The following is a 56382-nucleotide window of genomic DNA, read 5'->3' on the forward strand; positions in this document are numbered from 1 at the left end:
CGACAGCCCCGAATGGAAGACGACGCTCACCACCTATCTCGACCTGATGAAGAATTACGGCCCGCCCGGTGCCTCGTCCAACGGCTTCAACGAGAACCTCGCTTTGTTCCAGAGCGGCAAATGCGGGATGTGGATCGACGCAACCGTCGCCTCTTCCTTCATCTCCAACCCCAAGGACTCGCAGGTGGCCGACAAGGTCGGCTTCGCTCCCTCGCCAACGCGGCAGGGCGGCTCGAACCATGGCAACTGGCTGTGGTCATGGAACCTCGCCATCCCCGCCTCGACCTCCAAGGCGGAGGCGGCGAAGACCTTCGTCGCCTGGGCAACCTCGCAGGACTACACCAAGCTCGTCGCCCAGCATGACGGCATCGCCAACGTGCCCCCGGGGACGCGGACCTCGCTCTACCAGAACTCGGAATACCTCAAGGCCGCGCCCTTCGCCGCCATGACGCTGAAGGCGATCGACGCCGCCAACACCACCCATCCTTCCGACAAGGAGGTGCCCTATACGGGTGGGCAGTTCGTGGCGATCCCCGAGTTCCAGGCGATCGGTACGGCGGTGGGCCAGCAGTTCTCCGCGGCACTCGCCGGGCAGTCCAAGCCCGAGCAGGCGCTGGCGGCGGCGCAGGCCCTGACGCAGCGCGAGATGACGCGGGCCGGCTATCCGAAATAGCTCCGTCCAGGCAAGCACGCCAACCCTCGGAGTTTCCAGGGGTGGCGTGCTTGCAGACGCCTCCCGCGCAGCAGGCGTGCGCCCTGCTCTCCCGTTCCGTTTTACCTAGCCGCGGTCCTCGCCCGCGGTCTGCCCGGCAAAGGATTCGTCGATGGCGACGCAAGCCTCCCGTATTGCAGGCCGGTTGATGCTCTCGCCAGCAGTCGTCCTGCTCTTCCTGTGGATGATAGTCCCGCTGGCCATGACCCTCTATTTCTCGCTCCTGCGCTTCAACCTGTTGATGCCAGGAACGGAGAGCTTCGCTGGTTTGGAGAACTACACCTACTTCTTTACCGATCCGTCCTTCTGGCCGGCCCTGGCCAACACGCTGGCTTTGGTCCTCGGCGTGCTTCTGATTACCGTTCTGGGCGGGATAGGGCTGGCCTTGCTGCTTGATCAGCCGATGTGGGGCCAGGGGATCGTCCGCATTCTCGTCATCGCACCGTTCTTCGTCATGCCCACCGTTTCGGCGCTGGTCTGGAAGAACATGATGATGAACCCGGTGAACGGGCTTTTTGCTGCGGCCGCACGCGGGCTCGGCCTTCAGCCCTTCGACTTCTTCGCGCAGGCACCTCTGCCGTCCATCATCGTCATCGTTGCCTGGCAATGGCTGCCGTTCGCGACGCTGATCCTTCTCACCGCGCTCCAGAGCCTCGACAGCGAGCAGATGGAAGCGGCGGAGATGGATGGCGCGGGACCGCTCTGGCGCTTCGTCTACCTGACGGTGCCGCATCTGACGCGGGCCATCACCGTGGTGATCCTGATCCAGACCATCTTCCTGCTCTCCGTGTTCGCCGAAATCCTGGTGACCACGAATGGAGGCCCAGGCACCGCCTCCACCACGCTCACCTTCCTCGTCTACATGCAGTCGATGCTCCAGTTCGACGTCGGCCTCGGCTCCGCTGGCGGCATCGTTGCCGTCATCCTCGCCAACATCGTTGCGATCTTCCTGATGCGGATGATCGGCAAGAACCTGGAGAGTTGAGATGGCGCGCAAAGCAACGACAGGCCGCAAGGCGGTCGTCACGGCGATCGCATGGGGGATCGGGCTTCTCATCTTCTTCCCGATCCTCTGGACGGTGCTCACCTCCTTCAAGTCGGAAGGAGAGGCGATCGCCGCCCCGCCCTCTTTCGTCATGTTCGATTGGACGCTGGAGAATTACCGGACCGTGAATGCGCGTTCCGACTATCTCGCGCATTTCTGGAACTCCGTGGTGATCGCGCTCGGCTCGACGCTGGTCGGGCTCGCCATCGCGGTTCCCGCCGCCTGGTCGATGGCCTTCGTGCCCGGCAAGCGGACCAAGGACCTGCTGATGTGGATGCTCTCCACCAAGATGATGCCGGCGGTCGGCGTCCTGGTGCCGATCTATCTGATCTTCCGTGACACCGGGCTTCTCGACAGCCGGCTCGGCCTCGTCGCGGTGCTGACGCTGATCAACCTGCCGATCATCGTCTGGATGCTCTACACCTACTTCAAGGAAATACCCGTTGAGATCCTCGAGGCCGCACGCATGGACGGCGCGACGCTCGCGTCCGAGATCATCCATGTACTGACGCCCATGGCGGTGCCCGGGATCGCCTCCACCCTCCTGCTCAACGTCATCCTGGCTTGGAACGAGAGCTTCTGGACGCTGAACCTCAGCGCCTCGCAGGCGGCGCCGCTCACCGCCTTCATCGCCAGCTATTCGAGCCCCGAAGGACTGTTCTACGCCAAGCTTTCGGCGGCCAGCACGATGGCCATCGCGCCGATCCTGATCCTTGGCTGGTTCAGCCAGAAGCAACTTGTCCGCGGCCTGACGTTCGGCGCTGTGAAGTAGGAGAGACCCATGGGCGAGATCATCCTATCTCAGGTGACGAAATCCTTCGGGAGTGCCTCGATCATCCGGGGCATCGACCTTCGGGTCGAGAACGGCGAGTTTGTCGTCTTTGTCGGTCCTTCCGGCTGTGGAAAGTCGACTCTGCTGCGCCTGATCGCCGGCTTGGAAGATACGACCTCCGGCACCATCGCCATTGACGGGCGCGAAGCCACCCACCTGGCTCCCGCGCAGCGCGGCCTTGCCATGGTGTTCCAGAGCTACGCGCTCTACCCGCATATGTCGGTGCGCAAGAACATCGCCTTTCCGCTGCGGATGGCCGGCATGCCGGCGGCCGAGCGCGAGCGCAAGGTCGAGGCGGCGGCGCAGGTGCTTAATCTTTCTTCGTATCTCGACCGCCGTCCGGGCCAATTGTCGGGCGGGCAACGCCAGCGTGTGGCCATCGGCCGGGCCATCGTGCGTGAGCCATCGGCCTTCCTGTTCGACGAGCCGCTGTCCAATCTCGATGCCGCGTTGCGCGTCTCCATGCGGCAGGAGATCTCGGAACTGCATCAGACGCTGAAGACCACGATGATCTACGTGACCCACGATCAGGTGGAAGCCATGACCATGGCCGACAAGATCGTGGTGCTGAATGCCGGGCGCATCGAGCAGGTCGGCAGTCCGATCGAGCTCTATCGCAGCCCGGCGAATCTCTTCGTCGCCGGTTTCATCGGCAGCCCGAAGATGAACTTCATTACCGGTGCTGAAGCGGCCCGCCACGGTGCGCATACGATCGGGGTACGGCCCGAACATCTCGTCATCGCCGATGACGGCCCTTGGCGGGGAATCGTCGGGCTGTCCGAGCATCTTGGGTCGGACACCTTCCTGCGGGTCGACGCGGAAGGTATCGGCCCGCTCAACGTTCGCGTCGGCGGCGAGGTCGAACTGCATTACCGCGACCAAGTCAGGCTCGCGCCCCGGCCGGACAGAATTTATCGCTTCGACGAAGCTGGAAGGGCCCTGGCATGAGACTGAGTGGAAAATGCGCTTTTATCACCGGCGCCGCGCGAGGCATCGGGTTTGAGTTCGCGCGCGCTTATCTTGCCGAGGGGGCCCAGGTCGCGCTTGCCGATGTCAACGCCGCCGCGCTGGAACGCGCCGTGGCCGAGCTCGGTGCGGGTGCCCATGCCGTGCAGATGGACGTGACGCTGCAGGACAGCATCGAGGCCGGCATCGCCACCGCCGTCGCCGCCATGGGTCGGATCGACATCCTCGTCAACAACGCCGCGCTGTTCGATGCCGCTCCGATCGTCGAGATCACGCGCGAAAGCTTCGACCGGCTGTTCGCGGTGAACGTGGCGGGCGTGCTGTTCACCATGCAGGCGGTCGCGCGCCACATGATCGACCGCGGCGCGGGCGGCAAGATCATCAATATCGCGAGCCAGGCCGGACGGCGCGGCGAAAGCCTGGTGGCGGTCTATTGCGCGAGCAAGGCTGCGGTCATCTCGCTGACCCAGTCGGCGGGGCTGAATCTCATCGCGCATGGGATCAACGTGAACGCCATAGCTCCCGGCGTCGTCGATGGCGAGCACTGGGACGGGGTGGATGCACTGTTCGCCAAGTATGAGAACCGCCAGAAGGGTGAGAAGAAGCGCCTTGTCGGCGAGGCCGTACCCTTCGGTCGCATGGGCACCGCGCAGGACCTGATAGGCATGGCGGTTTTCCTCGCCACGCCGGAAGCCGATTACATCGTCGCCCAATGCTTCGGCGTGGACGGCGGCAACTGGATGGCTTGAGATGACTTTGCCTGCCGTATCCCTTCCCGCCTATGACCGCTCCCGTCTCACCCCGGGCATCGTCCATATCGGCCTCGGCAACTTCCACCGCGCGCATCAGGCGGTCTATCTCGACGACCTCTTCGCGCTCGGCGAAGGGCACGACTGGGCTATTGTCGGCGCGGGTGTGCGGCCACACGATGCCGTGATGCGCGAAGCGCTGCTGGCGCAGGACTGCCTGTCTACGGTCATCGAGCTCGATCCTGCGGGTCGGCGTGCGCGCCGCGTCGGTGCCATGGTGGATTTCCTGCCGGTGGAGCCCGGCAATGCCGCGCTGATCGCCACCATGTCCGCGCCGGCCATCCGCATCGTCAGCCTGACGGTTACCGAAGGCGGCTACTTCATGGATTCCAAGGGTCGGCTGGACACCGCCGCGCCGGAGATCGTCGCCGACGCCGCCCGGCCGCAGGCGCCTTCCACCGCCTTCGGTGCCATCCTCGCCGCGCTGAAGGCCCGCCGCGCAGCCGGCGTGCCGCCCTTTACCGTGATGTCCTGCGACAACCTTCCGGGCAACGGCCAGGTCACCCGTGACGTGGTTGTTGGCCTTGCTCGGCTGTTCGACGTGGAATTCGCCGACTGGGTAAACGCGCATGTGTTTTTCCCGAATGGCATGGTGGACCGCATCACGCCGGCCACTGGCGAGCGCGAACGCGCTATGGCGGCGGCCTTCGGGCTCGACGATCCCGTACCCGTCACGTGCGAGCCGTTCCGGCAGTGGGTTCTGGAGGACGATTTTTCAGCCGGCCGGCCGGCGTTGGAGAAGGTGGGCGTGACCTTCACGCGCCACGTCCACGCCTATGAGACGATGAAAATCCGCATCCTGAACGGTGGCCATGCCATCATCGCCTATCCCGCCGGGTTGATGGATATCGAGTTCGCGCACGAGGCCATGGCCGAGCCGCTCGTCGTCGGGTTCCTCGACCGGCTGGAGGCGGAAGAGATCCTGCCGATCGTGCCACCGGTGCCAGATACCGACCTCGGTGCCTATTACCGAGTCATTCGAGAGCGGTTCGCGAACCCGGAGGTGGCGGATACGATCCGTCGGCTCTGTCTTGACGGCTCCAATCGGCAGCCGAAGTTCATCGTGCCCTCCATCCGAGACAACCGCATGGCGGGGCGGCTGCCGAAAGGCTTGATCCTCGCCTCGGCGCTCTGGTGCCGCTATTGCGCGGGAGTGACGGATTCCGGTGCGGTGATCGCACCCAATGATCCGAACTGGGACATGCTGACGGCGAGAGCGCGCGCAGCAAGGGCCAACCCGGCCGCATGGCTCGGCATGACCGAGGTCTATGGCGATCTCGGGCAGGACGCCGAGGTGGCGTCCGCCTTTGCCGCAGCGCTCGGAGCCCTCTGGGACAACGGCGCCCGTGCCGTGCTTGCCGATTATCTGGTGGGCTGATGTCCGGCGCCGGACAGGGTGCCGCTTACAGGGACGACGACATATGCCTGCTCGCATTCCAGCTTCCACACCCGCCATTCTCTGCGCCGGCGAGGCACTCATCGACATGGTGCCGCGCGACACGCCGGAAGGTCTGGCCTTTCTGCCGTTGCCGGGCGGCTCTGTATTCAACACCGCCATCGCCGCCGCACGGCTGGGAGCGCGGACGCTGTTCTGGTACGGGCTGTCCACCGATCTCTTCGGCGATCAGCTTCGCGCGGCGCTGGTGTCGGCGGGTGTGGATGGGCGGCTCTGCCGTCCGGCGGACCGGCCGACAACGCTCGCCTTCGTGACGCTGCTCGAGGGGCAGGCGCGCTATTTGTTCCTCGACGAGAACACTGCCGGCCGGATGCTAACGGCGGACGATCTGCCGGAGGTGCCGGCGGAGGTCGGCGCGTTGTTCATCGGCGGCATAAGCCTTGTTGGAGAGCCGGTCGGTTCGGCTATGGAGGCTTTGGCCCTTCACGTGGCGGGAGATGGACGCGGGCGGTTGATCATGCTCGATCCGAATGTCCGGCCTGGATTCATTCGCGATGAGGCGGCGTATCGCGCCCGGATCGGACGGCTCCTCGCGCTCAGCCACGTGGTGAAGCTGTCGGACGAGGATCTGTTCTGGCTGACCGGCCCTGGAGACCTGGAGGACCAGGCGCGCAAGGTGCAAGCGCTGGGGCCGCATCTGGTGCTGGTTACGCAAGGCGCGAACGGCGTGCATGCCTTCGCGCGAGACTGGGACGTACACGCCGCCGCCGCGGTGGTCTCCGTTGTAGATACGGTGGGCGCAGGTGACACATTCAATGCAGGCTTCCTCACCGCGCTCGCCGAGGGAGGAACGCTAAGCCGCGACAGCTTGGCGAGGATTGCCCGCGAGGACGTCTCCGCAGCCTTGGCCTTCGCGACGCGCGCGGCGGGCATCTCCGTGACCCGCGCCGGTGCGAACCCGCCCTGGCGCCATGAGATGGAGTTCCAGGGCACGCCCGCCTGATCGCTTGGCGCCCGCGATCTCTATGGTCCTTCAGCTGTCTGAGGTCCGGCCCACTGAGTAGGTAACGCTCCGGCTGCACTGGACGGCCGTCCATGCGTTTCGCCCCCGCCGGCGGAGGATGGCCTGCAGGCAGCATCGAACGCAAAGGTCCGCCAGATCCATTCTCGAGCGCAATTGGTGCATGGGTCTTTGCGCTCCCTCATGGATTTGGGCTATGCGCTGCCTGCAGCGGTGCCATCAATCGACTGTCGGCTCCGTCGCTGGCGCTTCCGTGTTAGCGTTCCTGAGGCGAGGCGCAACACGGTCAGCAGGTCTTCGGCTTGCACATCGACCCGATTCCGCCGGCCGCAGTGAGGAGCCGATGACGACATCCGCCACCCCTTTGAATGAACGTCATCATGTCGTCGTTGTCGGCGCGGGCTTCGGCGGCCTCGAAACGGTTCATCGCCTTGCCGGCGCACCCGTGCGCATTACCGTCGTCGACCGTCGCAATCATCACCTCTTCCAGCCCTTGCTTTACCAGGTCGCGACAGCCTCGCTGGCGACATCGGAGATCGCCTGGCCCATCCGCCAGCTGCTGCGCAACCAGCCCGAGACCACGACCTTGCTGGCCGCGGTGACCGGCATCGACAAGGAGATGAGGCGGATCCGGCTGGATAACGGCACGACGCTCGCCTACGACACGCTGGTGATCGCCTCAGGCGCGCGCCATGCCTATTTCGGGCATGACGATTGGGAGCCCTACGCACCGGGTCTGAAGACGCTGGAAGATGCGACCACGATCCGTCGGCGCATTCTCATGGCCTTCGAGCGTGCCGAGCTGGAGGAAGACGAAGAACGGCGCGCGGGGCTGCTCACATTCGTCATCATCGGCGCCGGGCCGACCGGTGTGGAACTCGCCGGCACGATTGCCGAACTTGCACGGGTCACTCTTCCGAAGGACTTCCGTAACATCGACACGAGGAAAACCCGTGTTGTTCTGGTCGAGGGCGGTCCCCGCGTGCTGCCCAGCTTCAAAGTCGACCTGTCCGATTACGCCAAAGCGTCGCTGGAAAAGCTCGGCGTCGAGGTCGAACTTGGGCATCCCGTATCCGAGTGCTCAGCGGAGGGGGTGGTGTTCGGCGACAAGCGTCTTGCCGCCTCGACCATCATCTGGGCCGCCGGGGTGCAAGCCTCGCCGGCTGCCGTCTGGCTGGATGCGCCGGCCGATCGCGCCGGCCGGGTCAAGGTGGAGCCCGACCTGACCGTTCCCGGCCAAAGCGAGATATTCGTGATCGGCGACACCGCCGCCGTCTCCGATACCGAGGGAAATCCGGTGCCCGGCATCGCCCCGGCCGCGAAGCAGCAGGGCAAGTACGTCGCCTCCGTCATCCGCGCCCGCCTGAACGGCGACCTGTCGTCTCCGCCGTTCCGCTACAAGCATGATGGAAGCCTCGCCACGATCGGCAAACGGCTGGCAGTTGTCGATTTTGGCTGGATCAAACTGCGCGGCGCGCTCGCCTGGTGGATCTGGGGACTTGCTCACATCTACTTCCTGATCGGCCTTCGCAATCGCCTGAGCGTCGCCATAACCTGGCTCTGGATCCACACAAGGGATCAACGCGGCTCCCGCCTGATCACACAGGGCACCGCAAGGTCCAAGGACGAGTAAGGAGCCGATGGCGTCACGCATCACGCCGCGGAGGCAGGTAAGCCGTCACACGCGCCCTTTTCGCGGAGACGGCGGGCTTGCTTATGACACCGCCTCCTGCGCCATGAAGCGCGCTGCGGTGAGCACGATGGTGTGGATATCGGACAGGTCCGTCGAGAAACCCAGCCGTTCATAGGCCAAGGTCGGATCGGCATAGAGGATGGGCGGGTCGCCGGGCCGCCGCCGGCACACGCGGAACGGCACCGATCGCCCGGTGACGCGCCGGATCGCGGTCAGCACCTCGCTGACCGAGCGTCCTTCGCCGGTCCCGAGATTGATCGCGAGGTTCTCCCCGCCGTCGAGCAGGTGGCGCAGCGCGTAGACATGCGCGCGCGCCAGGTCGCTCACATGGATGAAATCGCGCAGGCAGGTGCCATCCGGGGTCGAGTAGTCGTCGCCGTAAATGTCGAACGGGGCGCCTCTTCCAGTCGCGGCGGCGAGCGCCAGCGGGATAAGGCGGGTCTGCGGACAATGCCGCTCGCCGATCTCGCCGGCCGGGTCGGCACCAGCCGCATTGAAATAGCGCAGCGCCACATAGTGCAGGCCATAGGCGGCCGCCTCGTCCGCCAGCATCTGTTCGGCGAAGAGCTTGGAACGGCCGTAAGGACTGATCGGCCGTTGCGGCGCGCTTTCGCGGATCGGCAACCGGTCGGGCAAGCCGTAGGTGGCGCAGGAGCTCGAGAACACCATCCGGTCGACCCCGGCCTCGCGACAGGCATCGAGCAGCGCCAGCGTGCCGGCGAGGTTGTTTCGGTAGTATTTCGCCGGATCCGCCATCGACTCGCCGACATAGGCGAAGCCGGCAAGATGCAGCACCGCGACAATGTTGTGGAATCGCAGGGTCTCGGCGATGGCGCCGGCATCACGGATGTCGCCGAGGACGAACGGCCCCCAACGCACCGCGTCGCGATAGCCGCCGACGAGGCTGTCGAACGTCACCGGCTCGAAGCCGTTGGCCTTGAGCGCCTTGCAGGTGTGGCTGCCGATATAGCCGGCCCCACCCGTCACCAAAACGTGGGGGACCGTCATGCTGGCAACTCCGCAACCGCGACCGAACCGGCAGCTGGTTCGCCGGCCAGTTCCTGCCGGAAATAGTCGATGGTCCGCACGAGCCCCTCGACCAGCGACACGGTCGGCGCCCAGCCCAGCAGCCGCAGTGTCTCGTCGATGGACCGACAGCGACGGCGCGGATCGTCCGGCGGCAGGGCGAGAGGTGCGATCTTCGAATCCGGGCGGGCAAGCTCGAGCAGCAGATCGGCATAGACACCAATGCCGCGCTCATCCGGATTGCCGATATTGACCGGCCCCAACACGTCGTCGGGCGTCGCCATCAGCTGAATGAGGCCATCGACGGTATCGTCGACATAGCAGAACGACCGGGTCTCGGTGCCGTCGCCATCGACGGCAACATCGCGCCCCTGCAGGGCCGCAACGATGAGAGCCGACACCACTCGCCCATCGTCGGGACGCATGCGCGGCCCATAGGTGTCGAAGATGTGGGCGACCTTGATCCGGGTACCAAAGCACCGGGCATAGTCGAAGAACAGGCTCTCGGCACAGCGCTTGCTCTCGTCATAGCAGGCGCCCGGACCGACCGGATCGACATTGCCCCCGCTGGTGTCGAGCTGCGGGCTAACCGGCGGATCGCCATGGACCTCCGATGTCGAGGCCTGGAGGATCTTGATCCGTCTCTCCGTCGCCAGTTGCAGCAGGTTCAGCGCCCCGAACACGCTGGTCTTCGTCGCCTGGACCGGATCGATCGCATAGATCGTCGGCGAGGCGGGACAGGCGAGGTTGTATATTTCATCGACTGCGCAATCGATGTGATCGACGACGTCGCCGTTCACGAATGTGAAGTTCAGCCGATAAAAAAGACTCTGAATATTCCTGAGGCGGCCGGTCGAAAGATTGTCCAGGCATATGACCGCATGTCCCTCCGAGACGAGCCGTTCGCACAGATGCGAGCCCAGGAATCCCGCTCCTCCCGTGACGAGGATGCGTCGTGGATGAAACGATCTGGCGTCCGCGAAACGTGCAAAATGGTGCCTCGATGCCCATTGCATGATGCAAACCCTTCTGACTAAAGGTTTTCGGGTAGGATGCGCTTCGGTGCGAGGGGATAGCGCGCAGCGAGGGACTGCGACGTCGACCGACTCGAAAGGGCCTGGAAGCATCCGACCCCGGCTACATATGGGCGCCCGTTGATGCTTCGCCTGACGAGCGAGCTGTACCCCTCAGCCGAGGAGACGCTTACAGATCAACCACGATAAGACACTCCGATTCAGCCCCCCAAGGCCACCGGACTGGCGTCAATATAATTTGAATTTCGATGCTATTCAACGATATATTTGCCAAAATCAGTAAGTAAACAATATTTACTTATTTCAAGGTAAGAACATATGTATTTATGGAAAATTATATCTCAGTATTTCATGCAATTAAATTTATAATACATAATTTCAACAAGTGTATGATCCTGAAAAAATCGCATATATCAATAATTTTCCTATTACACATCAATATATGCAGATGCTACATCGCATTCATTGCAGAAATCGGCCGCGCGGCACTGCATAAGACGTGCACGCCGGCATGGAATCGACGACAAAATAGAAAAGCGGGAGCGGGAGAGATGCGCGCCGGCACTCGCCATACGGCATCGCCAGCCAAACCGCACGGCAGGTTTCCATTCTGCCGTGCGGATGACCGTAGGCGTCAGATATCGACCTTGGTCTGGTCGACGACCGTGGCGCCCGGCGCGTTCTTGCGGATCGATTCGATGGCGCTCAGCGCTGATGCCTTGGCCTTATAACCCTCCGACGAAAACATGCTCTCGCCGTTGGAAGCCTTGAATCGGAAGCGAAACTCGCCGGACTTATCCTTGTAGACCTCGAACTTGTACATTTCCCCGCCTCGTCTTTTTTGACGTTAGACGGTCATGTCAGCACGAATTGCCGCCTTTTGGTAGTCGGGGCGTTCAGTCATCCACCTTGAGCGCGGCGATGAAGGCTTCCTGCGGAATTTCGACACGCCCAAACTGGCGCATCTTCTTTTTGCCTTCCTTCTGCTTCTCCAGAAGTTTGCGCTTGCGGGTGATGTCGCCGCCGTAGCATTTGGCGGTAACATCCTTGCGCAAGGCACGAATGGTCTCGCGTGCGATGATCTTGGCGCCGATCGCCGCCTGGATCGGAATCTGGAACAGATGCTGCGGGATCAGGTCCTTCAGCTTCTCGCACATGGCGCGGCCGCGATATTCGGCGCGCGAACGATGTACCAGCATGGACAGCGCATCGACCGGCTCGGCATTCACCAGGATCGACATCTTCACCAGATCGCCCGGCCGATATTCGGTAATCTGGTAGTCGAACGAGGCATAGCCCTTGGAGATCGACTTCAGCCGGTCATAAAAATCGAACACCACCTCGTTGAGCGGCAGGTCATAGGTGACCATGGCGCGCGAGCCGACATAGGTGAGCTCGATCTGGTTGCCGCGCCGATCCTGGCAAAGCTTGAGCACGGCGCCGAGATAGTCGTCCGGCGTGAGAATCGTCGCGCGGATCCACGGCTCGCGGATTTCCTTGATCTTCACCACGTCCGGCATGTCGGCCGGGTTGTGCATGTCGATCATGGTGCCGTCATTCATCTCGATCTCGTAGATGACCGACGGAGCCGTGGCGATGAGGTCGAGATTGAACTCCCGCTCCAGCCGCTCCTGGATGATCTCAAGGTGCAGCAGTCCGAGGAAGCCGCAGCGGAAGCCAAAGCCGAGCGCAGCGGAGGTCTCCATCTCGAAGGAGAAGCTGGCATCGTTGAGGCGCAGCTTGCCCATCGCGGCGCGCAGGTCCTCGAAATCGGCGGCGTCCACCGGAAACAGGCCGCAGAACACCACCGGCTGTGCCGGCTTGAAGCCCGGCAGCGCCTCGGCGGTCGGGCGCTTCTCGTCGGTGATGGTGTCGCCGACGCGGGTATCGGCGACTTCCTTGATCGAGCCGGTGAGAAAGCCGATTTCGCCCGGCCCGAGTTCGTTCAGCACCGTCAGCTTGGGCGTGAAAACACCGACGCGATCGACCTCATAGGCCGCATCGGTCCGCATCATCTTGATGCGCATGCCCTTCTTCATCACGCCGTCGACGATGCGCACCAGCACCACGACGCCGAGATAGACATCGTACCAGCTGTCGACCAGCAGCGCCTTGAGCGGAGCCTCGCGGTCGCCGCTCGGCGGCGGCAGCCGGGTGACGATGGCTTCCAGGACATCCTCGATGCCGAGCCCGGTCTTGGCGGAGATAAGCACCGCGTTGGAGGCGTCGAGCCCGATCACGTCCTCGATCTGCGCCTTCACCTTGTCCGGCTCGGCGGCCGGCAGGTCGACCTTGTTGAGGACCGGCACGATCTCGTGATTATTGTCGATGGCCTGGTAGACATTGGCCAGCGTCTGCGCCTCGACGCCCTGCGAGGCGTCGACCACCAGCAGCGAGCCCTCGACCGCGGCGAGCGAGCGGTTCACCTCATAGGCGAAATCGACATGGCCGGGCGTGTCGATGAGGTTCAGCACATAGGTCTTGCCGTCATGCGCCTTGTAGGCGAGGCGAACGGTCTGCGCCTTGATGGTGATGCCGCGCTCGCGCTCGATATCCATGCTGTCGAGCACCTGCTCCGACATCTCGCGCGCAGACAGCCCTCCCGTGATCTGGATGAGGCGGTCGGCGAGCGTCGACTTCCCGTGGTCGATATGGGCGACGATGGAGAAGTTGCGGATATTGTCGATGGGCTTGGTGCTCATGCCGCGCGGGATAGCACTGGCGCGAAGCGCTCACAAGCGCGGCAACGCCTTGCGGCCTGGCATATGATCCACCAAATTCGCCGCACCCACGCCAAGGAGCGGATATGCCCGAGCTTAAAATCGCGATCGTCCCCGTCACGCCCTTCCAGCAGAACTGCTCCATCGTCTGGGACGAGAAGACCAAGCGCGGCGCCGTGGTCGATCCGGGCGGCGACCTGCCGCGCATCCTGGCCGCTCTCGAAGAGCTTGAGGTGACGCCCGAGAAGATCGTGCTCACCCACGGCCATGTCGATCACGCCGCTGGCGCCGCCGATCTCGCGGCCGAGCTCAAGATCCCGGTCGAGGGGCCGCATATCGCCGACAAGTTCCTGCTCGATGACCTACCGGCCGCCGGTTTGCGCACCGGCATCCCCGGCAAGCCGGTGACGCCAGACCGCTGGCTGAGCGAGGGCGACAGCGTCGATATCGGCGGCATTGCCTTCGAGGTGTTGCATGTGCCGGGCCATACGCCCGGCCATGTCGTGCTGGTCAGCCGGGACAATGCCTTTGCGCTGGTCGGCGACACGCTGTTCCAGCGCTCGGTCGGGCGGACCGACTTTCCCTATGGCAGCCACGACCAACTCATCGAAGGCATCAGGACCAAGCTGCTGCCGCTTGGCGATGCCGTCACCATCCTGCCCGGCCACGGCAGCGCATCGACCATCGGCACCGAAAAGCGCACCAACCCATATATCCGCTGAGGTCGGACGCAGCGTTAACCCGAACGTTACTCGCGCCGGAGCGCGGTGCCGCCGATCATGCTCCCGAGCCTCATGCCCGGGAGCCTTGCCGATGCCGCCTCAGCCACGCCTGCGCCTTGCATGGTCCGTCCTCCTCGCGCTGGCATCGACGCCTGCGCTGGCGCAGGCCGAGCGGTGTCCGAAACTGGTCGCCGAGGCGCCGGCACGCATCATCCCGGCGGCGTTCCGGCTGGCCGCGGTGCAGCAGCGCGAGGTCGCGCTGCACTATATCGGCCATTCGACCTTTCTCATCGAGACCGCCGGCGGCGTCACCGTGGCGACCGACTACAATGACTATGTCCGGGCGGACGTCGTCCCGCGCGTCGCCACGATGAACCGGGCGCACAGCACCCATTATTCGCTCAACCCCGATCCCGGCATCGAATATGTGCTGAAGGGATGGAGCGAGGTGCCGGGGCAACCGGCCCGCTACAATCTCGATGTCGACGACCTGTGGGTCGGCAACCTGCCGACCAACACCCGCGACTGGGAGGGCGGCACGACGCGCAACGGCAATTCCATTTTCGTCTTTCGCACCGCCGATTTGTGCATCGCCCATCTCGGACACCTGCATCACACGCTCACCGATGACGACATTGCCGCACTCGGCCGCATCGATATCGTGCTCGCCCCGGTCGACGGCAGCTATACGCTGGATGTCGACGGCATGGTCGAGGTGCTGAAGGCGCTGGAATCGCCGCTGATCATCCCGATGCACTATTTCAACGAATCGACGCTGAACAACTTCCTCAGCCGCCTCGGCGAGAAACAGTTCGTCGTCGAACGGAATGTCGGCTCGACCCTGGTGGTCTCGCGCGAGAGCCTGCCCAGGAAACCGACGGTCATCGTCTTGCCGGGGCGCTGACGGCCATGTGCCTGTCCGGTTCGCGCCGCAGCAGCCAGGCCGTGGCCTCCGCCGCCGGCATGGGATACCCGAAGAGATAGCCCTGCCCGCATTCGCAGCCGAGTTCCCGCACGGCCGACGCCTGCTCGTCGGTCTCGATCCCCTCGGCGAGAACCCGCATGCACAAGTCGCGCCCCAGCAGGGCGATGGCTCGCACCAGCGCGCGGTCGGCCACCGAGTTCACCATCTCGGCGATGAAGCTGCGGTCGAGCTTGATCGTGTCAACCGGCAGCCGACGCAGGTGCATGAGCGAAGCGTGGCCGGTGCCGAAATCGTCGAGGGCGATGGAGAAGCCCTGGCGACGAAGCTGCATCAGCGCATCGACCGCCACCTCGCCGCGCGCGCCGAAGGTGACGGTTTCCGACACCTCGAATTCAATCTGCTCGGGATCGATGCCCTCGGCAAGGATAATGTCGGTCAGTTCGGCGACACTGCCCTCGACCCGGAAATTATTGCGCGAGAGATTGACGGCGACCCGTCCGGGATCGATGCCGGCGTCCAGCCAGGACCGGATCTGCCGGCAGACCTGCCGAACCACGAACGCGCCGATCGGCACCATGAGACCCATGCTCTCGGCCTCATGGAGGAAATCGCCCGGCATGAGCAGCCCGCGCCTGGGATGATGCCAGCGCAGCAGAGCTTCGAAGCCGAAGGGCCGCCGATCCGCCATGAACACCAATGGCTGGTAGAAAACCTCGAACTCGCCGGCCACCAGCGCGGCCTTCAGGTCCTCGATGCATTTGTAGCGCTCGTCGGCCGCATGGCGCATGGCGAGGTCGAAATGCTGGATATGCCGCTCGCCCTCCGTCTTGGCGGCGTAGAGGGCCAGGTCGGCATTGCGCTGCAGGACGTCCGGGCTGGCGCCGTCCTGCGGCCAGAGCGCGGCACCGAAACTCGCGCTCACGGCCAGCCGGCTCGAGGTGAAGCGCTCCTCGATGGTTGCGGAAATCCGCCGGCTGATCTCGTCGGCCCTCGCAGCCAGCAGGTCCGGATGCGAAACGCCCGGCAGGATCACGGCGAACTCGTCGCCGCCCAGTCGTGCGCAGATGTCCTGGGCCTCGGTGCAATCGCGCAGTCGCTCGCCGATCTCCTGCAGCACGGCATCGCCGACGGCATGGCCATAGCTGTCATTGATGTCCTTGAAGCCGTTCAGGTCGATCGTCAGAAGTCCGCCCACCGAGTCCGGGACCGCCATCGCCCGATCGAGCTGATCGGCGAAGCGGCGCCGGTTGGCGAGATTGGTGACGACGTCATAGCCGGCATAGAACTCGGCACGGCTCGTCGCCTCTACCCGGTCGGTGACGTCGCGCTGATTGACCAGCACGGATAGGCGGCCGGTCACCGGATCGGTGGTGGTTCGCGCATCGATGCTGTACCAGCGCTCGCCCTCCGCAGTCTCGACGAGAAAATCGCCCGAAACCGTGCGGCCCATGAAGGCATCCGGCCGAGCAGCATCTTCGTCAACGACGGCGCGCCACATTCGCTCGCCTTCGAGTCCGTTGACGAACATCGAGGTGAAACGGCGCCGCGCGCCGGGAAAGCTGAGCTCCGCGGACGGATTGCGATAGGTGACCCAGCCTTCCTCGTCGAACAGCAGGACGTTCACCAGCGTATGGCGCAGCGCCTCCCCTGCCCGCAATTCGTCGGTCGAACGCTCGAAATGCTCGACCTCCATCAACAGGCCGACATTGCCGTTTTCCAGCCTTACGCCGCTCATCAAGGCGTCGACGGTGAAGGGCTTGTGCCTGGGATAGAAGGTCCAGCGCTCCGCCAGGATCTCGCCGGTGGAGATTCGCTCGATCACCCGGCCGAGCCGCTGGCGAATCGCATCCGAATGCGGCGTGAAATCACGCGCAAAGAACTCGTCTTCGTCTCCCGGCGCGACGCCCCACAACCACAGCGCCGCCTCGTTGGCAAAATGTTTGCGCATGCGGCCGGTGTCGAGAATCCACACGGGCCGCCTGAGCATCGCGAGCCCTTCCGTCCGGCAAGTCGGCAGGGGCCGAAAAAACTGATTGTCGTTACTCGTCATCCACGCCGCCGCCGATAAGCCGCGTGCCCCGCGCATCCAGCCTGCGAAAGGTAAGGGGAAATGCTTACCGCAGCAATGACCCCACGCGGAGCGGCCGCATTCAGGCCGGCGCGTAGGCGGCGGGATCGAGCACGCTCGGCCTGCCGGGAAGGTCCAGTACGCTGGCGCGCGGCGCGCCCTCGGCGATCACCCGCCCACGCCGCACCACGAACAGCCGCGCCGCCTTGAGGCGGATGGCCTCGATCGGATCGGCCGCCTGCAGCACCACGAAATCGGCATTGCAGCCGGGAGCAACCCCGTAGCCCTCCAATCCCATGATCCGGGCGGGATTGGTGGTCACTGCCTCGAAGCACCACGCGATGGCCTCGCGCGAAGTCATCTGCCCGACATGCAGCGCCATATGCGCGACGTCCAGCATGTCGCCCGAGCCCAGCGAGTACCAGGGGTCCATCACGCAATCATGGCCGAAGGCGACGTTGATGCCGGCCGCCCGCAATTCGGGCACCCGCGTCATGCCGCGGCGCTTGGGATACGTGTCGTGCCGGCCCTGCAGCGTGATGTTGATCAGCGGGTTGGCGATAACATGCACCCCCGCCTCGGCTATCAGGGGGATGAGCTTCGAGACGTAGTAATTGTCCATCGAATGCATCGAGGTGAGGTGCGAGCCGGCGACCCGCCCGTGCAGGCCGAGGCGCTGCGTCTCGTAGCTCAGAGCCTCGATATGGCGTGACATCGGGTCGTCGGTCTCGTCGCAATGGATATCGACCCGCAGCCCGCGCTCGGCGGCCATCTCGCACAGCGCCTTCAGCGAGGCGGCCCCATCCGCCATGGTGCGTTCGAAATGCGGGATGCCGCCGACCACGTCGACCCCCATGTCGAGCGCCCGGACGAGATTTCCCGTCGCGTTGGGCGAGCGGTAATAGCCGTCCTGCGGGAAGGCGACGAGTTGAAGGTCGATATAGTCCTTCACCCGCTCGCGCACGTCGAGCAGCGCTTCGACCACCAGCAGGCGGTCGTCGCAGATATCGACATGCGAGCGAATGGCGAGCAGCCCCTGGCTGACCGCGAGGTCGCAATAGCGCAGCGCGCGCTCGACGACCGCCTCATGGGTCAGGAGCGGCTTCAGTTCGCCCCACAGCGCGATGCCTTCCAGGAGCGTGCCGGACTGGTTCATCCGCGGCAGGCCGAGCGAGAGGGTGGCATCCATATGGAAATGCACGTCGATGAAAGGCGGGCTCACCAGCCGCCCGCCGGCGTCGATCATCCGTCCCGCCTCGGCCTCGATCCCCGGCTCGACGGCAACGATCCGGCCACCCTCGCAGGCGATGTCGAGGCCGGCACGCCCGTCCGGCAGTCGGGCATTTCGAACGAGAAGGTCGAGGCTCATCGCTGTCCCTTGAAATACGGCTTCATCAAAGCGCGCGGATAGTCGGCGCGGCGGGCGACCAACACAAGCGCGGCAATCGAGAAAAGGTAAGGCAGCATCAGGAAGATCTGGCTCGGCACCACGCCGCCGGCAATGGTCTGGATACGCAGCTGGTAGGCGTCGAGCGCGCCGAACAGAAGCGCGCCGAGCAGCGCCTTGCCCGGCCGCCAGGAGGCGAACACGGTGAGCGCGATGCACACCCAGCCGCGCCCGTTGATCATGCCGAAATAGAAGGCGTTGAAGGCCGAAAGGGTGAGGAACGCTCCGCCCAGCGCCATCAGCGCCGAGCCGACCATCACCGCGCCGAGGCGCAGCCCGACCACCGACAGGCCCTGCGCTTCCACCGCCTCGGGATTGTCGCCCACCGCGCGGATGGCGAGGCCGAGCGGCGTCCGGGCGAGGACGAGCGCCATCGCCCCCACGCAGCCGAAGGCCAGCACGGTGAAGGCGGTCTGCTGGGCGAGGATCGGGCCGATGAACGGCAGGTCTCCCAGCACCGGCACGTCGAGCGGCGTGAAGGCCTCGATGCGCGGCGGCGTGGCGACATTGGGAAATGCCACCCGATAGCCGAAATAGGCGACCGAGGTGGCGAGCAGCGTCACCCCGATGCCGGTGACGTGCTGGGACAGGCCCAGCGGCACGGCGAGCACGCCGAGCAGCAGCCCGAAGCCTGCCCCGACCAGCGCCGCCACCAGCACCCCGCCCCAGAGCGGCAGGCCGAGATAGACCGCCAGCCAGCCGGACATGGCGCCGGCGACGAAAATGCCCTCGATGCCGAGATTGAGCACGCCGGCGCGCTCGCACAGCAGCGCACCCAGCACGCCGAAGATCAGCGGCGTGGCGATGCGGATGGTCGCGGCCCAGAAATTGGCCTGGGTCAGGATCTCCAGCGCGGCCCACATCAGGCGGTCTCCCGGCGCACGAGGACGATGCGGAAGCGAGTGAGCAGCCCGCCGACCAGCACGCTCAGCAGCGACAGCGCGACGACGAGATCGGCGAGATAGTTCGATACGCCGATCGCCCGGCTCATGCTGTCGGCACCGACGAAGACGCCGGCGATGAAGATCGCCGCCGGAACGACCCCCAATGGGGAGAGGTTGGCCAATGTCGCCACCACGATGCCGGCATAGCCGAAGCCGGGCGACAGGTCGGCCGTCAGATAGCCCTTGAGCCCCATGACCTCGCTGCCGCCGGCAAGGCCGGCGAGGCCGCCGGACAGCAAGGCGACCAGCGCCATCGCCTTGCCCACCGGCAGGCCGGCATAGCGCACCGCGCGAATATTCTCGCCCACGGCGCGGATGCGGAAGCCCCAGACGGTACGGGTGATCAGCACGTGCAGGCCGACGGCGCAGAGGATCGCCAGCACCAGCCCCCAATGGAGGCGCAGGCCGGCGACCAGCTTGGGCAGCGTCGCCTCGTCCAGCATCGGTGCCGATTGCGGCCAGCCGAGCGCCATCTCGTCCTTCATCGGCCCTTCCAGCATCAACTGCACGAAGAGCAGCACGACGAAGTTCAAGAGCAGGGTGACGACCACCTCGTCAGCGCCGAAACGCATCTTGAAGAATACCGGCACCAGCAGCAACGCCGCGCCGGCGAGCGCCGCACCGACCAGCACGATCGGCACCAGCAGCATTGGCGGCGCCTGGACCAGACCGGCGCCGAGGGCGACGCTCGCCAGCGCCCCGGCATAGAGCTGGCCCTCGGCGCCGATGTTCCACAGCCTGGCCCGGAAGGCGGCGGCGGCGGCGAGGCCGGTGAAGATCAGCGGCGTCGCCCGCGTCAGCGTCTCGGCGAAGGCGAAGCCGTCACCCGCCGCTCCCTGCAGCATCAGCACGAAGGCGGACAGCACCGGCGCGCCGGAAAGCGCCAGCGGAATGGCGGTCAGCAGCAGCGCGGCGATGCCCGCGCCGACCGAGACCGCCAGGGTCAGCCAGACCGGCGTACGCTCGCGGGGGACGAAGCGGATCATGCGGCCTCCTCCGCCGAATGGCCGGCCATCATCAGGCCGACGGTGCGCACATCGAGACCTTCGGCCTCCATCGCCGGCGACAGGCGGCCGGCATGGATCACCGCGATGCGGTCGGACAAGGCGAAGAGCTCGTCGAGGTCCTCGGAGATCAGCAGCACCCCCGCCCCGCGCCCGCGGGCGGCCAGCAGCCGGCGGTGCACGTCGGTGGTGGCGCCGATATCGAGGCCGCGCGTCGGCTGATGGGCGAGGATGAGGCGCGGCGCGCGCTCCAGCACGCGGGCCAGCACCACCTTCTGCATGTTGCCGCCGGAGAGCGCACGGATCGGGGCGTCCGGGCCGGGACAGCGAATGTCGTAGTCGCGGATCGCCTGCGCCGCGCGGGCACGGATGGCCCCCCGGCGCAGCAGGCCGCCGCGCTGGTTCTCCGGCGCGCCGATCGTCTCCAGCACGTAGTTCTCGGCGACGCTGAGCGCGCCGACGCTGCCGTCGCGGTGCCGGTCCTCCGGGATACGGCCGACGCCGGCTTTGAGCCGTGCCATCGGATCGGCGCGCGTGGCATGCTGCCCGGCGATCTCGCAGGTGCCGGCGCGCGGCGCCTTCAGCCCGGCCACCAGCGCCGCCAGCGCACCCTGACCGTTGCCGGAAACGCCTGCAATTCCAAGTATTTCCCCGCCGCGCAATTCAAGAGCGGCGCCCTCCAGCCGGTCGCGCTCGCCCGGCGCGCCGACATCGACGTCGGCGAGCCGCAGCACCGGCGCACCCGGCGTCGACAGCGTGCGCTCGCGCGGCGGAATTTCGCGCCCGACCATCAGCTCGGCGAGGACGGCGCGACTGGCGCCTTCGGTCGGCCGGTCGGCGACCTTGGCGCCGCCGCGCAGCACCACCACCCGCTCGCACAGTGCCAGCACCTCATGCAGCTTGTGGCTGATGAAGATGACCGCAAGCCCTTTCGCGGCAAGGGTTTTCACCGTTGCGAACAGGCTGTCCGCCTCCTGCGGGGTGAGCACCGCCGTGGGCTCGTCGAGGATGAGCACCCGCACGTCGCGATAGAGCGCCTTGAGGATTTCGATGCGCTGCTGCTCGCCGACCGAGAGCCGCCCGACCGGCACGTCGAGATCGGCATTGAGGCCGGATTCGCGCATCAGCCCGTCAATGGCGGCCCGCACCCGCGCCTTGCCGAAACCCAGGCGCCACAACGGGATGGTTCCCAGCACGATGTTCTCGAAGCCGGTGAGGTTCTCGGCCAGCGCGAAATGCTGGTGCACCATGCCGATGCCGGCCTGCAGCGCCGCCTCGGCCGAGCCGCCGGGCAGCGGCGCCAGCCGCCCGTCCGCTCCGGCGATATGCACGGTGCCTTCGTCGGCCACGTAATGGCCGAACAGGATGCTCATCAGCGTGGTCTTGCCGGCGCCGTTCTCGCCCAGCAGCGCGACGATCTCGCCGGCCCGCACGTCGAGGTCGATGGCGTCGTTCGCTACCAGAGTACCGAAGCGCTTGGTGATGCCCGACAGCGACAGCACCAGCGGCCGAGTATGGTGAGGTGTACGATCAGACCGATCGGGTGCAGTCGGTGCGATCATGGAGACCCTTTCTCTACCTTCTCCGTCCGCGAAACGGATCGGCGAGGGGAAGCCTCGTTCGATATCGCAAAGCCCCCTCACCCCACCCCTCTCCCCCACGGGGAGAGGGAGCAGGGAGGCGCTTCCCCCGGAGCCGCCGGCACGAGGCCGCCGCCCCCGAGGTCCCCGCCCCTGAGATCCCCGCCCCCCGAGGTTCCCGTCGCCAGCCTCACATGGTCGACTTCGGCTCGGCGTCGTTGACGTTGACCCGGAACATGCCGTCGCGGATTTCCTTCTCGCGCATCAGCACCATCTCGATCACCTCCGGCGGCACCAGCTTGGGATCGAGCGGCGCGATGCTCGCCCCGCCATGCGCCATATAGCTGAACGGGCCGTAATCCTCGGCGGTGAAGGTGCCGTCCACCACCGCCTTGATGGCGCGGTCGATGGTCGGCTCCATGTGCCACAGCGCCGAGGCGATCACCGTGCCGGGATATTGGGCGGAGGTGTCGATGACGTTGCCGATCGCCTTGACGCCGCGCTCCTTGGCGGCATCGGCGACGCCGAAACGCTCGGCGTAGAGAATGTCGGCGCCCTTGTCGATCTGGGCGAACGCCGCCTCCTTGGCCTTGGGCGGGTCGTACCAGGAGTTGATGAAGGTCACGAGGAACTTCACGTTCGGGTTCACGGAGAGAGCGCCCTCCATGAAGGCCTGCATCAGCCGGTTGACCTCGGGGATGGCGTAGCCGCCGACGAGGCCGACGATGTTCGACTTCGTCGCCTTGCCGGCGACCATGCCGGTCAGGAAGGACGGCTCGTGGATGAAGTTGTCGAACACCGAGAGGTTCGGCTTGGTCGGGCCGAAGGAGGAGCCCATGAGATAGGCGGTGCCGGGATAGTCGGCCGCCACCTTGCGGGCCGGGCGCTCCACCGCGAAGATCTCGCCCACCACGAGGTCGGCGCCTTCCTGCGAATATTGGCGCATTACGCGCTCATAATCGGTGTTGGCGACGTTCTCGGAGAATTTGTAGGTGATGTCGCCGCGCGCCTCGGCCGCCTTCAGCGCCTTGTGGATGCGCGACACCCATTGCTGCTCGACCGGCACGGTATAGATCGCCGCCACCTTGATCGGCTTCGCCTTGGCCGCAAAAGCCGCGCCGCCGAAGCCGGTGAGTGCCAGCGCGCCGGCGCCGAGCGCCAGCAGCTGCCGCCGATCGACGATGCCTGACGAAAAAAGCGGCACGGTTTCCGATGATTTACGCACCATGATGACCTCTCCCGAGCACGGGGCCACCACGCCCCATCAAGCCGACAGCTTATGCGAGCGGCGTGCCAAATTCGAACTGTTTGGTCCGAAATTTACGACGTCCGACGCTCCGCCTCCCAACTGGCCAGAAGATAGGCACGAATGAAAGGCGGCATGGAATCGGAAATATCGCCGGGACCCCGCACGACCACCACATCGTCGAGCTCGGATCGCTCCTCGGCGGCGATGAAGGCACGGATGCGGGCGACGAGTTCGTCGGAACCGAGCGGGCTGGTCAGTTTCCGCATCAAGGCGATGCGCGGGCCGGCGAACACGCCGGTCCAGCCGGGGGCGACGGCGACCTCGTGGGACGACACGCCGGCCTCCTCGCCGAGTTCGCGCATCGCGCTTCCCGCGAGATCGACCGCTCCGTCGGGATTGAGGTCGCTCAGATCGGGGGTGCCGGCGGCGAAATAGATGCGCCCGGCATTGGCGGTCCACGGCGCCATGCGGCCGAGCACGAAGGCACCGTCCGCCGCCCGCAGCGCCGCCATGGAGAAGGCGTTGCAGACGGTGTTGCCGGGGCAGTCATGCTTCAGCCACCAGAACAGCGAGGCGAAATCGGTCTCGCGATAGCGGCCGGTCAGGACGCCGTCCACCAGCCGATGCGCCGCCAGCACCAGCACGCGGCCGTTCCACAGCGCCGGATTGAGCTGGCGCTGCGCGGCGAAGAAGGCGTCGACCTCCGCCCGCCGGCTCTCCGCATAGTCCCACGCGCCGGGCTCCAGCCGCATCTCGATCCGGTCGATCGGAACGACGAGCGGCGTCTCGTTGTCGCCGATCACCGCGCGGCGCTCGCCACGGCGTCACACATGCAGCACGCCCTCCGCCACCACCACGGCGCCACCGCCGATGGTGACGCGGGCGAGCGCCCCGCCCGCCACATCGAGCCCCAACCGCACCACGCTCGGCCGACCCATCTCCACGCCCTGAAGAATATCGTAGGCATTGAAGCCCTCGACCGGGCGCTCGCCCTGCATCAGCACCGCGGCGAGCGAGGCCGCGGCGGAGCCGGTGGCCGGATCCTCGTCTATGCCCATATTGGCGCCGAACATGCGGGCGCGGAAATCGCCCTCGCCCTCGTCGTCGCGGCAGAACACATAGACGGAATCGGCCGTGCCGCCGAAGGCGCTGATCAGCCGCGCCGCGCTGGGGCTGATGCGGGCAAGCGCCGAGCGCGAGGCCAGCGGCACGCACACGAAGGGCACGCCGGCGGACGCCACCACCGGACGATACTCGTCGAAGCCGATGTCCCATTTGTCGAGGCCCAGTGCCTGCGCACAGGTCTCGACGCTGGGCGCCTCGTCCTCGAGTATTTCGGGGAGGCGCGGAACGGTGAAGGTGGCGTTGCCGGAACGGGCATTGCGCAGGCTCACATGGCACGCCACCGGCCCGACATTCTCCTCCAGCACGAAATCGGCCGTCAGTTCCACCTCGTCGCGCAGGGCGAGCAGCACCGCGGTGCCGACGGTCGGATGACCGGCGAAGGGCAATTCGTGGTTGATGGTGAAGATGCGCAGCCGCGCGCGGTTGGCCTCCTCCACCGGCGGCAGCACGAACACCGTCTCGGAGAGATTGAACTCGCGGGCGATCGCCTGCATCTGGTTGCCGTCGAGCCCTTCGGCGTCGAGGACGACGGCGAGCGGATTGCCCGCGAGGGCGCGGTCGGTGAAGACATCGAGCACGACGTAGCGGCGGGCCATGGCGTTTACAGCTTCTCCGGTGTGAAAACGCGCGAAGGGGTGACGAACTCGTCCTGGGCGGCGACGGTCAGGATCTCCCGCGCGCCGGCCGCCGCGGTACGGGCAAGCAAGCCATAGGCCGAAGACGCCGCCTTGCTCAGCGCCTCGGCGGTGCTGTGGCTGCTTTTCCAGTGCACGAAGAACAGCGCGGCAATGGCGTCGCCGGCGCCGTTGACGGAAATGCCGAGCTTGGGCGTCCGCACCCGGTAGCGCCCGTCCGGCCCCGAGGCGAGCAGGTCGATGGAATCGGCCGGCGTGTCTTCCGTGTGCAGGCTGGTCACCAGAATGACCCGCGGGCCGGCGGCATGGACGGCCTCGCAGGCGAGCCTCGTGTCTTCCAGCGTCGCGGTGGTGCGCCCGGACAGATAGTCGAGCTCGAACTGGTTCGGGGTGATGATGTCCGCGACCGGCACCGCGCGGTCGCGGATGAATTCCGGAATGCCGGGCCGCACATACATGCCCGTCCCGACATCGCCCATGACCGGATCGCAGCAATAATGCGCGGCGCTGTTGGCGGCCTTCACCCGCCCGACGGCGTCGAGGACGGCATCGCCGATCTCGGCCGCCCCCATATAGCCGGAGAGCACGCCATCGCAGCGCGGCAGCGCGCCGAGTTCGTCGATGCCGCAGACCAGGTCGCGGATGAGATCGGCGCCGAAGACCTCGCCGCGCCAGGCGCCATAGCCGGTGTGGTTGGAAAATTGCACGGTGTGCAGTCCCCACACCTCGTGCCCGAGGCGCTGCATGGGGAACATCGCGGAAGCGTTGCCCACGTGCCCGTAGGCAACCCACGACTGAATCGAGAGGATATTCATCTGCACGTGCCCCGGCCCTTGGAAGAAACGATCCGCGCTTACCGCCAGCGATGCAAGGGCTCAAACGAAATTAGGTGTGCCGATCCATAATGTTGGCGTGAAGCGTGTCGCATGCGATACGCAAGTTGCCAGCGGCACCCTCCGCTTCGCCCGATGACAGCGGCCCGATTCCTCCCCGGCACGACACCATGACCGACATGCTTTCCGCCAGTGCCCTCGCCGCCGCCATCCGTGCCGGACATATCTCGCCTGCCGATGTCGTGGAGCGCTGCGCCGAGGCGATCGCCGCGCGGGAGGACGAGATACGCGCCTTCGCCGCGCTGGACCTCGACGCCATGCGGGCGCGGGCGCAGGAGCCCGGCCTGCCGTCGCGGCCGCTCGCCGGGCTTCCCGTCGGCGTGAAGGACGTGCTCGACACCGTCGACTTTCCGACCGCGCTCGGCTCGGCGATCTACGAGGGCCACCATCCCGCCACCGACGCGACCGTGGTGCGAATGATCCTGCGCGCGGGGGGTCTCGTCGCCGGCAAGACGGCGACCACCGAACTGGCCTTCACCGAGCCGGCGGCGACACGCAACCCGCTCCGCCCCTCGCATACGCCGGGGGGATCGTCCTCCGGCTCGGCGGCGGCGGTGGCGGCGGGCATGCTGCCGCTGGCGCTCGGCTCGCAGACCGCCGGCTCGATCGTCCGCCCGGCCTCCTTCTGCGGCGTCACCGGCTTCAAGCCGTCCTTCAAGCTGATCCCCGCGCTGGGCAACAAGACCTTCGCCTGGTCGCTGGATACGATCGGCCTGTTCACCGCCGGGGTCGCGGACGCCGCCTTCGCCGCCGGCGCCATCACCGGCCGGAATCTGGCGATCGATCCGGCCGCGCGCCCTCCGCGCTTCGCCCTCGTGCGCACGGCGCGTGCCGGCGCGGCCGGCGCCGATGCCCATGCCGCGCTCGACGCCGCCCGCCGCGCCGCCGAACGCGCCAAAGCGACGGTGCGCGACGTCGTGCTGCCGCCCGAAGTGGAATCGGCCGACGACGCCCATGCCATCGTGCAGGCCTATGAAGCGGCACTGGCGCTCGCCGACGAGTGGGACCGGCATCGCGACCGCCTCTCGACCAGGCTGTCCACCTATCTCGCGCAGGCGATGAGGGTGACGCCCGAGACCTATGACGCCGCGCGGCGCACCACCCGCGGCGCCCGCCATGCCTTCACCGAGCTGATGGACAATTTCGACGCCGTGCTCACCTTCGCCGCGCCGGGCGAGGCGCCGGCCGGGCTGTGCTCGACCGGATCCTCGATCTTCAACCGGCTGTGGACGCTGCTCGGCGTGCCCTGCGTCAACGTCGCCGGCCTCACCGGGTCGACCGGCCTTCCCATCGGCATCCAGGTCGTCGGCCGCTTCTCGCGCGACCGCACCACCCTCACCGCCGCCGCCTTCCTCGAAAAGGCGATCCGCGCGGGGTAGGCGCGCTCATTCGTTGCCGGCGAGGCCGGCGAAGCTGCGCCACAGCTGGTCCTTGAGACCAACGAACGGCGGCGGGGCGATCACGATCGCCGGTCTGTCGGCCGGCTTGCCGCCCGCCACCAGCCGGCCGAACCGGATCTCGCCATCGGTGTAATAGGGATCGCCGCCGCCATTGCGGCCGAACAGCACCGGGCCGAGGCCGGTGACCTGATAGGTCGCCGTCAGCATGCGCGCCTTGTCGAGATCGTCGATCAGCAGGTCGCGCACCGCGTCGACGTCCGGGCCGATATGATGGGTGACGGCGCCGGTATAGTGGCTGAGGCCGACGCCGCGGTCATAGGTGGCCGAGCCGAGCCAGACCGGCCTGCCCTCGGCGCCGACGTCCAGCACCTTCCAGAAGCGCACATGGTCGCGGCGATCGGCGCTGCGGCCGATCTCCTTCTCGAAGGCGAGATCCTCCGGCCGGCCGTCATAATAGAGCGGGCTCACCGGGGCATCCGGGTCCGGGCGGCCGAGCAGCACCGAGCCGATGATGTCGATGCTGGATTTCAGCGTCACCGGGTCGGCGGCCTTCCAGCCGGCGGCATACAGGGCGCGCACGACATCCTCGCGGGTGCCGACGAGCCCGACATCGATCGGGTCGCCGGGAATGCCCTGCCGGGTCTGCGTCACCATCGGCAAGTGCCGGATGCCGGGCTGTTCCTCGTGATGCGTCCACAGGCGCGGCAGCATCACATAGGCCAGCGCCACCCAGACCAGCACGGCGAGCAGCACCCAGTGCCAGACGACCCGGGCATCGCGCTTTACGTTCGGTTGCATGATCTCCCCTGAATCCGAGGTGAGGACTGGCCGAGGCGCAAAGCCTCCCTCTCCCCGACGGGGAGAGGGATGGGGTGAGGGGTCTTCCTGGCTTCCCAGCCGCGTCTCCCCCTCACCGACCCGCGGAGCCTGTCCTCGGGCTCGCCATAGGCGAGACCCGTGGGCGGGCCACCTCTCCGTCGAAGCCGGATATTTCCGGCTTCGACCTTGCCGGAACCGAACTCGGCAACAGCCAAGTTCGGGCGGGGAGAGGAAAGAACTGCGGACGCGCCCTACTCGGCCGCGACGGACTTGTAGCTCATCGGGTCGTAATTCAGCACCGGCGCCAGCCACCGCTCGGTGTCCTCGACGCTCATGGCCTTGCGCGCCGCATAGTCCTCGACCTGATCGCGCTCGATCCGCCCGACGCCGAAATAGGCGGCGTCGGGATGGGCGAAATACAGGCCGGAGACGGCGGCGCCCGGCCACATGGCGAAGCTCTCGGTCAGTTCGACGCCGATGCGCGCCGTGGCGTCGAGCAGGGAGAACAGCGTCGCCTTCTCGGTATGGTCCGGCTGGGCGGGATAGCCCGGCGCCGGGCGGATGCCGCGATAGGCCTCCTTGATCAGCGCCGCGTTGTCGAGCGCCTCGTCCGGGGCGTAGCCCCAGAACTCGCGCCGCACCCGCTCATGCATCCGCTCGGCGAAGGCCTCGGCAAGGCGATCGGCCAGCGATTTCAGCAGGATGGACGAATAATCGTCATTGGCCTTCTTGAACGCCTCGGAGCGGTCATGCTCGCCGAAGCCGGTGCAGACGCAGAAGCCGCCGACATAGTCGGTCAGCCCAGTCTCGCGCGGCGCGACGAAATCGGCCAGCGCGACATTGTGGCGGCCCTCGCGCTTGCCCATCTGCTGGCGCAGGGTGTGCAGCGTGGCGAGCGGCGCGGCGCCGTCGCCCTGCAGCTCGATGTCGTCGCCGACGGCATTGGCCGGCCAGAAACCGACCACCGCCCGCGCGGTGAGCCATTTCTCGGCGACGATGCGGTCGAGCATACGCCGGGCATCCTCGTAAAGCGCCCGCGCCGCCACGCCGACCTTCTCGTCCTGGAGAATGGCCGGGTAATGCCCCGCGAGCTCCCAGGACTGGAAGAACGGCGTCCAGTCGATATAGGGCACCAGCTCGGCGAGGTCGTAGTCCTCAAATACCCTGGTGCCGAGGAAGGCCGGCACCGGCGGCGCATAGGCCGAGAAGTCCAGCGCCAGCCGGTTCGCCCGCGCTTCCTCCAGCTTCACCCGCACCTTGTTGCGGTCGCTTTTGGCATGCGCGTCGGCGAGCCTGGCGTATTCGGCGCGGATATTGGCGACGTAATCCGGCCTGGCATTGTCGTTGAGCAGGCTGGAGACCACGCCCACCGCGCGGCTGGCGTCGGTGACGTAGACCGCCTGCCCGCGCACATATTGCGGGGCGATCTTCACCGCGGTGTGGACGCGGGACGTCGTCGCCCCGCCGATCAGCAGCGGCAGGTCGAAGCCTTCGCGCTCCATCTCCGAGGCGACATGCACCATCTCGTCCAGCGACGGCGTGATGAGGCCGGACAGGCCGATGACGTCGACCTTCTCCCTGCGCGCCACTTCGAGGATCTTCGCCGTCGGCACCATGACGCCGAGGTCGATCACCTCGTAATTGTTGCACTGGAGCACGACGCCGACGATGTTCTTGCCGATGTCGTGCACGTCGCCCTTCACCGTCGCCATCAGGATCTTGCCGGCGGCCGGGGCGTCGACGAGGCCCTGCTCCAACTTTTCCTGCTCCATGAAGGGCATGAGATAGGCGACCGCCTGCTTCATCACGCGGGCGGACTTCACCACCTGCGGCAGGAACATCTTGCCGGCGCCGAACAGGTCGCCCACCACGTTCATGCCGGCCATGAGCGGCCCCTCGATGACATGCAGCGGCCGGGCGACGCCCTGGCGCGCCTCCTCGGTGTCCACCTCGACGAAATCGGTGAGGCCATTGACCAGCGCATGCGCCAGCCGCTTCTCCACCGGCCAGGTGCGCCAGGTGAGATCGGCCTCCTTCTTCTCGCGACCGCCGCCGCGAAAGCGCTCGGCCAGCGCCAGCAGGCGCTCGGTGGCGTCCTCACGGCGGTTCAGCACCACGTCCTCGCAGGCCTCGCGCAGCTCCGGCTCGATCTCGCTATAGGGCGCGAGCTGGCCGGCATTGACGATGCCCATGTCCATGCCGGCGGCAACGGCGTGATAGAGGAACACCGCGTGCATCGCCTCGCGCACCATCTCGTTGCCGCGGAACGAGAAGCTGAGGTTGGAGACGCCGCCGGAAATATGGGCGTAGGGCAGAAGCTGGCGGATGGCGCGGGTCGCCTCGATGAAGGCGACGCCGTAGCCGGCATGCTCCTCGATACCGGTCGCCACCGCGAAGATGTTGGGATCGAAGATGATGTCCTCGGGCGGGAAGCCGACCTCGTCGACGAGGATGCGGTAGGCGCGGGCGCAGATCTCCACCTTGCGCTCATAGGTGTCGGCCTGGCCCTTCTCGTCGAAGGCCATGACCACGACGGCGGCGCCATAGGCACGCACCAGGCGGGCATGGTGGCGGAAGGCGTCCTCGCCTTCCTTCATCGAGATCGAATTGACGATGCCCTTGCCCTGGATGCATTTCAGCCCGGCCTCGATCACGCTCCACTTGGAACTGTCGACCATGATCGGCACGCGGGCGATATCCGGCTCGGCGGCGAGCAGGTTGAGGAAGGTCACCATCGCCTTCTGCGAATCGAGCAGGCCCTCGTCCATGTTGATGTCGATGACCTGGGCGCCGTTCTCCACCTGGTCGCGGGCGACCGCCAGCGCGGCGGCATAATCGCCATTGGTGATCAGCTTGCGGAACCGGGCGGAACCGGTGACGTTGGTGCGCTCGCCAATATTCACGAACGGAATTTGCGGCGTCAGCTCAAAGGGTTCGAGGCCGGACAGCCGCAGGCGCGGCTCGATCTCGGCCACCGCGCGCGGCTTGTGCGGCGCCACCGCCTTTGCCAGCGCGGCGATATGATCCGGCGTGGTGCCGCAGCAGCCGCCGACGATGTTGACGAGGCCCGACGCGGCGAATTCGCCGACCAGCCTGGCCATCGCCTCCGGGCTCTCGTCATAGAGGCCGAATTCGTTGGGCAAGCCGGCATTGGGATAGGCGCAGACGAGCGTGTCGGCGATGCGCGACAGCTCGTCGATATGGGCGCGCATCTCCTTGGCGCCTAGCGCGCAGTTGAGGCCGATGGAGAAGGGCTGGGCGTGGCGCAGCGAGTTCCAGAACGCTTCCGGCGTCTGGCCGGAGAGCGTGCGGCCGGACAGGTCGGTGATGGTGCCGGAGATCATCACCGGCACCCGGATGCCGCGGGCCTCGAACAGCCGCTCGATGGCGAACACGGCCGCCTTGGCGTTCAGCGTGTCGAAGATGGTCTCGATGAGCAGGAGGTCGGCGCCGCCGTCGATCAGCGCGCCGGCCTGCTCGCCGTAAGCCGTTGCCAGTTCGTCGAAGCTCGTGGCGCGGAATCCGGGATCGTTGACATCCGGCGAGATCGAGGCGGTGCGGTTGGTCGGGCCGATGGCGCCGGCGACGAAGCGCGGCCGGCCGTCCTTTGCTTGTGCGAGCTTCGCCGCTTCCTTGGCGAGCCGGGCGCCCTCGAAATTCAGTTCGTAGACCAGGCCCTCCATGCCGTAATCGGCCATGGCGATGGTGGTGCCGGAGAAGGTGTTGGTCTCGACGATATCCGCCCCCGCCAGGAAATAGGCGAGATGGATGTCGCGCACCGCCTCCGGCCGCGTCAGGTTGAGCAGGTCGTTATTGCCCTTGAGGTCGCGGTTCCAGCCGCTGAAGCGCTCGCCGCGATAGCCGGCCTCGTCCAGCTTCAATTGCTGGATCATCGTGCCCATGGCGCCGTCGAGCACGAGGATGCGCTTCGAGGCGGCATCCTTCAGGGCGGCGAGGGTATCGGTAGCGGGCGCTTGGGACATGATCGGGCTTCCTACTCCCTCTCCCCGTCGGGGAGAGGGTGGGGGTGAGGGGAGCTCGCGCGCAACGCTTCCAACGTGCGCAGCAGAACGCCATCCAGAGTCGTCAGTACTTCGTTATTCCAGAACCGGATGACGAAATAGCCACCGGCTTCGATCATCCGGGTCCGTTCGGCATCCGCTTCGACGGAATGCTGGCCACCGTCGAGTTCGATGACCAATTTTGCGTCCGGGCAGAGAAAACGCGGAGAGGTTAAGGCGTCGCTCTCTTCACGCCGCCGCCTGCCCGTCGATTCCGGCCTGATGGGGGCGAATGCCGAGCAGGTGGCAGATGGCGTAGACGAGGTCGGCGCGGTTGAGCGTGTAGAAATGGAACTCGGTCACGCCGCGGTCGAGGAGGTCGAACACCTGCTCGGCCGCCACCGCCGCGGCGATGAGCTTGCGGGTCTCGGCGTCGTCGTCCAGCCCCTCGAAGCGCCCGGCGAGCCAGGACGGCATGTAGGTGCCGGTCTTCTCGGCAAAATTCTTCGCCTGCTTGTAGTTGCTGACCGGCAGGATGCCCGGCACGACCGGCACCTCGATGCCGCGCGCCCGCACCTTGTCGAGATAGCGAAAATATAGGTCGTTGTCGAAGAAGCACTGGGTGATCGCCCTCGTGGCGCCGGCATCGACCTTGGCTTCCAATATGTCGAGGTCGACGTCGAAGGACGGGCTCTCCGGGTGCTTTTCCGGGTAAGCCGATACGGACACTTCGAAATCCCCGATGCGGCGCACGCCGGCCACCAGCTCCGCCGAGGTCTTGTAGCCCTCCGGGTGCGGCTCGTAGGCCAGGCCGACGCCGCCCGGCGGATCGCCGCGCAGCGCCACCACATGGCGCACGCCGGCATCCCAATAGCCGCGCACCACCTCGTCGACCTCCGGCCGGGCGGCGGCGACGCAGGTGAGGTGCGCCGCCGGGGCGAGCCGGGTGTCCCTGACGATGCGCTCCACGGTGGCATGGGTGCGCTCGCGGGTGGAGCCGCCGGCGCCATAGGTCACCGAGACGAATTTCGGCGCCAGCGGCGCCAGACGGGTGATGGAGTTCCACAGCGTGGCCTCCATTTCCGGCGACTTGGGCGGGAAGAATTCAAACGAGACCGAAATCGGCCGCCCGCCGGGCCGGCGGCTGCGGCGCTCGACATCCCCAGACATCAGGCGACCTCCTTGTGATTTTGGGCCGGTGCCGCGGGGCGTGGATCGCGGGCAAGCCAGAGAGAAACCGTAAGCTTTCCATCGGCTTGCGGGGCAAGCGGGCGATGGGATTGCGGCACGAGGCCGGCCTGGACCAGCCAGTGCTCGACCACTTCCGGCGCGAAGCCGAGCCGGCGATGGGCGTGCTCCTCGCGCAGGAATTCGAGATCGTGCGGGGCGAAGTCGACCACCAGGAGACGCCCGCCCGGCCGCAGCACGCGGGCCGCCTCCTTGAGGGCGCGGGGGGCATCCTCGAGGAAATGCAGCACCTGGTGCACCACTACCACGTCGAAGGAATCGCGCGGCAGGGCGAGGCTGTAGATATCCCCCTGCCGCACCGTGCAATTCCGGGCGCCGGCGCGCTCCAGATTGGCGCGGGCGACGCTGAGCATGTCGGCGGACAGATCGATGCCGACCCCGCGATCGATGCGCGACGCGAACAGCTCCAATATGCGGCCGGTGCCGGTGCCGAGATCAAGAAGTGCCGACACCTCAATGCCTTGCAGGGATTCGATAATGGCCTGCTCGACCTGGTCGTCGGGGGCGTGCAGGCGGCGCAGCGCGTCCCATTCATGGGCATGGGCGCGGAAATAGGCCTGGGCCTGGGCGGCGCGGGCGGCGCGCACCGCCTCCAGCCGCTCATGGTCGCGCAGCAGGATGTCGTCGTCCGGCGTCATCAGCGCCAGCAGCGCATCGGTGAGCGCGGTGCAGGGCGTGTCGACGGCGCGGCGGTAGAAAACCCAGCTCGCCTCGCGGAAGCGCTCCACCAGCCCGGCTTCCGCCAACAGCTTGAGATGACGGGAGATTCGGGGCTGCGACTGGCCGAGAATCTCGGTAAGCTCCGACACGGTCAGCTCGCCCTCGCCCAGCAGCGCCAGCAGGCGCAGGCGCGTGTCCTCGCCGGCCGCCTTGAGGCCGTCGAGCAGGGACGCGAAGCTGAGCGGCAGTGCCGGCATATGATCCTCGATTAGATATAAAGATATCTTTATGTCTTATTTCGCGGTTGTGCAAGTGCCTGCGCCGCTGCCCTGCGCCGGCGTCCCCCGAGGAGTATGGCCCGCGAGGTATGGCCGGCGAGGTGTATGGTCGGTGCAGTGAGGTGTAGGATGAGCACGATTTCCGAGCGTGACGGGGCCGGTGCGGCCAATGAGCCCGAATTCGGGGTGCGGCCGGGCGAGGTGACGCATCCCCTGCCCGCCTCGCCCGACGCCGGGGTGCATTTCATCGGCCGGCTGCACACGCCGTGGACCCGCCGCGCCGAGTGCCCGAAAAACGGGCGCGAATCGGATGCGGTCTGCACCGTCGAGCTCAACCCCGCCTTCGTCCCGGCGCTCGACGCGCTGGAGGGCACCACCCATCTGTGGCTGCTGTACTGGATGGACCGGGCGCCGCGCGACCTGCTGGTCCAGGTGCCCCGCCATTATGGCCGGGGCCGCGGCACCTTCGCGCTGCGCAGCCCCGCCCGGCCGAATCCCATCGCCATGAGCGCGGTGCGGCTCCTCGGCATCGAGGGGAACCGCCTCGCCGTGGTCGGCCTCGACTGCCTCGACGGCACGCCGCTGATCGACATCAAGCCCTATTTCGCCTCCACCGACGCCATCCCGGATGCCGTCGTCGGCTGGCATCGCGAGCGTGGAACCAAGCCGGGCATGTAGGTGTTGCCGATATGCATCGCCCATGCGCTTCAAGCATAGCTAACGCGCTGGTTACCATTCGTGACGTAGTCTGGTCTTGAACCCGCCGTTTTCCTGCGTCATCTCCTCGGCGCAACGGTTACAGGCATTTACCCTAGCAGGCTTGATGATGGTCGTTCGCCTTGGTTTCGCTCCCGCGGTCGCTCTCGCCCTCCTGACATCGGTCGGTGCGGCGAGCGCGCAATATTATCCCGCCGAAACGGCTGCGCAGCCGGTCGAGCCGGCGCCGGGCACTGCCGAAGTGCCGGCGGCGATCGATCCCTACGGCACCACCACCGGCGCCCCGGTGCCGGTGCAGGGCGGCGTGGCGCCGATCATGGCCCCGGCCCCGGTATCGGGCGGCTATGCCAATGCCCCAGCCGGCTATCCGGCGCAGTCCTATCCGGCGCAGCAGCCGGGCTATTCCGCGCAGCCGGGCTATCCCGCCCAGGCCGCGGCCCCGGCCGGCTACCCGCCGGGCGCCTATTCGGGCCAGCAGCCGGCCGGCTATCCCACCGGCGCCTATTCCGGCCAGCAGCCGGCGGGCTATCCCCAGCCGCCGGTCGGCATGACCGCGCCCTATGGCGCGCCGCCGGCCCCGGTGCATTCCGCCGCCCCGGCCGCCCCCGCCTATCAGAGCCAGCAGGCGATGGGCTCCAACGGCGCCAGCGTCGCCATGCTGCCGCCCGAGGACCAGCCCGAGGAAGGCCAGCCGAAGGAACTGCCGGCCAACCTGAAGCGCCAGGTGGTCGACTACGTGACCAAGGAACCGGCCGGCACCATCATCATCGATACCCCGAACACCTATCTCTATTACGTGCTCGGCGGCGGCCGGGCCGAACGCTACGGCATCGGCGTCGGCCGCGACGGCTTCACCTGGGCGGGCACCGAGAAGATCAGCCGCAAGGCCGAATGGGCCGACTGGCGTCCGCCGGCGGAGATGATCGAGCGCCAGCCCTACCTGCCGCGCTTCATGGCCGGCGGTCCGGGCAATCCGCTCGGCGCGCGCACCATGTATCTCGGCGGCACCATCTACCGCATCCACGGCACCAACCAGCCCTCCACCATCGGCCAGTTCATGTCCTCGGGCTGCATCCGCATGCTGAACGAGGATGTCGAGAACCTCTACGACAAGGTGAAGGTCGGCACCCGGGTCGTGGTGATGCCCGGCAACCCGGCCAAGACCGCCGATGGCGGCGCCGCCATGCAGGCGATCCCGGTGAGCACCGCCCCGGTGGCGGTGCGCTGAACCCACCGGCGGCCGGCGCTCCAGCGGGCGCCGCATCGGCTGAATAATACGATCGCCCGGACGATGGCTCGTCCGGGCGATCTGCTTTTGGGGGGGTGCGGCTCGGCCCTCGTCGCCGGCAGCCGCCGCTCACATATCCCACAGCCGCTGCGCCGGCACCCGGAGCTCGAACGCGCTGCCGGCCGCCAGCTCACCCGGCCGCTCGACCCAGGCGGTAAGCCCGCGCAGGCCGTGCGCGGCCTTGACGAAGGACAGCTCCAGTCCCAGCCGGCCGGGATGATGCGCGGCCACCACCGCCCCGGCGTGACGGCACGGCGCGTTCTCGCCCTCCACCGCCAGGCAGGCGCCGCCGGGGAAATGCAGCCTCGTGCCCGGCGGCAGGCCGGTGAGGCGGGCGACGCCGCCGACCACCAGATTGGCGCCGAGCCAGCACGGCTCGATCGCCGGGATGTCCAGCCGCCGGGCGATGACGGCGAGCTCGTCGGCGGCGACCAGCGTCACCTGCCGCCCATTGCGGATCGGCGTGCCGCGCGGATACCACGGCACCCGCGAATCGGCCTTGCGGGTGAGGCCGCGGTGGCGGTCGCCGACCAGTCCCTCGAAATCGAGGGCGGCCCGCTCGACCGCGCGGGTGACGAAATCCGGCCCGTCGCCGACCAGCAGCGCATCGAGCCGGGCGCGCAGCCGGCGGGCCGGCACCGTGCCGTCGTCGAACAGGGACAGGGTTTCCGGCATGCACGCGGCCCTCGCATGGTGGCGCCCCGGTTCATCCCCCGGACACGGCAACGGGAAAATGCGGACTGTGGCGACTCGGCCACCCGGTCTAAGATACCGCCGTTTTCCCTGCCACGGACCGGAACCTCGTAGGGGGCCGGAGCGTTTGTGATCCGCCGGCGTGGCGCCAGTCAGATCGAGGTCGACGCAGATGTCCACTCCCACCGGTTCCTTTCCCGCCGCGCCCGGCGGCTCGCTCGCCGGCCATCTCCACGAGCTTCGCGCGAAATGGGGCTGGTTCGTCGCGCTCGGCGTGCTGATGATCGTCGCCGGCATGATCGCGCTCGGCAGCATCTACACGCTGGCGGTCGGCACGCTGGTCTCGGTGTTCTATATCGGCGCGATGATGGCGGTCGCCGGCATCGCCCAGATCTTCCACGCCTTCCAGGTGAAGGGATGGGGCGCGTTCTTCTTCTGGCTGCTCGACGGCGTGCTGTACCTGGCGGGCGGCGCCATCGCCTTCGCCAACCCGACGCTGGCCGCCTCGGTGCTGACGCTGCTGCTCGGCGTGTCGCTGGTGGTCGGCGGCATCTTCCGGCTGTTCGCCGCCTTCAACCTGCGCCCGAATGCCGGCTGGGGCTGGATCGCCTTCTCGGCGGTGATCGCCGTGCTCCTCGGCATCGAGATCATCACCCGCTGGCCGATCAACTCGGAATGGATCCTCGGGCTGTTCCTCGGCATCAACCTCGTGTTCAACGGCTTCGCGACGCTGATGCTCGGCCTGCGGCTGAAGAAATGAGCGAGGCTTCGTGAGGCAGAACGCCGCTCCGCGAGCGCTTCCGCACGACAGGCCGGCCGAGGCGACCTCCGGGTCGCCGGAGCCGGCCGCCACCGCATCGGCGGCCCCGGAGGCGGCACCGACGCCGGCGTCGAGCGGGCGGGACCTGAGGCTCGACCTGTTCCGCGGGCTGGCGCTGTGGTTCATCTTCCTCAACCACATCCCGAACAATGTGGTGAACTGGATCACCAACCGGAATTTCGGCTTCTCCGACGCCACCGAGATCTTCGTCTTCATCTCCGGCTACACCGCCGCCATGGTCTATGGCCGCGAGATCGACCGCAGCGGCGTGATGGTGACCTCCGCCCGCATCCTGCGGCGGGCGTGGCAGCTCTATGTCGCCTTCATCTTCCTGTTCGTCATCTATCTCGCCGAGATCTCCTATGTGGTCGGCTCCTTCGCCAACCCGCTCTACGCCGAGGAGATGGGGGCGCTGCAGTTCCTCTCCGAGCCGGACGTGGCGCTGGTGCAGGCGCTGCTGCTCAAGTTCCGTCCGGCCAATATGGACGTGCTGCCGCTCTATATCGTGCTGCTGGCCGGCTTCCCGCCGGTGCTGTGGGCGCTGAAGCGCTGGCCGGACGCGACGCTGGCCGCCTCCGCGCTCGTCTATGCGGTGGTGCTGCATCTCGGCATCAACCTGCCGGGCTATCCCGACGACCGGATGTGGTTCTTCAACCCGTTCGCCTGGCAGCTGATGTTCGTGTTCGGCGGCTGGTGCGGGCTCGGCGGCAGCGACCGGCTGTCCGGGCTGATCCAGAACCGGCTGGTGGTGACGCTGGCGGTCGCCTATCTCGTCGTCTCGCTCGCGGTGGTGGTGAGCTGGTGGTGGCGCCCGCTGGAAGGGCTGGTGCCCGAGGCGATCGGCGCCATCATCTACCCGATCAGCAAGACCGACCTGTCGCCGCTGCGCTTCCTGCACTTCCTCGCGCTCGCGGTGGTGGTGGTGAAGCTGGTGCCGGTGGATGCCGCCTGGCTGCGCTCGCGCGCGCTGCGACCGATGATCCTGTGCGGGCAGAACTCGCTGGAAGTGTTCTGCTTCGGCGTGTTCCTTTCTTTCGCCGCACATTTCGTGTTGAACGAGATCGACAACTCACTGGCGATGCAGCTGATATTGAGCGCGGCGGGGATCTCCCTCATGGTGGCTCTCTCCGTGCTGTTGTCGTGGTATGCTGGCGTCGAGCGCGATATTGCAGCGAAGAAATACAGGTAGACGGCGCGGATCGACGTGAGACGCACGATTCTGGGACTGATGCTCGCTTCCCTTGCCTTCCTGGCCGGCGGCGCCACCGCCCCGGCGCAGGCCGAACCCGTCTGCGCCGCGCCTTCCGAGCTCACACGGGCCGGCTTCGGCCTGCCGCGGCTGGCCAAGTCGCTGGAAGACAAGACGCCGACCACCATCCTGGTGCTGAACAGCGCCGCCGTCGTCGAGAAGAAGCTGGCCAAGGCCGGCGCCGCCAAGGAGGCGATGCCGCGCCGGTTCCCGAGCTATATCGAGGAGATCCTGCGCGAGCGCTATCCCGATGGCGGCATCGTGGTGGCGACCCAGCAGGAGCCGCGCGCCACCGCGCAGGCGATCGTGACGCTGCTGCCGGACCTGCTGCGCGCCAACAAGCCGGCGCTGCTGATCTGGCAGACCGGCACCTATGACGCCATTCTCGGCGTCGACACCAACGCCTTCGGCGACGCCGTCGGCGACGGCATCCGCATCGCCCAGGCCGCCAATACCGACGTCATCGTCGTCAGCCCGCAATACAGCCCGCGTACCGCCTTCGCCTTCGACATCGCGCCCTACGACACCACCCTGCGCTGGACCGCGCGCGCCAATGCCGTCCCGCTGTTCGACCGCTACGACGTCATGCGGTTCTGGGAGCAGGAGGGCATTTTCGACCTCGACGCCGACCGCCCTTCCCCCACCCTGTTCGACGACGTGCATCGCTGCATCGGCCGGCTTCTGGTCGGCATGATCGCGGACGGCGTCGACAAGAAAACCCTGGGCTCCCGCTAGATGCACCTCGCCCGTCTCGCCTGCCTCGCCCTGCTCGCCGCCCCGCTGGCGATCGGCACCGCCCCGTTCGCCGGCAGCGCTTCCGCCGCCGCGCTGCTGGCGCCGACCTGTCCGGCCGGCAACGCGGCGCTGACGCGGCTGTCGCAGCCGATGCCGCGCCTCGCCAAGGCGCTGCGCGACGGCGGGCCGGTGCGGATCGTCGCCATCGGCTCCTCCTCCACCGCCGGGGCGGGGGCGAGCGCGCCGGGCAATTCCTACCCGAGCCGGCTGCAGGCGGCGCTGCGCCAGCGCTTCCCCGGCATCGACATCAGCGTGGTCAATCGCGGCATCAACGGCCAGGACGCGCCGGAAATGCTGGCGCGCTTCGACGCCGACGTCGCGGCCTCGAGCCCGACGCTGGTGCTGTGGCAGGCCGGGGTGAACGCGCTGTTCCGCGCCAACGGCCTCGCCAATGCCGAGGGCCTGCTGCGCGACGCCATCGCCCGCACCCGCGCGCTGGGCGCCGACATGGTGATCATCGACCCGCAATATTCGCCGCAGGTGGTGGGGGATGCCGACGCGCTCGACATGCTGCGCCTGCAGCAGCGCGTCGCCGACGAGGAGGGGGTGAGCGTGTTCCACCGCTTCGCGCTGATGCGCGAGTGGCACGAGGCGCGCGGCCTGCCGTTCGAGGCCTTCACCTACAAGGACGGCTTCCACATGAACGACTGGGGCTACGAGTGCTTCGCCAAGGGTCTCGGCGGATCGCTGGTGGCCAATGTCGACAGCCAGTTGCGCTCGGCCGACGTGCGCGCGACCCCGGCGAACCTCGCCAGGCCGGCGGCGGCCGGCGGCAAGGCGGCAGCGGGAGGCGGGGCTGTGGGAGGCGGGATCATGGGTTCGTCGATTCCGGCCGCCACCACGCCGGCTGGCCTGCCGGAAAGCACGCTCACGCCGTGAGGCGGACGGAGAGAATTTCCAGTGTCCGTCATCAGCCACATCACGCTGGGAACGAACGACAAGGATCGTTCGGCAACGTTCTACGACGCCGTGCTGGGAGCCATCGGCTTTTCCAGATTGCCCAAGCCGCCGGAAAAGCCCCTCGCCTATGAGCGCGACGGCCGGATGCCGACCGTCTACATCTACACGCCGGAGGACGGCCGCCCGGCGACATGGGGCAACGGAACCCACGTCGCCTTCATCGCCGACACCAAGGCCCAGGTCCGTCGCTTCCATGAACAGGCCCTGAAATCGGGCGGCACGAGCGAAGGGGAACCCGGCCCGCGGCCGCATTATGGCCCGAACTATTACGCCGCCTATGTCCGCGATCCCGACGGGAACAAGCTGCAGGCGGTCTGCTATGCGGCGGAGTGAGCGTCGGCTCCGCGCACGTCCGGGATGTTCCGCGCGATCGGCCGCGTGAGCGCCGGCCCGGTTGCGCCGGGATGCCGGCCGGTCCCTCGCGGGACGCTCACACCACCAGCGCGATGGCGAAGCCGTCATAGCCCTTGGAGCCGACGGTCTGCAGCGCGGTGGCGACCAGGCGGGGCTCGGCGGCGACCATCTCCATGAAGCGGCGAATGCCGAGAACGGCGTCGCCGGCCGGCGCGGGATCGGCGAGCCGGCCGGCGCGCACCACATTGTCGGCGACGATCAGCGTGCCGGGACGCGACAGCGCCAGCGCGGCCTCGAGATAGGCGGGGTTGCTCGGCTTGTCGGCATCGATGAAGACGAGGTCGAACGGCGCCTCGCCCTCGGCGATCATCGCCGCCAGCGTGTCGCGCGCGGCGCCGACGCGAATCGCCACCCGATCGGCAAGACCGGCGCGGGCGATGTTGGCGCCGGCCACCGCGGCATGGGCGGCGCTCGCCTCCAGCGTGACGAGGCGGCCGTCGGCCGGCAGCGCGCGGGCGAGCCAGATCGCCGAATAGCCGCCGAGCGTGCCGATCTCCAGGATGCGGCGGGCGCCGCGCAGCATGGCCAGCAGCATCAGCAGCTTGCCCTGATTGGGCGCCACGTTGATCGCCGGCAGCCTGGCCGCCTCGCTGGCCGCCAGCGCGGCATCCAGCACCGGATCGGGCGGCAGCAGCCGCTCGACGATCCAGTCGTCGACCGCGGACCACACCGTCTCGCTCACTCCGGCGCCTCGCTCACTCCAACGCCTCGTTCATTCCGGCGCCTCGTTCATTCATCGTCGCCCTTGTCGGAAAAGGCGCCGCCGAAGCGCTTGATCACCGCCTCGCGGGCGGCGAGCACCTTCCGCTCGTAGTCGAAGGCCATCGGCTCGGTGAGCACGCTTTCCAGCCCGGCCAGCAGCGCCCACAGCGCCGGGATCTCCGCCTCGTCCTCGACGAACTCGGCTAGCGCCTCGCCGTCGCCGTCGTCGACGGTGCGGGACAGGAACTCGAACAGCACCACCGCCACCGACCGGTCGATATGCAGGACGATCTCGTCGGACGGCTTGTCGGTCGGGCTGTTGGACGGCTTGGCGGCCATGGCATGCTCCCCGCGCGCTGCGTTCTGTCCCGAGACATCTCATTTTCGCGCCCGCCGCGCCACTCGCTTATCGCCGAGAACTTGCTTTCGTGCGAGGGCCGTGCTGCTTGGCGCACGTTGTTCGGAGCGGATCACAGGAGAATCCCGTGACGGCGGAAACCGATCTCCACACGGTGCGCGACTTTCTGCGCTATGCCATCAGCCGCTTCAACGATGCCGGCCTCTGCTACGGCCATGGCACCACCACGGCGCTGGACGAGGCGGCCTTCATCATTCTCGAAGCGCTGCACCTGCCGGTGGACGAGCTGGACCCCTGGCTCGACGCGCGGCTGACCAGCGGCGAGCGCACCCGGCTCGCCCGGCTGATCGACCTGCGCTGCGCCACCCGCAAGCCGGCCGCCTATCTGATGGGCCGCACCTATATTCGCGGCGTGCCCTTCAAGAGCGACGAGCGGGCGATCGTGCCGCGCTCCTATATCGGCGAGTTCGTCGCCGGCGGCCTGTTCGGCGGCGACGGCTTCGCGCTGGTGCCCGAGCCCGAGGCGGTGGGCCGGGTGCTCGATCTCTGCACCGGCTCGGGCTGCCTCGCCATCCTCGCGGCGATGGTGTTCGAGAACGCGCAGGTCGACGCGGTCGACCTGTCTCCCGAGGCGCTGTCGCTGGCGGCGGAGAATGTCGCCGCGCACGGCATGGGCAGGCGGGTGCATCTGCACCTGGGCGACCTGTTCGGCCCGCTGAAGGGCCGGCGCTACGACCTCATCATCACCAACCCGCCCTATGTGGACGAAGAGGCGGTGGCGGCGCTGCCGGCGGAATACCGCCACGAGCCGCTGCTGGCCTTCGATGGCGGGCCGGACGGGCTCGACATCGTGCGGCGCATCCTGAAGGCGGCGCCGAAATTCCTCACCAGGACCGGCGGCATGATCTGCGAGATCGGCACCGGCAAGGAAATCCTCGAGGCCGAGTATCCCGAGCTGCCGTTCCTGTGGCTCGACAGCGAGGACAGCGAAGGCGAGGTCTTCTGGCTGTCGACGGGCGATTTCGCCGGAAACTGACAGAGACCCGCATGATGACCGGCGACCGGAAGATGACACGCCTGATCCGCCTCGCCGCGCTGGCCGGCCTGCTGGCAGGGTACCTGCCGGCGGCCGCTCCCGCCGGCGCCGCGACGCTGTGCACGGCGCTCGCCGACGCCGCGACCGGCGCGGTGCTGAAGCAGGACGGGACGGGCTGCGCCGGCCGGGTGACGCCGGCCTCGACCTTCAAGATCGCCATCGCGCTGATGGGCTTCGATGCCGGCATCCTCAAGGACGCGCGCCAGCCGAGCTGGCCGTTCCGCCCCGGCTATGCCGACTGGCGCGAGCAGTGGAAGACCGAGACCGACCCGACCTACTGGATGAAGGAATCGGTGGTCTGGTACTCGCAGCAGATCACCCTGAAGCTCGGGGCGGAGCGGTTCGGCCACTATGTCGAGGCGTTCGGCTACGGCAACAGGGACGTCTCCGGCGACGCCGGCAAGGATAACGGCCTGACCGATGCGTGGCTCTCCTCCTCGCTCGCCATCTCGCCGCTGGAACAGCTCGGCTTCCTCGGCCGGATGCTGCGCGGCGAACTGCCGGTCTCCGCCCGCGCGGTGGCGGTGACCGGCGAGATCACCCGCGTCGCCACGACGTGGAACGGCTGGGAGATCCACGGCAAGACCGGCATGGGCATGGCCCGCGACGCCGGGGGAGAGATCGTGCGCGGCAAGCCCTATGGCTGGTTCGTCGGCTGGGCGCTGAAGGGCAAGCGCACCATCGTGTTCGCGCGGCTGGACCAGGACGAGAAGCCGGAGGCGACGCCGACCAGCTTTCGCGCCCGCGACGCCATGCTGCGGGAACTGCCGGGGCTGCTCGACACCGCGAGGTGATCCCCCCTCACCCGCCGCGCTTCATGTGCTCCAGCACCTGCGCATCCGGCCAGCAGTCCAGCGCCAGGCCGTTGGCCTTCTGGTAGGCGCCGAGCGCGGCACGGGTCTTCATGCCGGCCTTGCCGTCGATCTTCTCGGCGTAGAAGCCCTCGCGGGTCAGCACGTTCTGCATGAATTCGAGGTCGCGGGTCTTCACCAGCGCGATGTCCGACCAGCCGCGCGCGAAGGGACGGTCGTCCTCGATGCGGTCGGCGAGATGGCCGACATAGAGCACGTAGAGGTCGGCGAAATTGTAGCTCTTCAGCACGAAGTAATTGGCCGGCGTCATGAAGGCCGGGCCATGGGGCCCCGCCGGCATGATGAGCGAGGCGGGGTCCTTCATCGCCGCCGGCGGCACCCGGCGCCCGTCGGCGACCTTGACGCCGCGCTTCAGCCAGTCGCCGATGGAGGCGGTCACGTCCGGCTCGGCCTGCGTGCAGTCGAAGCCGGCGGGCAGCGCGACCTCATAGGCCCAGCGGCGGCCGGGCTGCCAGCCCTTCTCCTTGAGCAGGCTGGCGGTGGCGGCCAGCGCTTCCGGCACCGAGGTCCAGATATTGGCGGTGCCGTCGCCGTCGAGATCGACGCCATAGGCGAGATAGCCGGTGGGCATGAACTGGGTGAGGCCCATGGCACCGGCCCAGGAGGACTTCATCTGCGCGCGGGCGACGTGACCTTCGTCGAGGATCTTCAGGGCGGCGAGGAATTCGTCGCGGAACTCGTCCTTGCGGCGGCCGAGATAGGCCTGCGTCGCCACGACGCGCAGCGCATCGTAATTGAGCCGGGCGCCGCCATAGGAGGTCTCGCGCGCCCAGATGGCGAGCAGGATCGCCGGCGGCACGCCGAAGCGCCGCTCGATGGACGCGAGCTCGGACTGATATTTGCGCGCCAGGGTGCGGCCCTGCGCCGCCGAGCGGCCGATGGCGGCATCGGAGAGATAGGCGGCGGGGGTCTGCACGAACTCGGCCTGCACGCCGGGCTTCTGCGGCTTGCCGGGGATGGCGAGCTCGGGGAGCGAATAGTCGGGCTCCAGCCCTCGGGTCTCGCGCTCGAAGGTCGCGCGGGAGATGCCCATGGCCTGCGCCGCCGGCCATTGCGCCGCCAGCCAGCGGTCGAAGCCGGCATCGGCCAGCGCCGGAGCGCCGGCCCACACCAGCAGGGCGAGGGCGGCCAGGCCGCGGCGCAGCGGGGCTGTCATCGAAGCTCTCATGCTTCCTGACATACTGGAATCGCGCCGGGCTGTGAACCGGACGCGGCAGCCGCGCCCTCCGCTACCGCAACGGCAGGTGCCTATGCGGCGATAATGGACGCGGCATGCGAGGATACGCATGCGAAAGGCCACAGGAGGACGCCATGGCATTGCGCAGCAAGATCACCCCCTATCTCTGGTTCGACAGCCAGGCCGAGGACGCGGCGAACCACTATGTCTCGATCTTCGAGGATTCGCGCATCACCGCGATCTCGCGCTACAGCGAGGCCGGGCCGGGGCCGGCGGGCAGCGTCATGGTGGTGACCTTCGAGCTTGAGGGCCAGTCCTTCGGCGCCATCAATGGCGGGCCGATGTTCCAGCTGAGCGAGGCGGTCTCGTTCCTGATCGACTGCAAGACGCAGGAAGAGATCGACTATTACTGGGACCGGCTGGGCGACGGCGGCTCCTACCAGCCCTGCGGCTGGCTGAAGGACCGCTTCGGCCTGTCCTGGCAGGTCAACTGCATCGACGTGCTGGACGGCCTGAAGGACGCCGACCCGGCGGCGGCGGGCCGGGCCATGCAGGCGATGATGGGCATGAGCAAGGTCGACATCGCGACGCTGAAGCGGGCGCTGGAGGGATGAGGGGTGCCTGCCGGCGGAGCGCCTGCCGGGGTTCGGCGAGACCGCCCCGACCGCCCCTTGGGACTAAAATCGGCGCCGGCTGGAGTGCCGCGAGCGGCATTGACTTGATAATAGTTATTGGCCCATCCTGACGAGGATTTAAGAGGAGCAGGCCATGCCGATCAGCGCCGATCTCGGCAAGCAGCTGGAAAGCTACGTGAACGCGCTGGTCGCCACCGGGCGCTATCACTCCAAGAGCGAGGTGCTGCGCGAGGGCGTGCGGCTGATCCAGGAGCGCGAAGTGCGGCTCGCAACGCTGGAAGAGGCGCTTGCACGCGGCATACGTGACGCCGAAGCGGGCCGGGTCACGCCGGCCGACCGGCTGTTCGACCGGCTCGAAGCAAAATATGAGGCGATGGCGAAAGCCCGCGAGGGATGATCCTCGTGTTCACGGCGCAGGCCGAGACGGCGCTGGAGCGGATCGGCGACCATATCGCCGCCGACAATCCACGCCGGGCGCTCTCCTTCGTGCAGGAGCTGCGCGCCCACACCGAACGCCTGGCGCAGGCGCCGATGTCCTATCCGCTGGTGCCGCCCTTCGAGAAGGCCGGCGTTCGCCGCTGCGTTCACGGCAACTACCTGATCTTCTTCCGTATCGCGGCCGATACGGTCGAGATCATCCACATCCTCAACGGCGCGATGAACTACGAGGAATTGCTGTTTCCCACCCCGCCGGAGCGGCCGGCCGATCCGGCCTGATCGACCGCCACGACCGATATCGCGCACCGCCCGCCCCTACCGCACCGCGACGATGAACAGCCGCGGGAAGCGCAGCAGCACCTTGCCGTCGACCTGCGCGGGATAGGCGGCGGCGATGCGGGCCGTGTAGTCGGCGAGGAAGGCGTCGCGCTCGGCCTCGTCCAGCGGGGCGAGATAGGGGCGCAGCGCCGTCGACCTGAACCAGTCGACGATGGACGAAGCGCCGTCCAGCGCGTGGTTGTAGTGCGTGTGCCAGATCTCGACCCGGCGGGCGACGGGCCTCAACAGGTCGTAATAGGCGGAGACGGAGGGCAGCTCGCCGCGCCCGGCAGTGCCGAGCTTGCCGGCCCACCGGCCGTTCGCGGCGGTCTCGGCCATCAGCACATGCGAGGGCTCGGCGACGTTGTCCGGCATCTGCACCGCGAGCACGCCACCCTCGGGCAGCGCGCCGAGCAGGCGGGCCAGCACCGCGGGATGGTCCGGCACCCACTGGAACACCGCATTGCCGAAGACGAGCCCGGTGCCGGGATCCGGCTGCCATGTCGCCACGTCGGCGACTTTGAAATGGGCGGAAGGCAGGTGTTCGTTCGCCTGCTTCACCATGGCGGGCGAGCTGTCTATGCCGATCACCTCGGCCTGCGGCCAGCGCTGCGCGAGCAGCTCGGTCGAATTGCCCGGCCCGCAGCCGACATCGACGACGCGGCCGGGAGCCGCGAGCGGAACCTGCGCCAGCAGGTCGCGCGACGGGCGGGTGCGCTCGTCGGCGAAGGTCAGGTAGAGGTTCGGGTTCCAGTCCTCGGTCGTGCTGCGCATGGGATCGTCGCCTTGCTGGTGTCGCGGCGGAACATGACGGAGGGCAGCCGCGGTGCCAAGCGGCTCTACGCCGAAACGAGGAGAGGATTCTTCCTTTGTCGGCGCCGGTCACGGCATGAAAAAACCGGCGCGGGCTTTCCCACGCCGGTTCTGCGGGCTCGATGCGACGGGCGCGGGATGCCGCCCCGGCCCCGCCTCAGCGGGTGAGCTTCTTGTGCTTCATCCGGTGCGGGATGATGCTGTCGACGCCGAGGCGACGCTTCTTGTCTTCCTCGTAATCGTGGAAATTGCCCTCGAACCATTCGACATGGCTGTCATCCTCATAGGCGAGGATGTGGGTGGCGATGCGGTCGAGGAAGAAGCGGTCATGCGAGATGATGACCGCGCAGCCGGCGAAATCCTCCAGCGCCTCTTCCAGCGCCCGCAGCGTCTCGACGTCGAGATCGTTGGTCGGCTCGTCGAGGAGGAGCACATTCGCCCCTTGCTGCAAAATCCGGGCGAGATGCACGCGGTTGCGCTCGCCGCCCGAGAGCATGCCGACCTTCTTCTGCTGGTCGCCGCCCTTGAAGTTGAAGGCGCCGCAATAGGCGCGCGAATTGATCTCCCGCTTGCCGAGATAGAGGATCTCGTTGCCGCCGGAGATTTCCTCCCACACCGTCTTCTTGTCGTTCAGCGCGTCGCGATTCTGGTCGACATAGCCGAGCTGGACGCTGTCGCCGATGGTGATGGTGCCGGCATCGGGCTTCTCCAGCCCGGTGATCATGCGGAACAGCGTGGTCTTGCCGGCGCCGTTCGGGCCGATGACGCCGACGATGCCGCCGGGCGGCAGCTTGAAGGACAGGTTGTCGATCAGCAGCCGGTCGCCGAACGACTTGGTGAGGCCGTTGAACTCGATGACGTTGTTGCCGAGGCGCTCCGATACCGGAATGACGATCTGCGCGGTGGTCGGCGCCTTCTCCGACGCCTTCTTCACCAGCTCGTCATAGCGCTGGATGCGCGCCTTGTTCTTGGCCTGGCGCGCCTTGGGGGAAGCGGCCATCCATTCCTGCTCGGAGGCGAGCGCGCGCTGGCGGGCCTCGTCCTCGCGGTTCTCCTGCTGCATGCGCTTGGTCTTCTGGCCGAGCCAGGAGGAATAGTTGCCCTCGTAGGGGATGCCGCGGCCGCGATCGAGCTCCAGGATCCAGCCGGTCACGTTGTCGAGGAAGTAGCGGTCATGGGTGACGATCAGGATCGCGCCCGGATAGGCCCGTAAATGGCCTTCCAGCCAGTTGGTGGTCTCGGCGTCGAGATGGTTGGTCGGCTCGTCGAGCAGCAGCAGCTCGGGCTGCGAGAGCAGCAGCTGGCACAGCGCGACGCGGCGGCGCTCGCCGCCCGAGAGCCTGGCGACGTCCGAGCCCTCCTCCGGGCAGCCGAGCGCGTCCATCGCCTGGTCGACCTTGCTGTCGAGGTCCCACAGGCCCTGCGCCTCGATCTCGTCCTGGAGCGCGGTCATCTCGTCCGCGGTCTCGTCGGAATAGTTCATGGCGAGCTCGTTGTAGCGCTCGAGGATCGCCTGCTGCTTGGCGACGCCCAGCATCACGTTGCCGCGCACCGACAGGGCCGGGTCGAGCAGCGGCTCCTGCGGCAGGTAGCCGACGCGCGCGCCTTCCGCCACCCAGGCTTCGCCGGAGAAATCCTTGTCGATGCCGGCCATGATCTTGAGCAGCGTCGACTTGCCCGAGCCGTTGGGGCCGAGGATGCCGATCTTGGCAGTCGGGTAGAAGGACAGGTGCACGTTGTCGAGCACCTTCTTGCCGCCCGGATAGGCCTTGGTCATGCCGTGCATGTGGTAGACGTACTGATAGGAAGCCATGTGCCGAATCCTGCGCGAACGCGCCGTCTGCCGAACGGGTCGAAGCGTGTTTGAAAGGTTGGCCGCTATGTAGCCTTCGCGCCGGCCAGCGGCAAGGCCGGGCGCATCCCTTCCCGCCCCGGCGGGACGATCCCGCGCCGCCGGCGAGAGGATTTCGCGCCGCCGGCGGTTTGGGGACGGATTTTTTCCGCGGTAACGGAACGCCGTCGGCGCTTCGGCGTTAACCCGGGCTGCCGGACGCCGGGGAGGCATGGATGGGGATCTGCATCATCCGACTACCTCCCCGCACCGCGATCCGGCGGCTATACCCGTAGACGATTGATTGAGACGGTATCAGGAAACGGCATGCACCCCACGCCCCGGTCGGATTGGGCCCTCTTCCTCGACATTGACGGCACGCTGATCGAGCATGCCGACCATCCCGAAGGGGTCACCATCCCCGAGGACCTGCCGGAACTGCTGACGCGGCTGCAGCGGGCGCTCGGCGGCGCGGTGGCGCTGGTCTCCGGCCGCACGATCGAGTGGATGGACCGCCGCCTGGCGCCGGCCCGGCTCGCCGCCGCCGGCCAGCACGGCTCGGAACTGCGGCTCGGGCCGCTGGGACAGGCGATACCGCTGGCGATCCCCCTCTGGCGCCGGCGGCTGGAAGAGCAGCTCGACGAGGCGCTGAAGGCCTGGCCGGGCGTGTTCCTCGAACACAAGCCGCTCTCCCTCGCCGTCCATTACCGCGCGGTGCCGCAATTCGCCGACGCGGTGGACCTCAGGTGCCGGGCGATCGCCGCCGCGCTCGGGCCGGACATCGAGCTGCTGAGCGGGCGCTTCGTGATCGAGATCCGCCAGTCTGGCCTCACCAAGGGCACGGCGGTGACGCGCTTCCTGCAAACGCCCCCCTTCATCGGCAGGCTGCCGGTATTCGTCGGCGACGACGTGACCGACGAGGACGGCTTCCGCGCCGTGCGCGCCGCCGGCGGCCTTGCGGTCGCGGTCGGCCCCCGCCCCACCGACGCGGCGGATATCCGGCTGGACGGGCCGGCGGACGTGCGCGCCTGGCTCGCCGCGCTCGCCACTGAAGAAACCCTGCCGGGGGAGACCGCCCGATGAGCCGGAACCTCAACCTCGCCGCCATCGGCAACGGCACCATCGCCGCGCTGGTCGATGCGCGCGGGCGCATCGCCTGGTGCTGCTGGCCGCGCATCGACGGCGACCCGCTGTTCTCCGCCCTGCTGGGCGGCGAGGAACCGGAAGGCGGCTTCTTCGACGTGCTGCTCGACGGGCAGGTCAAGGCGACGCGGCGCTACCGCGAGAACACCGCCATCATCGAGACGGTGCTGGAGAATGCCGACGGGGCGAAGCTGCGCATCACCGACTTCGCACCGCGCTTCAAGCTCCATGACCGCATCTACCGCCCGGCGACGCTGGTGCGGCGCATCGAGCCGCTCAGCGGCACCTGCCGCATCACCATCCGCCTGCGCCCGCATTTCAACTGGGGCGAACAGCGGCCGAAGCCGGTGCGCGGCTCCAACCACATGCGCTTCGCCGGCGACGATTTCGCGGTGCGCGCCACCACCGACCTGCCGATCGTCTATATCGCCGAGGAGCGCCCCTTCGTGCTCGGCAAGGCGGCCACCATCGTGCTCGGCCCGGACGAGCCCTTCGCCGCCAGCCTCACCGAGACCGCGCGCAGCTTCGAGGAGAAGACGAGCGACTATTGGTGGGAATGGGTGCGCTACCTCTCCGTTCCCTTCGAATGGCAGGACGCGGTGATCCGCGCCGCCATCTCGCTGAAGCTGTGCGCCTATGAGGAGACCGGCGGCATCGTCGCGGCGCTGACCACCTCGATCCCCGAGGCGCCGCACTCGATCCGCAACTGGGACTACCGCCATTGCTGGCTGCGCGACAGCTATTTCACCGTGCGGGCGCTGAACCAGCTCGGCGCCACGCGGACGATGGAAGACTTCATCCGCTACCTCACCACGGTGATCGCCTCCGACCCGTCGGGACGCCTCGCGCCGGTCTATTCCATCGTGCCCGGCACGCCGCTGGAGGAGCGCTTCGCTCCCGCCCTGCCCGGCTTTCGCGGCATGGGGCCGGTGCGGGTCGGCAACCAGGCGGCCGAGCAGGTGCAGAATGACGGCTACGGCCATGTCGTGCTGGCCAGCGCGCAGATGTTCTTCGACCACCGGCTGCCGAACCGCGGCGACCGGGCGCTGTTCGAGCTGTTGGAAGGCGTCGGCGCGCGGGCGGCGGAATTCGCCTTCGAGCCGGATGCCGGGCTGTGGGAACTGCGCGGGAAGCGGCGGGTGCACACCTTCTCGGCGGTGATGAGCTGGGCGGCCTGCGCCCGGCTCGCGCGCATCGCCCGCGTGCTCGACCTGCCGGACCGCGCCGCCTACTGGAAGGAACAGGCCACCACGATCCGCACCCGCATCCTCTCCTTCGCCTGGAACGAGAAGATGAACAGCTTCGTCGACGCCGATGTCGACGGCCAGATCGACGCCAGCCTGCTGCTGCTCGCCGATCTCGGCTTCGTGCGGCCGGACGATCCGCGCTTCGTCGCCACGGTGGAGCGGGTGGGCCGCGACCTGCAGCGCAACGGCTACCTGATGCGCTATGCCGGCGAGGACGATTTCGGCCTGCCGGAGACGTCCTTCACCATCTGCTCGTTCTGGTATGTGAGCGCGCTCGACATGATCGGGCGCCGCGACGAGGCGCGCGAGCTGTTCCAGAGCCTGCTGGACCGGCGCAACGAGGCCGGGCTGCTCTCCGAGGACATCGACAACCAGACGCTGGAGCTGTGGGGCAACATTCCGCAGACCTATTCGATGGTGGGGCTGATCGACACGGCGATGCGCCTGTCGAAGACATGGGAGGAAGCGTTCTGGCGCGGCTCGTAATCGTTTCAAACCGGGTGGCTTCGCCCAAGGAGCGCGGGGCGAAGGCCGGGGGCCTCGCGGTCGCGCTTCGCGAGGCGCTCTCCAAGCGCGGCGGCCTGTGGTTCGGCTGGAGCGGGGAGACGCAGGTCAACCCGCCGGCCGCGCCGAAAGTGTTCCGCTCCGGGCGCGTGACCTACGCGCTGCAGACCCTCGATCCCGAAGAGCAGCGCGCGCATTACGCCGGCTACGCCAACGGCTCCCTGTGGCCGCTGTGCCATTACCGGCTCGGTTCCCTGAGCTTCCGCCGCACCGACTGGCTGGGCTACCGGCGGGTGAACGCCACCTTCGCGCGGGCGCTGATGCCGCTGCTGCGGCCCGACGACATCGTGTGGGTGCACGATTATCATTTCATCCCGCTGGCGAGCGAATTGCGCGCCCTCGGCTTCGAGGGGCGGATCGGCTATTTCCACCACATCCCCTGGCCGACGCCGGAAGTGTTCCTGTCGCTGCCCTCGCATGCGGCGCTGGTGCGCGACCTGTCGCAATATGACCTGGTGGGGCTGCAGACCGAGCACGACGTGCGGGCGCTGCTCACCTATGTGTCGAGCGAGGCGCGCGGCTGGATCGCGCCCGGCGGCGTGGTGGGGCTGCGCGACCGGCGCTTCAAGGTCGCGGCCTACCCGATCGGCATCGATGCCGACGCCTTCGTGAAGGATGCCAGGGCCGCCGCCGGCAGCGAGGAGGAGGAGCGGCTGAAGGCCAGCCTCGCCGGGCGGACGCTCGCCGTCGGCGTCGACCGGCTGGACTATTCCAAGGGATTGCCGAACAAGTTCAGTGCGTTCGGGGAGCTTCTCAAGAGCCACCCGGAACGGCGCTCCACCGTCACCATGATGCAGATCGCCCCGGTGAGCCGCGGCGAGGTGGCGGAATACCGGGCGCTGCGGCGCGAGCTGGAGGAGCTGGCCGGCGCGATCAACGGCGAATATGCCGAATTCGACTGGGTGCCGCTGCGCTATCTCAACCGGCCGTTCCAGCGGGCGACGCTGGCGGCGATCTACCGCACGGCACGGCTGGGGCTGGTGACGCCGCTGCGCGACGGCATGAATCTCGTCGCCAAGGAATATGTGGCGGCGCAGGACCCGGAGGATCCCGGCGTGCTGATGCTCTCGCGCTTCGCCGGCGCCGCCGACGAATTGTCCGGCGCGGTGATGGTCAATCCCTACGACGTCGAAGGCATGGCCGATCTGCTGGACATGGCGCTCTCCATGCCGCTCGACGAGCGCAAGGAGCGCTGGCGCGCCAACATGGACAAGGTGACGCGCAACACCATCCACCATTGGAGCGAGAGCTTCATCGCCGACCTGTCGTCGGTTATTGACGTCTATGGCGGCTCGGCGGAGCCTGCCCCGGTCAACAGGTCGGCCGGCTGGAACTGACGGGCCGGCGCCTCCATCAACGCACATTATCGGGGACCACATGTGGCAGGCTCCGCCCAACCCGGCGAACGAGGACGACAGGCTTGCCGCCTTGCGGGCCTGCAACATCATGGACACGCCGTCCGACGAGCGCTTCGACCGGCTGACCTGGCTCGCCCAGCACATCTACGCGGCGGACGTCGCCTTCCTGAGCTTCGTCGACGACAACTACCAGTGGATGAAGTCGGTGACGTCGGCGCAGATCGGCAAATCCATCGAACGCCGGCTCTCGGTCTGCCAGCACATCATCGCCACCGGCGAGCCGCTGATCTCGCCGGACCTGAAATCCGATCCGCGCTTCGACGGCCACCCGACCGTGCCGCTGATCCCGCTGCGCTTCTATGCCGGCGTGCCGCTGGTGGTGGCGCCGGACCTCTCGGTGGGCTCGCTGTGCATCATGCGCCGCGAGGCCGGCGAGGCGGAGGACGATTTCGACTTCGCGGCGCTGCAGACGCTGGCGGCGATCGCCATCGACGAGATCGAGCTGTGGCGGCACAATGAGGAGCTCGCGCACCAGTCGCGGGTCGACGCGCTGACCGGGCTGACCAACCGGCGGGGCTTCGACGAGGCGCTCGCACGGGCGCAGAAGCGCTGCTCGCGCACCAATGAGCCGCTCGCGGCGCTGCTGGTCGACATCGACCATTTCAAGGCGCTGAACGACACGCTGGGGCACCAGGCCGGCGACGAGACGCTGCGGCGGGTGGCGGCGGCACTGGCCGACGTGCCGCTGCGGGGCGACGACACGCTGGCGCGCTATGGCGGCGAGGAATTCGTGCTCATCCTGCCGGGGGCCGACCTCGCCGGAGCGGCCGCCATCGCCGAGCGGGTGCGCCGCAGCCTGGCCGCCGCCCGCCTCGCCCGGCCGGACGCCGGCTGGGTGACGGTGAGCATCGGCGTCGCCGCGCAGGCCGGCGGCAACCTCGACGCCAGCGCGGTGCTCGCCGCCGCCGACCTGGCGCTCTACGCCGCCAAGCGCGGCGGGCGCGACCGCGTCGTCTGCCATCCCGGAGGCGAGGCGGCCGACGCCGCGCCTCTCACCGGCATCGGCTGAGCCGACGCCTCAGCGCCCGACATCCGGCAGCCAGCGCACCGCCATGGCGAAGTCCTGCGCGCCGCCGGGCGGGATATGGGCGAGGCCCGGCTTGTCGGCGAACTCGCCGGCCGCGCCTTCCGGGCTCGCATAGCCGTACCACGGCTCGATGCACAGGAACGGCGCGCCCGGCTTCGACCAGATGCCGAGCTGCGGCATGGAGGGGAACGCCACCTCCAGCCCCGGCTCGCCCGGCACGCCGAAGCGCACATGATGCGAGCGCGGCTCGGTGAAGATCAGCGCGTCGCGCTCGAACATCGCGTCGGTCGGCTCCAGCACGTCGCCATGCACGAGCGGGCTCGGCTCGGCGGCGGCCGAGAGCAGGCCGCCGACCGGCCGGTGGATCGGCGCCACCTCGGCCTTCTCGAACACCAGCCGGTGCCCGGCGCGCGTCCCGCCATAGGGCAGCGGCCACAGGAAGGCCGGATGGAAGCCGAAGCTCGCCGGCAGCGGCGCCGCGCCGGGATTGCCGACGGTGGCGGTGATGGCGAGCGTGGCGTCGTCCAGCGCGTAGGTCACGCGCAGGGTGAAGTCGAACGGGTATTGCGCGCGGGTCTCGTCATCGGCGTCGAGGGCAAAGGTGACGGAGGACGGGCCGCGCTCGACCAGCGCGAAGACGCGGCGGCGGGCGATGCCGTGCTGGAGCATCCGGTAGCTCCGGCCCTCGTGCACCAGCTCGTCGCCGGGCAGCCGCCCGACGATGGGGAACAGCAGCGGCGCCCGGCCGGCCCAGAAGGCGGCGTCGCCGTGCCAGAGCAGATCGCGGCCCTGCGCGTCGCGCAGACGCACCAGCTCGGCACCCAGGGGCGCGATGTCCGCGGAGAGATGCGCGGAGGCGATGGCGACCGGCTGGTTTTCCGTGGCTGCGGCGCCGTTCATGCGTGCCCCCATATCATGCTCGCTCCCGTATCCTACTTGTCTCGGTCTCGACTTCGCCCAAGATCGAGCTTACCTCGATTCCCGGCGCGGAATCAGGGTCCCGCCGCTTTCCTCGCTCCTTCTGACCGGAACCGTTATGGCCAAGACCCTCGGCCCCGTCGCCGCGTTGCTGCTCGGCGTGTTCTTCCTGGTGACGGGAAGCGGCCTGCAGAACACGCTGCTGCCGCTGCGCGGCGCCTTCGAGGGCTTCAGCGCCGTCACGCTCGGCCTGCTCGGCTCCAGCTATTATCTCGGCTTCGTCGCCGGCTGCCTGATCGTGCCGCGCCTCGTGCGCCGCTCCGGCCATATCCGCGCCTTCGCGGCGCTGACCTCCGGCGCGGTGGCGGCGATGCTGGCGCATCCGCTGTGGATCGACCCGGTGGTGTGGTTCGTGCTGCGCGCCGTCACCGGCTTCTGCTTCGCCGGGCTGTATCTCGTCATCGAGAGCTGGCTGAACGACCGCGCCACCAACCAGACCCGCGGCTTCGTGATGAGCGCCTATGTCATCGTCGACTATGCGGCGCTCACCGCCGGCCAGATGATGATCACGCTGCATCCCGTCCGCGGCTTCGAATTGTTCGTCATCGGCGCCATCCTGTTCTCGCTGGCGACGCTG

At 67.6% G+C, this 56382-nt stretch carries 53 protein-coding genes (2 of these 53 running past the window's edge); 28 read left to right on the forward strand and 25 right to left on the reverse strand.

Going from position 1 to position 56382, the window contains the following annotated elements:
• The 8 genes from AC1RU4_RS17865 to AC1RU4_RS17900 all read left to right on the forward strand — a co-directional run.
• On the forward strand, window positions 1–673 hold the 3' portion of the coding sequence (locus tag AC1RU4_RS17865; RefSeq protein ID WP_492892461.1) for an ABC transporter substrate-binding protein. It extends 647 nt beyond the left edge of the window; the window shows 673 of its 1320 coding nt (coding positions 648–1320); its start codon lies beyond the left edge, outside the window; its stop codon occupies window positions 671–673.
• 151 nt (window positions 674–824) lie between these two features.
• Entirely contained in the window at window positions 825–1697 is an 873-nt protein-coding gene (locus AC1RU4_RS17870) for a carbohydrate ABC transporter permease (protein WP_492892462.1), read from the forward strand.
• A gap of 1 nt (window position 1698) precedes the next feature.
• Window positions 1699–2529, forward strand: coding sequence for a carbohydrate ABC transporter permease (locus tag AC1RU4_RS17875; protein ID WP_492892463.1), 831 nt, complete (start codon window positions 1699–1701; stop codon window positions 2527–2529).
• A gap of 9 nt (window positions 2530–2538) precedes the next feature.
• On the forward strand, window positions 2539–3537 hold the full coding sequence (locus AC1RU4_RS17880) for an ABC transporter ATP-binding protein (RefSeq protein WP_492892464.1): 999 nt from the start codon (window positions 2539–2541) through the stop codon (window positions 3535–3537).
• On the forward strand, window positions 3534–4304 hold the full coding sequence (locus AC1RU4_RS17885; RefSeq protein ID WP_492892465.1) for an L-iditol 2-dehydrogenase: 771 nt from the start codon (window positions 3534–3536) through the stop codon (window positions 4302–4304). Before AC1RU4_RS17880 ends, AC1RU4_RS17885 begins: the two co-directional genes overlap by 4 nt.
• Before the next feature lies 1 nt (window position 4305).
• Window positions 4306–5742 (forward strand): mannitol dehydrogenase family protein, encoded by a 1437-nt coding sequence (locus tag AC1RU4_RS17890; RefSeq protein ID WP_492892466.1) that lies wholly within the window; start codon window positions 4306–4308, stop codon window positions 5740–5742.
• 43 nt (window positions 5743–5785) lie between these two features.
• Window positions 5786–6763 carry a carbohydrate kinase family protein gene (locus AC1RU4_RS17895; protein WP_492892467.1) on the forward strand — a complete coding sequence of 326 codons (978 nt, stop codon included), beginning with the start codon at window positions 5786–5788 and terminating at the stop codon, window positions 6761–6763.
• A 361-nt stretch (window positions 6764–7124) separates the two neighbouring features.
• Window positions 7125–8414, forward strand: a complete 1290-nt coding sequence (locus AC1RU4_RS17900) for an NAD(P)/FAD-dependent oxidoreductase (protein ID WP_492892468.1) — start codon at window positions 7125–7127, stop codon at window positions 8412–8414.
• Between the two features lie 81 nt (window positions 8415–8495).
• Here AC1RU4_RS17900 and galE read toward each other — a convergent pair whose 3' ends face one another.
• From galE to lepA, 4 genes are all read right to left on the reverse strand, one after another.
• Window positions 8496–9482, reverse strand: coding sequence for a UDP-glucose 4-epimerase GalE (galE, locus tag AC1RU4_RS17905; RefSeq protein ID WP_492892469.1), 987 nt, complete (start codon window positions 9480–9482; stop codon window positions 8496–8498).
• Complete coding sequence (locus AC1RU4_RS17910) at window positions 9479–10516, reverse strand: NAD-dependent epimerase/dehydratase family protein (protein WP_492892470.1); 1038 nt, start codon at window positions 10514–10516, stop codon at window positions 9479–9481. Before AC1RU4_RS17910 ends, galE begins: the two co-directional genes overlap by 4 nt.
• A gap of 652 nt (window positions 10517–11168) precedes the next feature.
• Complete coding sequence (locus AC1RU4_RS17915) at window positions 11169–11357, reverse strand: YegP family protein (RefSeq protein ID WP_492892471.1); 189 nt, start codon at window positions 11355–11357, stop codon at window positions 11169–11171.
• Between the two features lie 73 nt (window positions 11358–11430).
• Window positions 11431–13236, reverse strand: a complete 1806-nt coding sequence (gene lepA, locus AC1RU4_RS17920; protein WP_492892472.1) for a translation elongation factor 4 — start codon at window positions 13234–13236, stop codon at window positions 11431–11433.
• A gap of 104 nt (window positions 13237–13340) precedes the next feature.
• Here lepA and AC1RU4_RS17925 point away from each other — a divergent pair, with 104 nt between their 5' ends.
• Both AC1RU4_RS17925 and AC1RU4_RS17930 read left to right on the forward strand, forming a co-directional pair.
• Window positions 13341–13976 carry an MBL fold metallo-hydrolase gene (locus tag AC1RU4_RS17925; protein WP_492892473.1) on the forward strand — a complete coding sequence of 212 codons (636 nt, stop codon included), beginning with the start codon at window positions 13341–13343 and terminating at the stop codon, window positions 13974–13976.
• A 91-nt stretch (window positions 13977–14067) separates the two neighbouring features.
• Window positions 14068–14880 carry an MBL fold metallo-hydrolase gene (locus AC1RU4_RS17930; RefSeq protein ID WP_492892474.1) on the forward strand — a complete coding sequence of 271 codons (813 nt, stop codon included), beginning with the start codon at window positions 14068–14070 and terminating at the stop codon, window positions 14878–14880.
• Here AC1RU4_RS17930 and AC1RU4_RS17935 read toward each other — a convergent pair.
• From AC1RU4_RS17935 to pdxY, 9 genes are all read right to left on the reverse strand, one after another.
• Window positions 14858–16888, reverse strand: a complete 2031-nt coding sequence (locus tag AC1RU4_RS17935) for a putative bifunctional diguanylate cyclase/phosphodiesterase (protein WP_492892475.1) — start codon at window positions 16886–16888, stop codon at window positions 14858–14860. The two genes, AC1RU4_RS17930 and AC1RU4_RS17935, sit on opposite strands and share 23 nt — an antisense overlap.
• 163 nt (window positions 16889–17051) lie before the next feature.
• Window positions 17052–18338, reverse strand: coding sequence for an amidohydrolase family protein (locus AC1RU4_RS17940; protein WP_492892476.1), 1287 nt, complete (start codon window positions 18336–18338; stop codon window positions 17052–17054).
• Entirely contained in the window at window positions 18335–19279 is a 945-nt protein-coding gene (locus tag AC1RU4_RS17945) for an ABC transporter permease (protein WP_492892477.1), read from the reverse strand. The genes AC1RU4_RS17940 and AC1RU4_RS17945 overlap by 4 nt, the downstream gene beginning before the upstream one ends.
• On the reverse strand, window positions 19279–20346 hold the full coding sequence (locus tag AC1RU4_RS17950) for an ABC transporter permease (RefSeq protein ID WP_492892478.1): 1068 nt from the start codon (window positions 20344–20346) through the stop codon (window positions 19279–19281). Before AC1RU4_RS17950 ends, AC1RU4_RS17945 begins: the two co-directional genes overlap by 1 nt.
• Window positions 20343–21926, reverse strand: coding sequence for an ABC transporter ATP-binding protein (locus AC1RU4_RS17955; RefSeq protein ID WP_492892479.1), 1584 nt, complete (start codon window positions 21924–21926; stop codon window positions 20343–20345). Before AC1RU4_RS17955 ends, AC1RU4_RS17950 begins: the two co-directional genes overlap by 4 nt.
• A gap of 208 nt (window positions 21927–22134) precedes the next feature.
• The gene (locus tag AC1RU4_RS17960) at window positions 22135–23172 is read right to left on the reverse strand and encodes a BMP family protein (protein WP_492892480.1); all 1038 of its coding nucleotides are present in this window, start codon (window positions 23170–23172) and stop codon (window positions 22135–22137) included.
• Window positions 23173–23264: 92 nt separating this feature from the next.
• Complete coding sequence (locus tag AC1RU4_RS17965) at window positions 23265–23996, reverse strand: NUDIX hydrolase (protein WP_492892481.1); 732 nt, start codon at window positions 23994–23996, stop codon at window positions 23265–23267.
• Between the two features lie 21 nt (window positions 23997–24017).
• Window positions 24018–24914, reverse strand: a complete 897-nt coding sequence (locus AC1RU4_RS17970) for a PhzF family phenazine biosynthesis protein (RefSeq protein ID WP_492892482.1) — start codon at window positions 24912–24914, stop codon at window positions 24018–24020.
• A 5-nt stretch (window positions 24915–24919) separates the two neighbouring features.
• Window positions 24920–25768, reverse strand: coding sequence for a pyridoxal kinase PdxY (gene pdxY, locus AC1RU4_RS17975; RefSeq protein WP_492892483.1), 849 nt, complete (start codon window positions 25766–25768; stop codon window positions 24920–24922).
• 188 nt (window positions 25769–25956) lie between these two features.
• Between pdxY and AC1RU4_RS17980 the strand changes: the two genes are divergently transcribed.
• On the forward strand, window positions 25957–27225 hold the full coding sequence (locus AC1RU4_RS17980; RefSeq protein ID WP_492892484.1) for an amidase: 1269 nt from the start codon (window positions 25957–25959) through the stop codon (window positions 27223–27225).
• Window positions 27226–27231: 6 nt separating this feature from the next.
• Here the strand turns inward: AC1RU4_RS17980 and AC1RU4_RS17985 are convergent, their stop codons facing one another.
• The 5 genes from AC1RU4_RS17985 to AC1RU4_RS18005 form a co-directional block, all read right to left on the reverse strand.
• Window positions 27232–28044 carry an LssY C-terminal domain-containing protein gene (locus AC1RU4_RS17985; RefSeq protein WP_492892485.1) on the reverse strand — a complete coding sequence of 271 codons (813 nt, stop codon included), beginning with the start codon at window positions 28042–28044 and terminating at the stop codon, window positions 27232–27234.
• A 272-nt stretch (window positions 28045–28316) separates the two neighbouring features.
• Window positions 28317–32048 carry a methionine synthase gene (metH, locus tag AC1RU4_RS17990; RefSeq protein ID WP_492892486.1) on the reverse strand — a complete coding sequence of 1244 codons (3732 nt, stop codon included), beginning with the start codon at window positions 32046–32048 and terminating at the stop codon, window positions 28317–28319.
• Between the two features lie 11 nt (window positions 32049–32059).
• Window positions 32060–32416: an endonuclease domain-containing protein gene (locus tag AC1RU4_RS17995; RefSeq protein WP_492892563.1), complete on the reverse strand. Its 357-nt coding sequence runs from the start codon at window positions 32414–32416 to the stop codon at window positions 32060–32062.
• A complete protein-coding gene (gene metF, locus AC1RU4_RS18000; protein ID WP_492892487.1) occupies window positions 32316–33236 on the reverse strand; it encodes a methylenetetrahydrofolate reductase [NAD(P)H] in 921 nt (306 codons plus the stop codon). The genes AC1RU4_RS17995 and metF overlap by 101 nt, the downstream gene beginning before the upstream one ends.
• On the reverse strand, window positions 33236–34231 hold the full coding sequence (locus tag AC1RU4_RS18005; RefSeq protein WP_492892488.1) for an ArsR/SmtB family transcription factor: 996 nt from the start codon (window positions 34229–34231) through the stop codon (window positions 33236–33238). Before AC1RU4_RS18005 ends, metF begins: the two co-directional genes overlap by 1 nt.
• Before the next feature lie 150 nt (window positions 34232–34381).
• Between AC1RU4_RS18005 and tsaA the strand changes: the two genes are divergently transcribed.
• On the forward strand, window positions 34382–34930 hold the full coding sequence (gene tsaA, locus AC1RU4_RS18010) for a tRNA (N6-threonylcarbamoyladenosine(37)-N6)-methyltransferase TrmO (RefSeq protein WP_492892489.1): 549 nt from the start codon (window positions 34382–34384) through the stop codon (window positions 34928–34930).
• 145 nt (window positions 34931–35075) lie between these two features.
• A complete protein-coding gene (locus tag AC1RU4_RS18015; RefSeq protein WP_492892490.1) occupies window positions 35076–36197 on the forward strand; it encodes a L,D-transpeptidase in 1122 nt (373 codons plus the stop codon).
• A gap of 129 nt (window positions 36198–36326) precedes the next feature.
• On the opposite strand, the gene AC1RU4_RS18020 is transcribed toward AC1RU4_RS18015, so the two are convergent.
• Complete coding sequence (locus AC1RU4_RS18020; RefSeq protein WP_492892491.1) at window positions 36327–36932, reverse strand: MOSC domain-containing protein; 606 nt, start codon at window positions 36930–36932, stop codon at window positions 36327–36329.
• Between the two features lie 190 nt (window positions 36933–37122).
• On the opposite strand from AC1RU4_RS18020, the gene AC1RU4_RS18025 reads away from it, so the two are divergent.
• From AC1RU4_RS18025 to AC1RU4_RS18045, 5 genes are read left to right on the forward strand one after another with little or no spacing between them, the layout of a single operon-like run.
• Window positions 37123–37710 carry an HdeD family acid-resistance protein gene (locus AC1RU4_RS18025; RefSeq protein ID WP_492892492.1) on the forward strand — a complete coding sequence of 196 codons (588 nt, stop codon included), beginning with the start codon at window positions 37123–37125 and terminating at the stop codon, window positions 37708–37710.
• Window positions 37711–37720: 10 nt separating this feature from the next.
• Complete coding sequence (locus AC1RU4_RS18030; RefSeq protein ID WP_492892493.1) at window positions 37721–38959, forward strand: OpgC family protein; 1239 nt, start codon at window positions 37721–37723, stop codon at window positions 38957–38959.
• A gap of 39 nt (window positions 38960–38998) precedes the next feature.
• Window positions 38999–39754, forward strand: coding sequence for an SGNH/GDSL hydrolase family protein (locus AC1RU4_RS18035; protein ID WP_492892494.1), 756 nt, complete (start codon window positions 38999–39001; stop codon window positions 39752–39754).
• Window positions 39755–40693 (forward strand): SGNH/GDSL hydrolase family protein, encoded by a 939-nt coding sequence (locus tag AC1RU4_RS18040; protein ID WP_492892495.1) that lies wholly within the window; start codon window positions 39755–39757, stop codon window positions 40691–40693. It begins immediately after the preceding gene.
• 21 nt (window positions 40694–40714) lie between these two features.
• Window positions 40715–41107, forward strand: coding sequence for a VOC family protein (locus AC1RU4_RS18045; protein ID WP_492892496.1), 393 nt, complete (start codon window positions 40715–40717; stop codon window positions 41105–41107).
• A gap of 97 nt (window positions 41108–41204) precedes the next feature.
• Here the strand turns inward: AC1RU4_RS18045 and AC1RU4_RS18050 are convergent, their stop codons facing one another.
• Both AC1RU4_RS18050 and AC1RU4_RS18055 read right to left on the reverse strand, forming a co-directional pair.
• On the reverse strand, window positions 41205–41870 hold the full coding sequence (locus AC1RU4_RS18050) for an O-methyltransferase (protein ID WP_492892497.1): 666 nt from the start codon (window positions 41868–41870) through the stop codon (window positions 41205–41207).
• Window positions 41871–41917: 47 nt separating this feature from the next.
• Window positions 41918–42229, reverse strand: coding sequence for a hypothetical protein (locus AC1RU4_RS18055; RefSeq protein ID WP_492892498.1), 312 nt, complete (start codon window positions 42227–42229; stop codon window positions 41918–41920).
• A 146-nt stretch (window positions 42230–42375) separates the two neighbouring features.
• Between AC1RU4_RS18055 and prmB the strand changes: the two genes are divergently transcribed.
• Window positions 42376–43284 carry a 50S ribosomal protein L3 N(5)-glutamine methyltransferase gene (prmB, locus tag AC1RU4_RS18060; RefSeq protein ID WP_492892499.1) on the forward strand — a complete coding sequence of 303 codons (909 nt, stop codon included), beginning with the start codon at window positions 42376–42378 and terminating at the stop codon, window positions 43282–43284.
• Between the two features lie 32 nt (window positions 43285–43316).
• Window positions 43317–44138, forward strand: coding sequence for a class D beta-lactamase (gene blaOXA / locus AC1RU4_RS18065; RefSeq protein WP_492892564.1), 822 nt, complete (start codon window positions 43317–43319; stop codon window positions 44136–44138).
• Window positions 44139–44145: 7 nt separating this feature from the next.
• Here the strand turns inward: blaOXA and AC1RU4_RS18070 are convergent, their stop codons facing one another.
• Complete coding sequence (locus tag AC1RU4_RS18070; protein ID WP_492892500.1) at window positions 44146–45372, reverse strand: lytic murein transglycosylase; 1227 nt, start codon at window positions 45370–45372, stop codon at window positions 44146–44148.
• 155 nt (window positions 45373–45527) lie between these two features.
• Between AC1RU4_RS18070 and AC1RU4_RS18075 the strand changes: the two genes are divergently transcribed.
• The 3 genes from AC1RU4_RS18075 (at window position 45528) to AC1RU4_RS18085 (ending at window position 46745) form a co-directional block, all read left to right on the forward strand.
• Window positions 45528–46007, forward strand: a complete 480-nt coding sequence (locus tag AC1RU4_RS18075) for a VOC family protein (protein WP_492892501.1) — start codon at window positions 45528–45530, stop codon at window positions 46005–46007.
• 154 nt (window positions 46008–46161) lie between these two features.
• On the forward strand, window positions 46162–46425 hold the full coding sequence (locus AC1RU4_RS18080) for a type II toxin-antitoxin system ParD family antitoxin (RefSeq protein ID WP_492892502.1): 264 nt from the start codon (window positions 46162–46164) through the stop codon (window positions 46423–46425).
• On the forward strand, window positions 46422–46745 hold the full coding sequence (locus AC1RU4_RS18085) for a type II toxin-antitoxin system RelE/ParE family toxin (RefSeq protein ID WP_492892503.1): 324 nt from the start codon (window positions 46422–46424) through the stop codon (window positions 46743–46745). The genes AC1RU4_RS18080 and AC1RU4_RS18085 overlap by 4 nt, the downstream gene beginning before the upstream one ends.
• A gap of 36 nt (window positions 46746–46781) precedes the next feature.
• Here the strand turns inward: AC1RU4_RS18085 and tam are convergent, their stop codons facing one another.
• Both tam and ettA read right to left on the reverse strand, forming a co-directional pair.
• Window positions 46782–47558, reverse strand: a complete 777-nt coding sequence (gene tam / locus AC1RU4_RS18090) for a trans-aconitate 2-methyltransferase (RefSeq protein WP_492892504.1) — start codon at window positions 47556–47558, stop codon at window positions 46782–46784.
• Between the two features lie 196 nt (window positions 47559–47754).
• Window positions 47755–49410 carry an energy-dependent translational throttle protein EttA gene (gene ettA, locus AC1RU4_RS18095; RefSeq protein ID WP_492892505.1) on the reverse strand — a complete coding sequence of 552 codons (1656 nt, stop codon included), beginning with the start codon at window positions 49408–49410 and terminating at the stop codon, window positions 47755–47757.
• Between the two features lie 345 nt (window positions 49411–49755).
• On the opposite strand from ettA, the gene otsB reads away from it, so the two are divergent.
• Genes otsB through AC1RU4_RS18115 form a run of 4 tightly spaced genes read left to right on the forward strand, consistent with a single transcriptional unit; the run spans window position 49756 to window position 54809 of the window.
• Entirely contained in the window at window positions 49756–50511 is a 756-nt protein-coding gene (gene otsB / locus AC1RU4_RS18100; protein ID WP_492892506.1) for a trehalose-phosphatase, read from the forward strand.
• On the forward strand, window positions 50508–52304 hold the full coding sequence (locus tag AC1RU4_RS18105; RefSeq protein WP_492892507.1) for a glycoside hydrolase family 15 protein: 1797 nt from the start codon (window positions 50508–50510) through the stop codon (window positions 52302–52304). The genes otsB and AC1RU4_RS18105 overlap by 4 nt, the downstream gene beginning before the upstream one ends.
• Window positions 52289–53719 carry an alpha,alpha-trehalose-phosphate synthase (UDP-forming) gene (locus tag AC1RU4_RS18110; protein WP_492892565.1) on the forward strand — a complete coding sequence of 477 codons (1431 nt, stop codon included), beginning with the start codon at window positions 52289–52291 and terminating at the stop codon, window positions 53717–53719. Before AC1RU4_RS18105 ends, AC1RU4_RS18110 begins: the two co-directional genes overlap by 16 nt.
• 40 nt (window positions 53720–53759) lie before the next feature.
• Window positions 53760–54809 (forward strand): GGDEF domain-containing protein, encoded by a 1050-nt coding sequence (locus AC1RU4_RS18115; RefSeq protein WP_492892508.1) that lies wholly within the window; start codon window positions 53760–53762, stop codon window positions 54807–54809.
• A 9-nt stretch (window positions 54810–54818) separates the two neighbouring features.
• On the opposite strand, the gene AC1RU4_RS18120 is transcribed toward AC1RU4_RS18115, so the two are convergent.
• Window positions 54819–55727, reverse strand: coding sequence for an aldose 1-epimerase family protein (locus AC1RU4_RS18120; RefSeq protein ID WP_492892509.1), 909 nt, complete (start codon window positions 55725–55727; stop codon window positions 54819–54821).
• A 136-nt stretch (window positions 55728–55863) separates the two neighbouring features.
• Between AC1RU4_RS18120 and AC1RU4_RS18125 the strand changes: the two genes are divergently transcribed.
• Window positions 55864–56382, forward strand: partial view of an MFS transporter gene (locus tag AC1RU4_RS18125; RefSeq protein WP_492892510.1) — the 5' portion only. Its footprint extends 861 nt past the window's final position; 519 of the gene's 1380 nt are visible here — the first part of the coding sequence; it begins with the start codon at window positions 55864–55866; the stop codon falls past the right edge of the window.

Source organism: Ancylobacter sp. GW821-FHT10E12, from assembly GCF_058809335.1.

Coding starts and splice junctions, on each gene's coding strand:
- tsaA (WP_492892489.1), top strand. CDS start 34,382: ATGAGCACGATTTCCGAGCGTGACGGGGCCGGTGCGGCCAATGAGCCC.
- AC1RU4_RS17885 (WP_492892465.1), top strand. CDS start 3,534: ATGAGACTGAGTGGAAAATGCGCTTTTATCACCGGCGCCGCGCGAGGC.
- ettA (WP_492892505.1), bottom strand. CDS start 49,410: ATGGCTTCCTATCAGTACGTCTACCACATGCACGGCATGACCAAGGCC.
- AC1RU4_RS18115 (WP_492892508.1), top strand. CDS start 53,760: ATGTGGCAGGCTCCGCCCAACCCGGCGAACGAGGACGACAGGCTTGCC.
- AC1RU4_RS17940 (WP_492892476.1), bottom strand. CDS start 18,338: ATGAGCCTCGACCTTCTCGTTCGAAATGCCCGACTGCCGGACGGGCGT.
- AC1RU4_RS18085 (WP_492892503.1), top strand. CDS start 46,422: ATGATCCTCGTGTTCACGGCGCAGGCCGAGACGGCGCTGGAGCGGATC.
- metH (WP_492892486.1), bottom strand. CDS start 32,048: ATGTCCCAAGCGCCCGCTACCGATACCCTCGCCGCCCTGAAGGATGCC.
- AC1RU4_RS17895 (WP_492892467.1), top strand. CDS start 5,786: ATGCCTGCTCGCATTCCAGCTTCCACACCCGCCATTCTCTGCGCCGGC.
- AC1RU4_RS18105 (WP_492892507.1), top strand. CDS start 50,508: ATGAGCCGGAACCTCAACCTCGCCGCCATCGGCAACGGCACCATCGCC.
- AC1RU4_RS18035 (WP_492892494.1), top strand. CDS start 38,999: ATGCTCGCTTCCCTTGCCTTCCTGGCCGGCGGCGCCACCGCCCCGGCG.
- pdxY (WP_492892483.1), bottom strand. CDS start 25,768: ATGAATATCCTCTCGATTCAGTCGTGGGTTGCCTACGGGCACGTGGGC.
- blaOXA (WP_492892564.1), top strand. CDS start 43,317: ATGACACGCCTGATCCGCCTCGCCGCGCTGGCCGGCCTGCTGGCAGGG.
- AC1RU4_RS17950 (WP_492892478.1), bottom strand. CDS start 20,346: ATGATCCGCTTCGTCCCCCGCGAGCGTACGCCGGTCTGGCTGACCCTG.
- AC1RU4_RS17915 (WP_492892471.1), bottom strand. CDS start 11,357: ATGTACAAGTTCGAGGTCTACAAGGATAAGTCCGGCGAGTTTCGCTTC.
- AC1RU4_RS18015 (WP_492892490.1), top strand. CDS start 35,076: ATGATGGTCGTTCGCCTTGGTTTCGCTCCCGCGGTCGCTCTCGCCCTC.
- AC1RU4_RS17985 (WP_492892485.1), bottom strand. CDS start 28,044: ATGCAACCGAACGTAAAGCGCGATGCCCGGGTCGTCTGGCACTGGGTG.
- AC1RU4_RS17930 (WP_492892474.1), top strand. CDS start 14,068: ATGCCGCCTCAGCCACGCCTGCGCCTTGCATGGTCCGTCCTCCTCGCG.
- AC1RU4_RS18005 (WP_492892488.1), bottom strand. CDS start 34,231: ATGCCGGCACTGCCGCTCAGCTTCGCGTCCCTGCTCGACGGCCTCAAG.
- AC1RU4_RS18070 (WP_492892500.1), bottom strand. CDS start 45,372: ATGACAGCCCCGCTGCGCCGCGGCCTGGCCGCCCTCGCCCTGCTGGTG.
- AC1RU4_RS17910 (WP_492892470.1), bottom strand. CDS start 10,516: ATGCAATGGGCATCGAGGCACCATTTTGCACGTTTCGCGGACGCCAGA.
- AC1RU4_RS17875 (WP_492892463.1), top strand. CDS start 1,699: ATGGCGCGCAAAGCAACGACAGGCCGCAAGGCGGTCGTCACGGCGATC.
- AC1RU4_RS17870 (WP_492892462.1), top strand. CDS start 825: ATGGCGACGCAAGCCTCCCGTATTGCAGGCCGGTTGATGCTCTCGCCA.
- AC1RU4_RS17970 (WP_492892482.1), bottom strand. CDS start 24,914: ATGGCCCGCCGCTACGTCGTGCTCGATGTCTTCACCGACCGCGCCCTC.
- lepA (WP_492892472.1), bottom strand. CDS start 13,236: ATGAGCACCAAGCCCATCGACAATATCCGCAACTTCTCCATCGTCGCC.
- AC1RU4_RS17980 (WP_492892484.1), top strand. CDS start 25,957: ATGACCGACATGCTTTCCGCCAGTGCCCTCGCCGCCGCCATCCGTGCC.
- AC1RU4_RS18020 (WP_492892491.1), bottom strand. CDS start 36,932: ATGCCGGAAACCCTGTCCCTGTTCGACGACGGCACGGTGCCGGCCCGC.
- metF (WP_492892487.1), bottom strand. CDS start 33,236: ATGTCTGGGGATGTCGAGCGCCGCAGCCGCCGGCCCGGCGGGCGGCCG.
- AC1RU4_RS18025 (WP_492892492.1), top strand. CDS start 37,123: ATGTCCACTCCCACCGGTTCCTTTCCCGCCGCGCCCGGCGGCTCGCTC.
- AC1RU4_RS17955 (WP_492892479.1), bottom strand. CDS start 21,926: ATGATCGCACCGACTGCACCCGATCGGTCTGATCGTACACCTCACCAT.
- AC1RU4_RS18040 (WP_492892495.1), top strand. CDS start 39,755: ATGCACCTCGCCCGTCTCGCCTGCCTCGCCCTGCTCGCCGCCCCGCTG.
- AC1RU4_RS17935 (WP_492892475.1), bottom strand. CDS start 16,888: ATGCTCAGGCGGCCCGTGTGGATTCTCGACACCGGCCGCATGCGCAAA.
- galE (WP_492892469.1), bottom strand. CDS start 9,482: ATGACGGTCCCCCACGTTTTGGTGACGGGTGGGGCCGGCTATATCGGC.
- AC1RU4_RS17900 (WP_492892468.1), top strand. CDS start 7,125: ATGACGACATCCGCCACCCCTTTGAATGAACGTCATCATGTCGTCGTT.
- AC1RU4_RS17890 (WP_492892466.1), top strand. CDS start 4,306: ATGACTTTGCCTGCCGTATCCCTTCCCGCCTATGACCGCTCCCGTCTC.
- AC1RU4_RS17880 (WP_492892464.1), top strand. CDS start 2,539: ATGGGCGAGATCATCCTATCTCAGGTGACGAAATCCTTCGGGAGTGCC.
- tam (WP_492892504.1), bottom strand. CDS start 47,558: ATGCGCAGCACGACCGAGGACTGGAACCCGAACCTCTACCTGACCTTC.
- AC1RU4_RS17925 (WP_492892473.1), top strand. CDS start 13,341: ATGCCCGAGCTTAAAATCGCGATCGTCCCCGTCACGCCCTTCCAGCAG.
- AC1RU4_RS17960 (WP_492892480.1), bottom strand. CDS start 23,172: ATGGTGCGTAAATCATCGGAAACCGTGCCGCTTTTTTCGTCAGGCATC.
- AC1RU4_RS18120 (WP_492892509.1), bottom strand. CDS start 55,727: ATGAACGGCGCCGCAGCCACGGAAAACCAGCCGGTCGCCATCGCCTCC.
- AC1RU4_RS18075 (WP_492892501.1), top strand. CDS start 45,528: ATGGCATTGCGCAGCAAGATCACCCCCTATCTCTGGTTCGACAGCCAG.
- otsB (WP_492892506.1), top strand. CDS start 49,756: ATGCACCCCACGCCCCGGTCGGATTGGGCCCTCTTCCTCGACATTGAC.
- AC1RU4_RS18055 (WP_492892498.1), bottom strand. CDS start 42,229: ATGGCCGCCAAGCCGTCCAACAGCCCGACCGACAAGCCGTCCGACGAG.
- AC1RU4_RS17945 (WP_492892477.1), bottom strand. CDS start 19,279: ATGTGGGCCGCGCTGGAGATCCTGACCCAGGCCAATTTCTGGGCCGCG.
- AC1RU4_RS18080 (WP_492892502.1), top strand. CDS start 46,162: ATGCCGATCAGCGCCGATCTCGGCAAGCAGCTGGAAAGCTACGTGAAC.